General features: G+C 74.0%; 47 protein-coding genes and 1 pseudogene (1 of these 48 cut by a window edge). 21 read left to right on the forward strand and 27 right to left on the reverse strand.

The window, feature by feature from the left end:
• Positions 1-165: 165 nt before the first annotated feature.
• The 6 genes and pseudogenes from ABTY40_RS24990 to ABTY40_RS30930 all read right to left on the reverse strand — a co-directional run bounded on the left by ABTY40_RS24990 (position 166) and on the right by ABTY40_RS30930 (position 11,296).
• Complete coding sequence (locus ABTY40_RS24990) at positions 166-813, reverse strand: hypothetical protein (protein WP_352061577.1); 648 nt, start codon at positions 811-813, stop codon at positions 166-168.
• Positions 814-1,007: 194 nt separating this feature from the next.
• Positions 1,008-2,477, reverse strand: coding sequence for a CitMHS family transporter (locus ABTY40_RS24995; protein WP_352061578.1), 1,470 nt, complete (start codon positions 2,475-2,477; stop codon positions 1,008-1,010).
• Between the two features lie 119 nt (positions 2,478-2,596).
• Entirely contained in the window at positions 2,597-4,822 is a 2,226-nt protein-coding gene (locus tag ABTY40_RS25000; protein WP_352061579.1) for a molybdopterin-dependent oxidoreductase, read from the reverse strand.
• A 94-nt stretch (positions 4,823-4,916) separates the two neighbouring features.
• Positions 4,917-5,576 (reverse strand): TetR/AcrR family transcriptional regulator, encoded by a 660-nt coding sequence (locus tag ABTY40_RS25005; protein ID WP_352061580.1) that lies wholly within the window; start codon positions 5,574-5,576, stop codon positions 4,917-4,919.
• A 163-nt stretch (positions 5,577-5,739) separates the two neighbouring features.
• Complete coding sequence (locus tag ABTY40_RS25010) at positions 5,740-6,405, reverse strand: hypothetical protein (RefSeq protein ID WP_352061581.1); 666 nt, start codon at positions 6,403-6,405, stop codon at positions 5,740-5,742.
• Positions 6,406-6,459: 54 nt separating this feature from the next.
• Positions 6,460-11,296, reverse strand: a pseudogene (locus ABTY40_RS30930) (ricin-type beta-trefoil lectin domain protein).
• A gap of 496 nt (positions 11,297-11,792) precedes the next feature.
• Between ABTY40_RS30930 and hmgA the strand changes: the two are divergent.
• Both hmgA and ABTY40_RS25030 read left to right on the forward strand, forming a co-directional pair.
• Positions 11,793-13,115, forward strand: a complete 1,323-nt coding sequence (gene hmgA, locus ABTY40_RS25025; protein ID WP_352061583.1) for a homogentisate 1,2-dioxygenase — start codon at positions 11,793-11,795, stop codon at positions 13,113-13,115.
• A 21-nt stretch (positions 13,116-13,136) separates the two neighbouring features.
• Entirely contained in the window at positions 13,137-13,886 is a 750-nt protein-coding gene (locus ABTY40_RS25030) for a GntR family transcriptional regulator (protein WP_352061584.1), read from the forward strand.
• Here ABTY40_RS25030 and ABTY40_RS25035 read toward each other — a convergent pair.
• A complete protein-coding gene (locus ABTY40_RS25035) occupies positions 13,861-14,508 on the reverse strand; it encodes an alpha/beta fold hydrolase (protein ID WP_352061585.1) in 648 nt (215 codons plus the stop codon). The genes ABTY40_RS25030 and ABTY40_RS25035 overlap by 26 nt on opposite strands.
• A gap of 62 nt (positions 14,509-14,570) precedes the next feature.
• Between ABTY40_RS25035 and ABTY40_RS30935 the strand changes: the two genes are divergently transcribed.
• Both ABTY40_RS30935 and ABTY40_RS25045 read left to right on the forward strand, forming a co-directional pair.
• Complete coding sequence (locus ABTY40_RS30935; protein ID WP_502990673.1) at positions 14,571-14,957, forward strand: transposase; 387 nt, start codon at positions 14,571-14,573, stop codon at positions 14,955-14,957.
• The gene (locus ABTY40_RS25045; protein ID WP_352061586.1) at positions 14,945-16,153 is read left to right on the forward strand and encodes a type ISP restriction/modification enzyme; all 1,209 of its coding nucleotides are present in this window, start codon (positions 14,945-14,947) and stop codon (positions 16,151-16,153) included. Before ABTY40_RS30935 ends, ABTY40_RS25045 begins: the two co-directional genes overlap by 13 nt.
• Here ABTY40_RS25045 and ABTY40_RS25050 read toward each other — a convergent pair.
• Positions 16,140-16,865 carry a TetR/AcrR family transcriptional regulator gene (locus tag ABTY40_RS25050; RefSeq protein WP_352061587.1) on the reverse strand — a complete coding sequence of 242 codons (726 nt, stop codon included), beginning with the start codon at positions 16,863-16,865 and terminating at the stop codon, positions 16,140-16,142. The two genes, ABTY40_RS25045 and ABTY40_RS25050, sit on opposite strands and share 14 nt — an antisense overlap.
• Before the next feature lie 63 nt (positions 16,866-16,928).
• On the opposite strand from ABTY40_RS25050, the gene ABTY40_RS25055 reads away from it, so the two are divergent.
• The 3 genes from ABTY40_RS25055 to ABTY40_RS25065 all read left to right on the forward strand — a co-directional run bounded on the left by ABTY40_RS25055 (position 16,929) and on the right by ABTY40_RS25065 (position 19,973).
• Positions 16,929-17,867, forward strand: coding sequence for an ATP-binding cassette domain-containing protein (locus tag ABTY40_RS25055; RefSeq protein WP_352061588.1), 939 nt, complete (start codon positions 16,929-16,931; stop codon positions 17,865-17,867).
• The gene (locus tag ABTY40_RS25060; RefSeq protein WP_352061589.1) at positions 17,864-18,643 is read left to right on the forward strand and encodes an ABC transporter permease; all 780 of its coding nucleotides are present in this window, start codon (positions 17,864-17,866) and stop codon (positions 18,641-18,643) included. The genes ABTY40_RS25055 and ABTY40_RS25060 overlap by 4 nt, the downstream gene beginning before the upstream one ends.
• A 133-nt stretch (positions 18,644-18,776) precedes the next feature.
• Positions 18,777-19,973: a CaiB/BaiF CoA transferase family protein gene (locus tag ABTY40_RS25065; RefSeq protein ID WP_352061590.1), complete on the forward strand. Its 1,197-nt coding sequence runs from the start codon at positions 18,777-18,779 to the stop codon at positions 19,971-19,973.
• A 747-nt stretch (positions 19,974-20,720) separates the two neighbouring features.
• Here ABTY40_RS25065 and ABTY40_RS25070 read toward each other — a convergent pair.
• The gene (locus ABTY40_RS25070) at positions 20,721-20,996 is read right to left on the reverse strand and encodes a hypothetical protein (protein WP_309057808.1); all 276 of its coding nucleotides are present in this window, start codon (positions 20,994-20,996) and stop codon (positions 20,721-20,723) included.
• Positions 20,997-21,305: 309 nt separating this feature from the next.
• Here ABTY40_RS25070 and ABTY40_RS25075 point away from each other — a divergent pair, with 309 nt between their 5' ends.
• Positions 21,306-22,244, forward strand: a complete 939-nt coding sequence (locus tag ABTY40_RS25075) for a protein kinase domain-containing protein (RefSeq protein WP_352061591.1) — start codon at positions 21,306-21,308, stop codon at positions 22,242-22,244.
• A 110-nt stretch (positions 22,245-22,354) separates the two neighbouring features.
• On the opposite strand, the gene ABTY40_RS25080 is transcribed toward ABTY40_RS25075, so the two are convergent.
• Entirely contained in the window at positions 22,355-23,161 is an 807-nt protein-coding gene (locus ABTY40_RS25080) for an SGNH/GDSL hydrolase family protein (protein WP_309051166.1), read from the reverse strand.
• Positions 23,162-23,816: 655 nt separating this feature from the next.
• On the opposite strand from ABTY40_RS25080, the gene ABTY40_RS25085 reads away from it, so the two are divergent.
• The 4 genes from ABTY40_RS25085 to ABTY40_RS25100 are packed head-to-tail and all read left to right on the forward strand — an operon-like array spanning position 23,817 to position 27,693.
• On the forward strand, positions 23,817-24,644 hold the full coding sequence (locus ABTY40_RS25085) for a glycosyltransferase family 2 protein (RefSeq protein ID WP_352061592.1): 828 nt from the start codon (positions 23,817-23,819) through the stop codon (positions 24,642-24,644).
• Positions 24,641-25,705, forward strand: coding sequence for a glycosyltransferase family 2 protein (locus ABTY40_RS25090; RefSeq protein ID WP_352061593.1), 1,065 nt, complete (start codon positions 24,641-24,643; stop codon positions 25,703-25,705). The genes ABTY40_RS25085 and ABTY40_RS25090 overlap by 4 nt, the downstream gene beginning before the upstream one ends.
• Before the next feature lie 50 nt (positions 25,706-25,755).
• Complete coding sequence (locus ABTY40_RS25095; RefSeq protein ID WP_352061649.1) at positions 25,756-26,520, forward strand: polysaccharide deacetylase family protein; 765 nt, start codon at positions 25,756-25,758, stop codon at positions 26,518-26,520.
• Between the two features lie 54 nt (positions 26,521-26,574).
• Positions 26,575-27,693, forward strand: a complete 1,119-nt coding sequence (locus ABTY40_RS25100) for a DUF5925 domain-containing protein (RefSeq protein ID WP_352061594.1) — start codon at positions 26,575-26,577, stop codon at positions 27,691-27,693.
• Positions 27,694-27,714: 21 nt separating this feature from the next.
• Here the strand turns inward: ABTY40_RS25100 and ABTY40_RS25105 are convergent, their stop codons facing one another.
• Positions 27,715-28,092, reverse strand: coding sequence for a GntR family transcriptional regulator (locus tag ABTY40_RS25105; RefSeq protein ID WP_352061595.1), 378 nt, complete (start codon positions 28,090-28,092; stop codon positions 27,715-27,717).
• 74 nt (positions 28,093-28,166) lie between these two features.
• Here ABTY40_RS25105 and ABTY40_RS25110 point away from each other — a divergent pair, with 74 nt between their 5' ends.
• Together ABTY40_RS25110 and ABTY40_RS25115 are read left to right on the forward strand one after the other, a co-directional pair.
• Positions 28,167-29,090, forward strand: a complete 924-nt coding sequence (locus tag ABTY40_RS25110) for a GNAT family N-acetyltransferase (RefSeq protein WP_352061596.1) — start codon at positions 28,167-28,169, stop codon at positions 29,088-29,090.
• Positions 29,071-29,550: a ribonuclease FAU-1 family protein gene (locus tag ABTY40_RS25115; RefSeq protein WP_309056395.1), complete on the forward strand. Its 480-nt coding sequence runs from the start codon at positions 29,071-29,073 to the stop codon at positions 29,548-29,550. The genes ABTY40_RS25110 and ABTY40_RS25115 overlap by 20 nt, the downstream gene beginning before the upstream one ends.
• Before the next feature lie 9 nt (positions 29,551-29,559).
• Here ABTY40_RS25115 and ABTY40_RS25120 read toward each other — a convergent pair whose 3' ends face one another.
• The 4 genes from ABTY40_RS25120 to ABTY40_RS25135 all read right to left on the reverse strand — a co-directional run bounded on the left by ABTY40_RS25120 (position 29,560) and on the right by ABTY40_RS25135 (position 33,162).
• Positions 29,560-29,985 (reverse strand): DUF6299 family protein, encoded by a 426-nt coding sequence (locus tag ABTY40_RS25120; protein ID WP_352061597.1) that lies wholly within the window; start codon positions 29,983-29,985, stop codon positions 29,560-29,562.
• Between the two features lie 190 nt (positions 29,986-30,175).
• On the reverse strand, positions 30,176-31,672 hold the full coding sequence (locus ABTY40_RS25125) for a tripartite tricarboxylate transporter permease (protein ID WP_352061598.1): 1,497 nt from the start codon (positions 31,670-31,672) through the stop codon (positions 30,176-30,178).
• Positions 31,673-31,675: 3 nt separating this feature from the next.
• The gene (locus ABTY40_RS25130) at positions 31,676-32,182 is read right to left on the reverse strand and encodes a tripartite tricarboxylate transporter TctB family protein (RefSeq protein ID WP_352061599.1); all 507 of its coding nucleotides are present in this window, start codon (positions 32,180-32,182) and stop codon (positions 31,676-31,678) included.
• A complete protein-coding gene (locus tag ABTY40_RS25135) occupies positions 32,179-33,162 on the reverse strand; it encodes a Bug family tripartite tricarboxylate transporter substrate binding protein (protein ID WP_352061600.1) in 984 nt (327 codons plus the stop codon). The genes ABTY40_RS25130 and ABTY40_RS25135 overlap by 4 nt, the downstream gene beginning before the upstream one ends.
• 125 nt (positions 33,163-33,287) lie before the next feature.
• Here ABTY40_RS25135 and ABTY40_RS25140 point away from each other — a divergent pair, with 125 nt between their 5' ends.
• Entirely contained in the window at positions 33,288-33,956 is a 669-nt protein-coding gene (locus ABTY40_RS25140) for a response regulator (RefSeq protein WP_352061601.1), read from the forward strand.
• A 152-nt stretch (positions 33,957-34,108) separates the two neighbouring features.
• Positions 34,109-35,176: a lytic polysaccharide monooxygenase auxiliary activity family 9 protein gene (locus tag ABTY40_RS25145; protein ID WP_352061602.1), complete on the forward strand. Its 1,068-nt coding sequence runs from the start codon at positions 34,109-34,111 to the stop codon at positions 35,174-35,176.
• Here the strand turns inward: ABTY40_RS25145 and ABTY40_RS25150 are convergent.
• From ABTY40_RS25150 to ABTY40_RS25160, 3 genes are all read right to left on the reverse strand, one after another.
• Positions 35,173-36,033: an esterase/lipase family protein gene (locus ABTY40_RS25150; protein WP_352061603.1), complete on the reverse strand. Its 861-nt coding sequence runs from the start codon at positions 36,031-36,033 to the stop codon at positions 35,173-35,175. The genes ABTY40_RS25145 and ABTY40_RS25150 overlap by 4 nt on opposite strands.
• A gap of 168 nt (positions 36,034-36,201) precedes the next feature.
• Complete coding sequence (locus ABTY40_RS25155) at positions 36,202-37,197, reverse strand: DNA polymerase Y family protein (protein ID WP_352061604.1); 996 nt, start codon at positions 37,195-37,197, stop codon at positions 36,202-36,204.
• Positions 37,194-40,688, reverse strand: a complete 3,495-nt coding sequence (locus ABTY40_RS25160) for a DNA polymerase III subunit alpha (RefSeq protein WP_352061605.1) — start codon at positions 40,686-40,688, stop codon at positions 37,194-37,196. Before ABTY40_RS25160 ends, ABTY40_RS25155 begins: the two co-directional genes overlap by 4 nt.
• Before the next feature lie 158 nt (positions 40,689-40,846).
• Here ABTY40_RS25160 and ABTY40_RS25165 point away from each other — a divergent pair, with 158 nt between their 5' ends.
• On the forward strand, positions 40,847-41,890 hold the full coding sequence (locus ABTY40_RS25165) for an ABC transporter permease (protein ID WP_352061606.1): 1,044 nt from the start codon (positions 40,847-40,849) through the stop codon (positions 41,888-41,890).
• Positions 41,891-41,978: 88 nt separating this feature from the next.
• Here the strand turns inward: ABTY40_RS25165 and ABTY40_RS25170 are convergent, their stop codons facing one another.
• From ABTY40_RS25170 to ABTY40_RS25185, 4 genes are all read right to left on the reverse strand, one after another.
• Entirely contained in the window at positions 41,979-42,872 is an 894-nt protein-coding gene (locus ABTY40_RS25170; protein WP_352061607.1) for a S1 family peptidase, read from the reverse strand.
• 120 nt (positions 42,873-42,992) lie between these two features.
• Positions 42,993-43,865, reverse strand: coding sequence for a S1 family peptidase (locus ABTY40_RS25175; RefSeq protein ID WP_352061608.1), 873 nt, complete (start codon positions 43,863-43,865; stop codon positions 42,993-42,995).
• Between the two features lie 231 nt (positions 43,866-44,096).
• On the reverse strand, positions 44,097-44,894 hold the full coding sequence (locus tag ABTY40_RS25180) for a DUF1684 domain-containing protein (RefSeq protein ID WP_352061609.1): 798 nt from the start codon (positions 44,892-44,894) through the stop codon (positions 44,097-44,099).
• A 76-nt stretch (positions 44,895-44,970) separates the two neighbouring features.
• Positions 44,971-46,227, reverse strand: coding sequence for a DUF5685 family protein (locus tag ABTY40_RS25185; protein ID WP_352061610.1), 1,257 nt, complete (start codon positions 46,225-46,227; stop codon positions 44,971-44,973).
• A gap of 392 nt (positions 46,228-46,619) precedes the next feature.
• On the opposite strand from ABTY40_RS25185, the gene ABTY40_RS25190 reads away from it, so the two are divergent.
• The gene (locus ABTY40_RS25190) at positions 46,620-47,054 is read left to right on the forward strand and encodes a cell division protein SepF (RefSeq protein WP_309051474.1); all 435 of its coding nucleotides are present in this window, start codon (positions 46,620-46,622) and stop codon (positions 47,052-47,054) included.
• A 50-nt stretch (positions 47,055-47,104) separates the two neighbouring features.
• Here the strand turns inward: ABTY40_RS25190 and ABTY40_RS25195 are convergent, their stop codons facing one another.
• Entirely contained in the window at positions 47,105-48,823 is a 1,719-nt protein-coding gene (locus ABTY40_RS25195) for an MFS transporter (protein ID WP_352061611.1), read from the reverse strand.
• A gap of 403 nt (positions 48,824-49,226) precedes the next feature.
• On the opposite strand from ABTY40_RS25195, the gene ABTY40_RS25200 reads away from it, so the two are divergent.
• On the forward strand, positions 49,227-50,129 hold the full coding sequence (locus ABTY40_RS25200) for a phosphatase PAP2 family protein (protein ID WP_352061612.1): 903 nt from the start codon (positions 49,227-49,229) through the stop codon (positions 50,127-50,129).
• 90 nt (positions 50,130-50,219) lie between these two features.
• Here ABTY40_RS25200 and ABTY40_RS25205 read toward each other — a convergent pair whose 3' ends face one another.
• The 3 genes from ABTY40_RS25205 to ABTY40_RS25215 all read right to left on the reverse strand — a co-directional run bounded on the left by ABTY40_RS25205 (position 50,220) and on the right by ABTY40_RS25215 (position 53,034).
• Positions 50,220-50,435: an I78 family peptidase inhibitor gene (locus tag ABTY40_RS25205; RefSeq protein WP_352061613.1), complete on the reverse strand. Its 216-nt coding sequence runs from the start codon at positions 50,433-50,435 to the stop codon at positions 50,220-50,222.
• A 428-nt stretch (positions 50,436-50,863) separates the two neighbouring features.
• Entirely contained in the window at positions 50,864-52,138 is a 1,275-nt protein-coding gene (locus ABTY40_RS25210) for a glycosyltransferase (protein WP_352061614.1), read from the reverse strand.
• Between the two features lie 320 nt (positions 52,139-52,458).
• Positions 52,459-53,034, reverse strand: a complete 576-nt coding sequence (locus ABTY40_RS25215; RefSeq protein WP_352061615.1) for a transglycosylase family protein — start codon at positions 53,032-53,034, stop codon at positions 52,459-52,461.
• A 270-nt stretch (positions 53,035-53,304) separates the two neighbouring features.
• Here ABTY40_RS25215 and ABTY40_RS25220 point away from each other — a divergent pair, with 270 nt between their 5' ends.
• Positions 53,305-54,078, forward strand: a complete 774-nt coding sequence (locus tag ABTY40_RS25220) for a DUF8842 C-terminal domain-containing protein (RefSeq protein ID WP_352061616.1) — start codon at positions 53,305-53,307, stop codon at positions 54,076-54,078.
• A gap of 197 nt (positions 54,079-54,275) precedes the next feature.
• A complete protein-coding gene (locus ABTY40_RS25225) occupies positions 54,276-54,599 on the forward strand; it encodes a hypothetical protein (RefSeq protein WP_352061617.1) in 324 nt (107 codons plus the stop codon).
• A gap of 136 nt (positions 54,600-54,735) precedes the next feature.
• Here the strand turns inward: ABTY40_RS25225 and der are convergent, their stop codons facing one another.
• Positions 54,736-56,026, reverse strand: partial view of a ribosome biogenesis GTPase Der gene (gene der / locus ABTY40_RS25230; protein ID WP_352061618.1) — the 3' portion only. It continues 158 nt past the right edge of the window; only the last 1,291 of its 1,449 coding nucleotides appear in the window; the start codon falls outside the window, past its right edge; the stop codon is at positions 54,736-54,738.

The raw sequence follows: 56,026 nt of genomic DNA on the forward strand, positions 1-56,026 counted from the left end.
GCCGGCCCGGCGGCCCCGCCGGGCACGGCCGGGCCGGTGGCGAGGGCCGGGCCGGCCGGCTCGTCGTCACCGGCCCACCAGATGCCCCCGGTCACCAGGACGAACGTCAACGTCACGGTCCTGGTGAGCCGGAGGAGCCGCCGTTGCCGGCGCGTGAGGCGTGACCTACGCCGCGCCATCGTTGCGGCGGCGCGCACGGCGGATCAGGACCAGGCCGGCCGTGCCCGCGAGGCCGGCGGCGACGGCCGCGCCCACGCCGAAGGTGCTGGAGTCCTCGGCGGCGAGCTCCGCGCTGCCGCCGCCGCCCGCGCCGACCGGGCCGTGCGGGGGCTTGTGGTGGCCGCCGCCGTTGTTCCCGCCGTTGTGGCCGGGCGGGTTGGTCATGTCGCCGCAGTCGACCCGGAAGACCTTGCTCTTCTTGGCGCCGAGCTGGCCGGCCCAGGTCCACTCGACCTTGTACATGCCGTCGGGGAGCTCGATGTCCGGCGTGAAGCCGTTGCCCATCGGGTCGACGGTGACCACACCGGTCTTGACGGTGCCGCCCTTCGGAGGCTGCGGCGTGATGTTCCAGTTGAGGAGCTGGAGGCCGTCGAAGCCCAGCGCGGAGATGTAGAAGGTGCAGACCTTGGACTCGTTGCGCTGATCGGTCTCCAGCGTCCGGGGCGGCTCGTCGGGGCGCCCGGCGTGGTGGATCTTGACGTCGCCGTTGTCACCCGGGGCGGCGAGGGCGGCGGGGGCGCCGGCGAGGGCGAGGCCACCGAGGGTGAGGGCGGCCGCGGCGGCCGACAGCGGCCGGGAGATGCGAACGGACATACGGGTTCCTCCGGGAGGATGGTGTCGGATATTTCAACCGATAATCCGACTATCCGTCATGTCCCGGGCGCGGCCGGTGACGACATGCGCGGCGCGGCGCGCATGTCCCCCGTCCGGCCCACGCCGGACGCCGCCGGCCCGGCCCCGCCTCGGCGGAGGGCGGTGGACCGGGCCGCGGCGGGGACCGCACGGCGTCAGACGATGCCGAGGAGGAGGGCCGCCGCCAGGACCACCAGGGAGGTCAGGGCCGCCCACTTCACCGTGAACCGGGTGTGGTCGCCGAACTCCACCTTCGCCATGCCGACCAATACGTACACCGCCGGCACGAGCGGGCTCGACATGTGCAGGGCCTGGCCGACCAGGGAGGCCCGGGCGATCTCCAGCGGGGACACGCCGTGCGCCGCGCCGGCCTCGGCGAGGACGGGCAGGACGCCGAAGTAGAAGCCGTCGTTCGACATGAAGTACGTCAGCGGCAGGCTCAGCACACCGGTGACCAGGGCCATGTGCGGTCCCATGCCCTCGGGAATGGCGCCGACCAGCCAGTCGGCCATGTGCTTCACCATGCCGGTGCCGGTCAGGACGCCGGTGAAGACGGCGGCGGCGAAGACCATGCCGGCGACGTTGAGGACGTTGTCGGCGTGGGCGGCGATCCGGGCCTTCTGGTCGGCGGGCCGCGGGTAGTTGACGGTGAGAGCGAGGGCCGCGCCGAGCAGGAACAGCACGGGGATCGGCAGCAGTTCGAGGATCATCGCGGTGAGCAGGGCCACCGTGAGACCGGCGTTGAACCAGTACAGCCGCGGGCGGAGCGTCGCGCGGTGCGGGTCGAGGCCCTGGAAGCCCTCGTCCTCGCCCGGGTGGGGGCCGTCGACGGCGGCGTCCCCCGCGCCCGTACCCGTACCGGAGGAGGAACCGGCGCCGGAGGAGGACGCGGTGCCGGACAGGGGCCCGGCGCCGGAGCCGGCCCCGGGCCGCTTCACGAGGTCCACGCCGCCGCCCGCCGTGACGAGGACGGTCCCGCTCTCCGGGGCCAGGGCCTCGTCCAGGGTCAGGAAGCCGATGCGCCTGCGCTCACGGCGGCCGAGGACGTACGCGAGGGCGACGACGAAGACCAGGCCGGCGGCGAGGGCGGGGATCATCGGGACGAAGATGTCGGCGGCGTCCAGCTTGAGCGCGGTCGCGGCGCGGGCCGTGGGGCCGCCCCAGGGGAGGGTGTTCATGACGCCGTTGGCGGTGGCCGCCACGCCCGTCATGACGACCAGGCTCATGCCGAGCCGCTTGTAGAGCGGGTACATCGCCGAGACGGTGATCATGAAGGTGGTGGAGCCGTCGCCGTCCAGCGAGACGATCGCGGCCAGCACCGCCGTCCCCACGACGACCCGCACCGGGTCGGCCTTGCAGAAGCGCAGGATGGCCCGGACGATCGGGTCGAAGAGGCCGACGTCGATCATCACGCCGAAGTAGACGATCGCGAACATCAGCATGGCGGCCGTCGGGGCCAGCTTGCCGACGCCTTCGATGACGTAGTCGCCGAGCTGGGCGCCCTGCCCCACCGCGACGCAGAAGAGGGCGGGGATCAGCACGAGCGCCGCGATCGGCGACATCTTCTTCATCATGATCAGGACCAGAAAGGTCGCGATCATGGCGAAGCCGAGGACGGTCAGCATGGAGGACACCTCACGTTCACCCTTGAACTGCCGCCGAGCGGCGGTCCGGATGACCGTAGGTGCCGCCTTCCGCCGTCAGCAAGACGTTGAAGCGTGAGCAATACGAGCAAAACCCCAGGTCACGCGAGGGGTGCCGACTCGGGCTCGGGCACGGGCGCCACCGTGACGGGGAAGCCGTTGAGGACGGCGGTGCCCGAGAGCGGGTCGAGCCGCGAGCCGTCGAGCAGCTGGTTGACGTTGACCCCGGGGCGGCTCGCCGCCACCGTGAGCCGGGTGCCGGGCCGGTCGTGACCCCAGCCGTGCGGGAGGCTGACCACCCCGGTCCGCACCTCGTCGGTGATCTCCACCGGTACGTCGAGGTGGCCGCCGTCCCCCGCGATCCGGGCGAGGCCGCCGTCGGTCAGCCGCAGCCGGGCCGCGTCCTCGGGGTGCACCTGGAGGACGCAGCGGTTCGAACCTCCGCCGAGCGCCGGGGCGTTGTGCAGCCAGGAGTTGTTGGAGCGCAGATGGCGGCGCCCCACGAGCCGGAGCGTGCCGGGGTCCGGTACGGCGTCGAGCGCGGCACGCAGCCGGGGCAGATCGGCGGCGATGGGGGCGGGGAGGAGTTCGATGCGCCCGCTGCGGGTCTTGAGGAGCTGCGGGACGCGCGGCTTGAGCGGGCCGAGGTCGATGCCGTGCGGGTGGGCGCGCAGCTCGTCGAGGGTGAGGCCGTACGGGCCCAGCCGGAGCATCAGGTCGAGCCGGCGCTCCGGGCCGGAGGCACCGGTGAGCCCGGCGGCGAACTCCGCCGGGTCGGCGCCGTAGGCGGGCGAGTGCTCCTGGGTGACCGCCTTGGCGAGGAGGGTGTCGATGGCGAGCTCGTCCACGGCGGAGGGCGGGGCGCCGTGCATGCCCGAGACCGCGAGGATCAGCCGGGCGTGTATCTCGCACTCGTCCATGCGGCCCGCTTCGAGGGGGACGGCGGCCGGCGTGTGGCGGACCTGGTTGCGGACGGCGAAGCCGTTGAGGGCGAAGTCGAAGTGGGCGCTCTGGGCGGGCGGGGGCGGCGGCAGCACGACGTCGGCGTGCCGGGTGGTCTCGTTGAGGTAGGGGTCGACGGCGACCATGAGGTCCAGCGTCCCGAGGGCCGCGTCGAGGCGGCGGCCGTCGGGGGCCGAGAGGACGGGGTTGGCGGCGACCGTCACGAGCGCCCGGATCCGGCCCTCCCCCGGTGTCTCGATCTCCTCGGCGAGCGCGGCCATCGGGAACTCGCCCTTGACCTCGGGGTGACGGGAGACCCGGCTGTGGCGGCGGCCGAGGGCGAAGCCCCGGCCGGGGCGGGCCGGACCGGGCGCGGGGGCGGTGGCGGAGAGCGGGAAGAGGGCACCGCCGGGCCGGTCGAGGTTGCCGGTCAGGACGTTGAGGACGTCGACGAGCCAGTTGGCGAGGGTGCCGTACGCGACGGTGGAACTGCCCATCCGGCCGTAGACGGCCGCGGTGGGGGCGGCGGCGAGTTCGCGGGCGACGGCCCGGAGCGTGGTGGCGTCGACGTCACAGGCTCCGGCGACGGCTTCGGGGCTGAACTCCTTCACCGCGGTCCGCACGTCCTCGACCCCCTCGGTGTGGGCGGCGAGCGGACCGAGGTCGGTGAGCCCCTCGGCGAAGAGGGTGTGGACGAGGGCGGCGAGGAACAGCGCGTCGGCGCCGGGCCGGATGGCCACGTGCCGGTCGGCGAGGCGCGCGGTGCGGGTGCGCCGGGGGTCGACGACGGTGAGGGTGCCGCCGCGCCGGCGCAGCGCCTTGAGCCTGCCGGGGAAGTCAGGGGCGGTGCACAGGCTGCCGTTGGACTCGAACGGGTTGGCGCCGAGCAGGAGCAGGTGGTCGGTGCGGTCCAGGTCGGGGACGGGCACGGCGAAGGGGTCGCCGAAGAGCAGCCCGCTGGAGACGTGCTTGGGCATCTGGTCGAGCGTCGACGCGGTGAAGAGGTTCGGGGTGCGCAGCGCGCCGACGAGCAGCGGCGGGTAGAGGGCGCCCGCCATGGTGTGCACGTTGGGGTTGCCGAGGACGACGCCCACCGCGTCGGGGCCGTACCGCTCGATCACGGGCCGGAAGCGGGCGGCGATCGTGTCGAAGGCCTCGTCCCAGGTGGCCTCCCGGAGCACGCCGTCCTCGCGGACGAGGGGGGCACGCAGCCGGTCCGGATCGGCGTCGATCTCGGGGAGGGCAGCGCCCTTGGGGCAGATGAAGCCGCGGCTGAAGACGTCGTCCCGGTCGCCCCGGGCGCCGGTGACCCGGGTGCCGTCGAGCGTCAGGACGAGTCCGCAGGTGGCTTCGCAGAGGGGGCAGATGCGCAGGGCGGTGGACATGACGTCTCCCGGGGGCGGTGGCACACGGCGGTGGGGCACAGCCGTGGCGGGCTGCGACGCCGAGCATACCGACCGGTAGGCATGTTGGGGAGGGTTACGGCACCGAGGGCGGCTCCAGAGAGGGTGCGAGGTAGGCGTGGAGCAGTTCCCGGGTCTCGGCGATCAGCGCCCGGTCGCCCTCGGGGTCCACGCGGAAGGCGAGCCGTACGAGGGCGTCGGCGGTCTCGACCCCGACGAGGACCTTGCGGCGCAGGGCCTCGTCGGCGGTCCGGCCGAGGTGGACGGCGAACAGGGCGCAGAGCCGTTCGGCGACGAGGAGGTTCGGATCGTCCGCGGGCTCCACGGTCGTCTCCTCGCCCGGCGCGGCGGCGGGCACGCCGAAGTCGACCAGCGCGAAGCCCGGCACGGTCCGCTTCATCGCGAGGAACTCGTCGAGGACGCCGTCGATGGCTCCGTGCGCGTCGAGGCCCGCGGTCCCGGCGAACCGGTCGGAGACCCGCTCGGCGTACCGGTCGAGGTTCCGGTGTGCCAAAGCCGAGACCATCGCCCGCTTGTTGCCGAAGAAACGGTAGACGGAGCCGATCGGCACCCCCGCCCGCGCGGCCACCGCGCGGGTGGTGAGCTGCTCGTAGCCGCCGCCGTCGAGGAGCTCGGCGCAGGCGTCGAGGATCCGGGCGAGCCGCTCGGCACTGCGCTGCTGGACGGGGGCCCGGCGGAGCGGCGCGGACGGGCGCCGCGGGCTTGTCGGGGACACGGGACCATGATGCCGCGCCCCCGGGGGGCGTGTGCGGGCCGTCCGCGTGGAGTCCGGACCGTCCCTCCACGCGACCACGGGCGCCCCTCGTGACGAGGGGCGCCCGTGGTCCGGCCGCCGGCCGGTGGCACCTCAGGGGTGTCCCGGGCGTCTGCCCATGGTGTCAGTCGTCCAGCTCCGGCCAGATGTTGAAGTCGCCGTCGTCGACGACGTCCTCACCGAGCCCGAGCTCCTCCCCGAGCGCGAGGTAGCGCGCGTACCGGGCTTCGCCGATCCGTACGAAGTACCCCTTCAGCGCCCGCAGGAGCAGCCGGAACGCCAGGTCGGGATCGACGTCCACCACCCGACGCAGGGCGGGGACGACGCCGTCGAGCGGGCTGTAGGCGTGGTGGGCCGTGGCCTGCTCCAGGGCGGGACCGACCGACGCGATCTCGGCGGCCACCGCCTCCTTCACCGGCCCGTCGGTCACGGACGGGCCGGTAGCGGGGGCGAAGGAGGGGTCGTCGGACCGGATCCTGTCGGCGCAGACGTCCGCGATGCGGCGCAGCCACGCCCGGCCGTCGATCCCGAGGCGTCCCAGATCGAACTCCCGGAATGTTCCCGCCAGCCACAGGGTCTCGATGTCCCGGCTGGACAAGGGGGAGTCCAGCAGGGCGAGGCAGTCCCGCAGAAGCTGGTGGGCGAACGCCCCGTCGAACCGGTCGGCGACGCCCGCCACGACGTCCAGGCCGGCGGCCTCGCTCGTGACCACGGGGTAGCGGATCCACTTGATCAGCCCGCTGAGCCCGATGTCGACCCCGAGCGCCCGGTCCTGTGGTGGCTGCGCCATGTGTCCCTCTCCTCCGCTCTTTCTTCTCCTGTCCCCCTGCGTCGGGCAGGCGGTCTACTTCGGGTAGGCGGTGTAGATCACGAAATTGTTCGGGATCTTCGCGGCGTCGTCCCCGGCGTGGCTGCCGCCCCGGACCGCCTTGATGTTGATCACCACCCTGTTCCCGGCCGCCACCGGCGCCGTGGCTCCGTCACGGTAGATCTTGCCGAGCGAGCCCTCACCCCGGAGTTCCCATTCGATGGGGAAGAGGTCGTGGCGCGGATCGAAGATCTGCGACTTCGGCAGCTTGCGCTGATCGTTGATCCACTTCGTGAGCTTCGCCAGGTTCTTCGGGCTGCGCTGCACCCACTGCTGGAAGGCCTCGTTGATGCAGCGCACCGCCGTGTCCTGGTCGTTCCAGACGGTCGCGATGCCGTCCTTGGCGGCCTTGTCCCACGCCTGCCGCTCGTTGAGGACGTGCTCGCCCAGCGTGTGAGCGCCGTTCTTGCCCTCGTCCGCGACGATGTTCAGGCAGTTGTGGACCAGCACGTCCTGCGGACGCGCACCCGTCGCGCGCACGAAGAAGGTGTGCGGACCGTCGACCGTGATGTCGTGGACCACCGTCGGGGCCAGGCCCGTGCGGTCGCGCAGGGCCCGCACCGTACGGACGGCGCCCTCCGGGGTGCGCAGGCGGTCACCGACGCGCAGGTCGGAGACCGTTGTCCAGCCGCGGTCGGCCACGAAGACCTTGTGACCGGCGGTGCTCGTCAGCTTCCCGCCACCGGCGAGGGTGACGTCCACCAGACGCTCGGTCCCGTGCCGGAAGGTGGCGGTGACCTTCTGGGTCCGCAGCTCTCCCGAGGCGGGGTCGGCGGCCTTGACCAGATCGCCGATCGCCACCCGGGCGATGGGACGGTAGGTGCCGTCCGCCATCAGCACCGGGGTGTGCCCCGGGAAGCTGTTGCGCACGCAGGAGGTGAAGGCATCCTCGTAGAGGTTCACCTGCTGCGTGATCCTGGCGAGGGTCGCCGGGTCCAGGCCCTCGATGGCCTTGAGCGCCTTGTAGGCGTCGGCGACGCCCACGCCGGTCTTCATCGCGGCGTCGAGTGCGTTGAGCGCCTCGGCGATCTTGCTGAACGCCTTGCCCGGGACGAAGTTGCTCGCGGCCCAGGCACAGCCGCCCGCGCTGCCCCTCCAGCAGTCGATGAAGTCCTGGATGAGGACGGCCCTGAGGACCTTGTAGACGAGGGTCTGCTCGATGAGGTCCCACTTGCTGAAGTACTGGGTGACCTCCTTCTTCAGGCCCTTGAACGGCCGGCGGTCGATCAGCACGGTGTCGGTCGCCGGGCAGCCGGTCGCCGTGGCCGGCACGTCCGGGTCGGTGCACAGGAAGAAGTCGACCTCGACGTCGAACGTCACGTCGAACGTGACGGTGCAGCCGGTGAAACCGACCTCGATGACACAGTCGTTCTTCTGCTTGGCGTCGGTGACCTTGACGCTGTCCTCGTCGACGACGAAGAACGTGCCGCCGATGCCGCCCGTGCCCGCGCCGTCCTTGATCTGCTGGTTGGCCTGCTTCCTGGCGGCGGACTCGGCCGCCTCCTGGGCCTCCTTGGCGTACTTCAGCGCGTCCTTGGCCGCCGCCTCCGCCTCGGTGGCGGCGGCGTCGGCGCGGTCGGCCGCCGCACGGGCGTCCTTGGCCGCCTGCTCGGCCGCGGCCGCGGCGTCGCGGGCGGCCTCGGCGTCCAGGGCGGCCTGGTCGGCGGAGGCGCGGGCGGTCGTGGCGTGGTTCTCGGCGCGTCCGGCGGCGGCGTCCGCCGCGCGGGCGTCCACGCCGGCCTGGCGGTCGTACTCGACCGTACGGGCCAAGGACTCGGCCGCCTTCGACGCGGCCCGGGCCGCGTCGGCCGCGTACCCGAGGGCCTCCGTCGCGTAGCCGCGCGCGTCGGCCGCGTGGGTCGCGGCGTTGGCCGCGTGCACGTAGGCCTGCTTGGCCTCGCCGGTGGCCGCGTCCGCGAGGGCCTTGGCGGCGGCGGCCTCCTCCTTCGCGTTCTTGGCGTGGGCGTCGGCGACGGCCTTCTGCTGCGACCTGCGCGGCCGCGTTGCCGGCGTCCACCGCGGCCTGGGCCGTGACGTGGGCGAATCCGGCGGCCTTGGCGGTGGCGGCCAGGGCCTTGGCGGCCTCCTTCTTGGCCTCGTCCGCGTGGGTCATGGCCTGCTTCGCCTTGGCCTCCGCCTCGTCGGCGAGGCGCTGTGCGGTCTTCGCCGCGTCGGCGGCGCGCCGCGAGGCGTCCAGGGCGTCGGCGACGGCGCTGGTCGCGGTCTTCACCGCGGCCTCGGACCGGAGCTTGGCGGCCTGGGCTGCGTCCGCGTCGGCGCGGGCGCGGCCCGCGGCGGCCTCGGCACGGGTGGCGGCGGCGTCCGCCTCGGCGGCGGCCTGCGTCGCCGCGTCGGCCTCGCCCCTGGCCCGGCCCGCCGCCGCCTCCGCGGCGTCGGCGTGGGAGTCAGCGGCGTCCGCGGCCTCCCGGGAGGCCTTGGCGTTCTCGTCCGACTCGTGCGCCTGGGCGAAGGCCTCCTTGGCATCGGCCTTGGCGCGGGCGGCGTCGGCCTTCTGCTCGGCGGCCCAGGCGTCGTCCCGCAGATCGCGGGCCTTGTCCTTGGCCTTCACCGCGGCGTTCTTCTTCTCGACCGCGGTGCCCTCGGCGGCCTCGGCGAGCTTCCTGGCGTCCTGCGCCTTCACCGCCTCGGACTCGGCGTTCTTGCGGTGCTGTGCCGCCTCGCCCTGTTTGGCGACGGCGATCAGCTTTTCCTTCTCGGCGGTCTTCTCCTCCGCCTCGGCCGACAGCCTGCGGGCGCGGGCGTCGGCTGCGGCCGCCTTGGCGGTCGCCTCGGCCTGCACGGCGACGGCGAGCTTGGCCTCGGCGGTCTCCTTCTCCTTCTTGGCGGTGTCGCGCTGGAACCTGGCCCCGTCCGCGGCGGCCTTGGCCTGCCACTCGGCGGCGCGGGCCGCCTCCTTGCGGAACTCGGCCTTCGACAGGGAGGCCTGGGCGAGCGCGCGCTGCGCGATCGTGTCGCTGTCCGCGGCGGCGGCGCGGGTGGCGGCCTCGGCGGTCTCGCCCGCCTTCACCATCGCGTCGAGCGCGGCGGCGACGCCCTTGGTCACCTGGTCCTTCTGGAGACCCACCAGCAGTCCCCGGCCGCGCGGCGCGCCGTTCTTGTCGGCGATGGCGTAGGCGGCCTGCATGGCGGTGTCGGAGGTGGCGACGGCGGTCTTGGCCGCCGCGGCCTGCTGCTTGATGACCGCGAGCTGCGCCTTGGCGCCCGCCCGGGCGTCCGCGATGCCCTTCGCCGCCTGGTCGAAGTGGGCCTTGGGCTGCACGTCACCGTTGCGGCCGGACGGCTTGATGGTGAACTGCTGCGAGGCGGCGGTCGCGCAGGTGGCGAGCAGCGCGTCCTTGCCGAGGTCGTACGTGGCGAAGTTCAGGCACTTGCCGGAGCCGACGCCCTTGAGCTGCGTGGTGGCGCGGGGGGTGTACTCCCAGGTCTGCGCCTTCGAGTTGCTGTTGCAGTCGTGGATCTGGATCTTCGTGCCGACGGCCGAGCCGTTGCCGGCGACGTCGAGGCACTTCATGGACTTGACGTTGCGCAGGTGCAGGCCGAGGTCGTCACCCTCCATCCGCCACTCCTGCGCGGACGTGCCGTTGCAGGTGTAGACCTGGACCGGGGTGCCGTTGGCCGTTCCGCCGCCCTGGACCTCCAGGCACTTGCCGGCGGCGCCCTTCAGCTGGATCGTCGACGGGACGTCACCGATCCAGCCGACGCCGCCCGCGGACCAGTAGTCCTGCCAGCGGGTGAGGTGGTCGGCGACCCAGGAGTGGCCGAGCATCTGGCCGAGCGCCCTGGCTCCGGTCGCGAGCGCCGTGGTGGCCTTCTCGCTCGCGTCCACGACCTGGTTGCGCTGGACGGCCTGGGAGGCGATCTCCTGCTGCCATTCGGCGGCGGCCGCGCCGGCGACGGGGCCCATGACCTTGTTCGGGTCGATCGGGTCGCGCCAGGCACAGGTGGAGAAGCGCGTCTTCAGGTCCTCGACCGCGATGCGGTACTCGGGGCTGCCGGGGACCGGCCCCGTACGGGGGAAGCCGCCGTTGGCGAGGAAGAGTCGGGCGTTGTCGGCGCCGGTGGGCTCGAAGGTGTCGCCCTTGAGCCACTTGAAGCCCTCGTTCTCGGCGACGTCCCGGGTCCAGTCGGTGCTGGTCGTGGAGTCCGGGTCCTTGCCGTAGAGGGGGGTGCCCAGGTCGATGACGGCCTTGCGGGTCTTGGCGTCGGCCTTCGGGGTGGGGTCCTCGTAGGGGTCGCCCTCGTCCTTCCAGAACCGGTCGGCGATCCACTTGGTCAGGCCGGTCTGGCTGTGGAAGTCCTCGCCCTCCCGGGTGCCGGGCGGCCAGTGGAAGGTCGCGTCGTTGAGGCCCGCGACGGTGCTCAGCCCGTAGAGCGGCTTCTCCCAGCTCTCCCGGAGGGCGAAGATGCCCGACAGTTCCTTGTCGGCGGCCGCCTTGTCCTTCTCGTACGCCGTGCTGAGCGGCGTCTTCTCCCAGTACTTGGGGTTCGCGGCCGTGTGGAGGCCCTCGGGCGGCAGGTCGAGACCGCTCTGGGCGACGCCGGCCATGGCCGGGCCGCCCATGCGCAGCACCTCGGCCATCAGGCACTGGTCCTGCCGCAGTTGCTCCGCGGCGGTCTCCTCGTACCAGTCGAAGTCGTTGCCGACGGAGGCCATGCGGGGGCCGGTGCCCGGGAGGCCGGGCTGGACGGCCAGACCGCCGAGGACGGCGAGTCCGACCACGGAGGTGGTGAGTGGGGTCAGGACCGCGGAGAGCCGCGATCCCGGTACGAACGTTCTTGGTCTGGAACGCAAGGGTCGTCCTTCGTAGCGAACGAGGGGCGTCGGGGGCCACCCGTCAGGAGCGGCGGCGGAGCCGTACGGACTACGCGGACGCGCCGGACCGAAGGAGGCACGACACCGTGCCGACCTGCGATGCGGGCACGGTGAGCCGGTGTCGTGGCACGACGGAGCCATCCCTCCCCGTGGCGGCACTGTTCCCCCGGCCGCCGGTGATGTGCGAGCCGGAGCGGAGGGGTCAGGTTCCGTCCGGCGTGCGGGGATCACCATAGCCACAGGCCGCGTCCGATGTTCAAGGGGGTTACCGCGGGTTCCGCCGCCCGCCCACCGCCCGCGCACCGCTCCGCACCGCCCCGCGCACCGGCACCCCGCACCCCTGACGCACCCGCTCGCACCCGAAGCCGGACGCGGACGGGCGCCAGGGGGCGGCCGAGTCACCGTTGACGGGAGCCGCGCGGAATCCTACGGTCGTACATAGGATTCCCTTGTGGGCTCAGGACAGGAGCGGTCGATGACGACGGAGCAGGCCAGGAAGACGGCCGAGGCGCTCACCTACAGCACCGGGTTCGGCAACGAGCACAGCTCGGAGGCGGTCCCCGGCGCGCTGCCGGAAGGGCGCAACTCGCCGCAGCGTGCCCCCCTCGGCCTCTACGCCGAGCAGCTCAGCGGCAGCGCCTTCACCGAGCCGCGCGCCCACAACCGCCGGTCCTGGCTCTACCGGATCCGCCCCTCGGCGGCCCACCCGCCGTTCACCCGGATCGACAACGGCGCGCTGCGCGGCGCGCCCTTCACGGAGACCGTGCCCGACCCGAACCGGCTGCGCTGGAACCCGCTGCCCGAGCCGGCGCCGGGGACGGACTGGCTGGCCGGTCTGTGGACCCTCGGCGGCAACGGCGACGTGACGCAGCGCACCGGCATGGCCGTGCACCTCTACCACGCCAACGCCTCGATGGAGCGGGTCTTCGGCGACTCCGACGGCGAGCTGCTGATCGTCCCGGAGCACGGCGGTCTGCTGCTCCGCACCGAGCTCGGCCTGCTCGCCGCCCGCCCCGGCGAGGTCGCCCTGATCCCGCGCGGTGTCCGCTTCCGGGTGGAGCTGCTCGACGAGACGGCCCGCGGTTACGTCTGCGAGAACTACGGCGCCCCGTTCCAGCTCCCGGACCTCGGCCCCATCGGCGCCAACGGCCTGGCCAACGCCCGGGACTTCCGCGCCCCGGTCGCCGCCCACGAGGACGTCGAGGGCCCGGTCGAGGTGGTCAACAAGTACTGCGGCAACCTCTGGTCGGCGACGTACGACCACTCCCCGCTGGACGTCGTCGCCTGGCACGGCAACCACACCCCGTACGTCTACGACCTGCGGCGCTTCAACGTCATCGGGACGATCTCGTACGACCACCCGGACCCGTCGATCTTCACCGTCCTCACCTCCCCGTCCGACACCCCCGGGCTCGCCGGTGTCGACTTCGTGGTCTTCGCCCCGCGCTGGCTGGTCGGCGAGGACACCTTCCGCCCGCCGTACTTCCACCGCAACGTCATGAGTGAGTACATGGGCCTGATCGAGGGCGCGTACGACGCCAAGACCGCCGGAAAGGGGGGTTTCGTGCCCGGCGGCGGCTCGCTGCACAACATGATGTCGGCGCACGGCCCGGATCGGGAGACCTTCGACAAGGCGAGCGCCGCCGAGCTGAAGCCGCAGAAGATCGACGACGGTCTGGCCTTCATGTTCGAGACGCGCTGGCCGATCACCACGACCGGTCAGGCGGCGAACGCCGACCACCTGCAGAAGGGCTACGACGCCGTATGGCAGGGTCTTGAGCGCCACTTCCGGTCGTAGTGTCGTCGTACGGAGAACGCCGTGACCGCCTTCGCCCCCGACTCCCTGGTCCTGAACCGCAAGCTTCCGCTGTGGTACCAGGTCTCGCAGTCCCTCCGCGCCTCGATACTGGGCCGCGCGCCGGACGCCTCGCTGCGGCTGCCCACCGAGGAGCAGCTGGCCGCGCACTACGGCGTCAGCGTGCTGACCATGCGGCAGGCGCTGAAGGAGCTGGAGGAGGAGGGGCTGATCAGCCGCCACCGGCGGCGCGGCACCTTCATCGAGCCGGGCGCGCGGCGCTCCACGCCGCGCCGCCTGCTCGGTTCGATCGACGCGATCGTGGCCCAGCAGTCGGGCGAGCCGACCACGGTCCTCGGGCACGGCACCGAGCCGGTGCCGGGTGAGCTCGCCGAGTACTTTCCCGGGGTACCGGAGGTCGTCACGTACCGGCGGCTGCGCGTGGACGGGGAGAGCGGCGAGCCCACCAACTGGGCGGAGAACGCGGTCCTTCCGGAACTGGCGGCCGTGATCGACCCGGCGGATCTGGAGCGGTGGCCGATGACGAAGGTCCTGCGGGACGTGGTCGGGGTGCGGATCAGCCGGATCACGGACACGGTGGAGGCCCGCCTCGCCGACCCGGAGACGGCCGGTCTGCTCCGGGTCCCGCTGCTCTCACCGATCCTGCACTACACGGGCGTGACCTACGACGCGGACGGCCGGGTCGTCGACGTGGCGCGCATCCGCTACCGCGGGGACCGGTTCTCCTTCACGGTGACGGTGGAGGCCGACTAGAGCGGGTCCGGGCGATCTTGTCTGGTGGTCTCTCATGGCCGAGAGAGCCGACGAAGCGGTCCAGCCGTGAGATGACGTGCCGCAATACGTCAACGGATCCCGTGGCGTCGTTCGCGAGCTCCAGTGCGTGATCCGCCGAGGGAACTTCCAGGACGTCATGTCGTAGGGACTCGGCGGTCCGTGAGTCCCACAGCTGGTCGGCGCTGCCGCCGATGAGGAGGGTCGGCGCTTGGGCTCGCTGGAGAGCACGGGCCACATGGTCGAGGGTCAGGACAGGAGTGAGCCAGGCCGCTGCGATGTTTCGCTCGGCTGCGATGCCGCAGGCGAGTGAGCCCAAGGACTTGCCGACAAGGAGGCGACAGGCCCCTGCCTCGGCGTCGACGGCCTGGGCGACCTGCCGCTCCACCCACGCGACCCGGTCGGTCACGGTGAACTGCGAGAAGTCATCTGGGATCTGCCACCACAGCTCCTGGACCGTCCAGCCGTGCTGGAGGAGCACGCCACGAGCGAAGTGCAGCAGCGGTCTGGCAGGCGAGTAACCGACGCCTGGAACGACGACTGCGACACGGTCAGGGGCACCGTCGAAGCGGGTGGGCATGGCGAAGGGGGAGGGATCGGGCATGGCCGCAGGCTACTAGCCGGCTGATCATGAGACTGGCATCCAGTCGGATCGTTGTTCGGGGCATGGGGCGAGGTGATCCGACGGATGCGGAGTGGGAACGGCTTGAGCCGTTCCTGCCGGTCAGCAAGGGGCGTTGTGGCCGGTGGCGGGATCACCGACAGGTGATCGACGGGCCTGCGCACGGGGTGCGGACCGACGTGTGGTGGCGGGGTCTGCCTGAGCGGTTCAGGCGCGTGATGGCCCGGACAGGCTCTAGGTCGGGCCCGGAGCCCTCGGAGCGGCGGGCCGCGCGCCGGGGCCGTGGTTCGCGGGCCGCCGGCCGGGCGCGTCGTCGCCGCGCGGGCACCGGCCGTCCGCCGACGGGCCGGGAAGCTCCGCCAGGGCCCGGGGAGCCCCCCGGGAGGAAGGCTGGAGCCGCCCGGCGGGGGTCGTTAGCATGCGGGGCGTGACGCAAGCCCCGGGTCCGGACGAAGCGCCCCTGCTGGACGAGCTGATGCCCTGGTCCGTCGCGCCGCTCCGGTTCGGGCGGTCCTGGATCGCGGCGCCGGACGCGCGCACGCTGCGGGCCCGCTGGGACCGGCTGGTGGCGGCCGGGGGCGCCGAGCGGGAGGCGCTGTTCCGGCCGAGCCGGGCGCGGACGCCGTCGAGCGCGGTGGCGGCGCTGCCCGGACAGCGCACCGGCACGGTGCGGTTCGCCCGGGAGTTCGGCCCGTGCCCGGAGCCGGTGCGGGTCGCGCGGGGACCCTTCGACGAGCAGTGGCTGCTCCCCGACCACCGGCTGATCGACACCGCCCGCCCCGAACTGTGGCGGGTCGCCGGCGCGCCCCAGATCTTCGCCGTGGAGCAGGGGTACGTGCCCGGGGCGGCGGGCCCGGCGCTGCTCGTGACCTCGGCGCTTCCGGAGGGCCGCTCCCCCGCGGGCCGGCCGGGCCGCATCCGGCCGCTGTTCCGCCGCCCCGGCGGCCGGGAGCCGAACCTGGCCCCCGGTCTGCTGCCCTTCCTGAGCGAGCGGTACGGGTACGAGGTGGACGCCCGGGACTGGCTGGCGTGGACGCTCGCCGCCGCCTCCCCCTCGCCGGCCGGGTGCCGGGTGCCGCTGCCGGAGGAACCGGCGGTCTGGTCGGCGGGCGTGCGGCTGGGCCGGGAGCTCGCCGACGTCCAGCTCGGTGGGGCGCTGAGCGGGACGCGCCCCCGGCTGCCGGGCGGGCGGCGCCCCTACGTGCGGGCGGCGGTCCCGGCGCGCCCCGCGGCCCTGTCGTACGACCCGGGCACGGAGGTCCTCGGTGTCGGTGAGGGCCGGATCTCCCCCGTGCCGGTGGACGCCTGGGAGTTCCGGGTGGGCGGCGTGCGGGTCCTGGAGCAGTGGTTCGAGCGGCGGACAGCGCCGGCCGAGCCGGGCTCCCTGGAGGCCATCGGTCCGGCGGCCTGGCCGCAGGAGTGGACCTCGGAGCTGCTCGGCCTGGTGACGGCGCTGGCGCTGCTGGGCGCGCGGGATCCGGAGCGGGCGGTGTTCACCGCCGGGGGCGGCGGCAGGGCAGCCCTGACGGCGGCCGGGGTGCTCCCGGTGCCGGACCGGGCCCGCCGCCCCGCGTCCGTACTGGACCATCAGGAGGAGGGCCCGGAGGGTCAGTTCATGCTCCTGTGACGGGGGGCGCGAAGGACTCCAGGAGGCGGGCGATGGTCATGTCGAAGATCTCGTCCGGGTCGGCGGGGACGGGCGGCGCGGCCAGCAGCGCCGCCAGGTGCGGGTAGCGCCCGCCGGCAACCTGCCGGGCGAGGTAGGCGGCGCGGACTGCCTGCTCCTCCTGCTCGGACCAGGGCAGGGCGCGGGCCCGTTCGGCCATGGCCTGCTCGTTGGCGACGGTGGCCATGACCGTGCCGTTGACCATGGCGATGAGCTGCATCTTCAGGCCGGGTGCGATGTCCAGGGGGGCCAGGCAGCCGAGGCACCACTCCAGGTAGCGCAGGGCGTTCGGGCTGAAGCCGTAGGCGGTGGTCATCACCCGGGCGAGCCAGGGGTGCCGGTACATGAGGGCGCGCGTCTGGTGGGCGAGCGCGGTCATGTCGGCGCGCCAGTCGCCGCTGGGTTTCTCCGGCAGGTCGTACTCGCCGCTGACCGCGTCGACCATCAGCTCGTACAGGTCCTCCTTGCGGGGGACGTAGTTGTAGAGCGACATGGTGCCGCAGCCGAGTTCGGCGGCGACGCGGCGCATGGAGACCGCCTCCAGGCCGTCGGTGTCGGCGATGCGGACGGCGGCGTCCGCGATGTCCCGCCGGCTGTAGGCCGGTTTGGGGCCTCGTCCGGCGCGCTCGGGGCGCGCCCAGATCACTTCGGGTTCGGCCGCTCGGCCCGCCATGGATCATCACCTCGCCTCCCATCGTAGTTACGTACACCGTACGTAGTGCGCTATGGTCACCCCATGACGACTACGTACGCTGTACTTAGTGAGGGCCTGTGCAAACGCTACGGCGAGGTCCACGCCCTGCGCGGGCTCGACCTGGCCGTTCCCGAGGGGACGGTCTGCGCCGTCCTCGGGCCCAACGGCGCCGGAAAGACCACCGCCGTCCGCGTGCTCGCCACCCTGGTCCGCCCCGACGCGGGCACCGCCCGGGTCGCCGGGCACGACGTGGTCCGCGACCCGGGCGGGGTGCGGCGCCGGATCGCGGTCACCGGCCAGTACGCCTCCGTCGACGGCGACCTGACCGGCGCGGAGAACCTGCGCCTCTTCGCCCGGCTGCTGCGCGCCCCGCGCTCCCGGGCCGACGAACTCCTGGAGGAGTTCGGGCTCACGCAGGCGGCCGGGCGGCCCGCCCGGACCTACTCGGGCGGCATGCGCCGCCGCCTCGACCTGGCGGCGAGCCTGCTGGCCCGCCCCGCGGTCCTCTTCCTCGACGAGCCCACCACCGGGCTCGACCCGCACAGCCGGAACGGCATCTGGGACGCCGTCCGGCGGCTCGCGGCCGAGGGCACGACGGTGCTGCTGACCACCCAGTACCTGGAGGAGGCCGACCGGCTCGCCGACGACATCGTGCTCGTCGAGGACGGCCGGGCCGCCCACCGCGGAACCCCGGCCGCGCTCAAGTCCCTCATCGGCGGCTGGGCCGAGGTGGTCGTGGCCGGCCCCGGACCGCTGGACGCCGCCGCGGCGGTCCTCGACCGGCTCACCGGCAACGCCCCCGTCCTCGACGCCGAGCGCCGCACGGTCGGCGCGCTCACCACGGACCCGGCGCTCACCCTGCCCCGGATCGTCCGGGAGGTCGACGCGGCCGGCGTGCCGATCGTGGACGCCTCACTGCGCCCGCCCACCCTGGACGAGGTGTTCCTGCGCCTCACCGGCCGGACGGAGGCGGCGGCATGACGGCCCTCGTGCACGACGGCGCCGCGGTCCTCGGCCGCCACCTCCTGCGAATCCGGCACGCCCCGGCGATCACCGTGATGACACAGACGATGCCGATCGTCTTCCTCCTCTTCTTCGGGTACGTGTTCGGCGGCGCGCTCGCCATGCCGGGCGCCGACTACCGCTCCTACCTGGTGCCGGGGCTGCTCGTCGCGACGGCGGCGGGCGGTCTCATGACCGGCATGTTCCAGGCGGCCCAGGACGCGCACCGGGGCGTCATGGACCGCTTCCGGACCCTGCCGATGAGCAGGGGGGCGGTGCCGCTCGGGCAGGCCCTCGCCGACCTGGCCGCGTGCGCGGCCGGCACGGTCCCGATGATCCTGGTGGGGCTGGCCATGGGCTGGCGGATCGAGGGGTCCCTGCCGGAGGCCCTGGCCGCCTTCGGGCTGCTGCTGCTGTTCCGCTTCGCCATGACCTGGGTGGGCATCCTGCTCGGCCTGGCCTCGCGGAGCGAGGAGGCGGCCGGGCAGCTCGGCAGCGCCACGTTCATCCTGCCGCTGCTGTCGAACGCGTACATCCCCACCGAGGGCATGCCGGACCACCTGCGCACGGTGGCCGAGTGGAACCCGATCTCGGCGGTGGCGACGGCGGTGCGCGTCCTCTTCGGGAACGCGCCCGTCCCGGCGGACGCGGCCTGGCCGGTGGCCCACCCCGTGGCCGGGGCGCTGCTCTGGTCCCTCGCCCTCGTCGCCGTCTTCGCCCCGCTCGCGGTACGGCGGTACGGCCGGGGCGAGTGAAAGGCCCGGCACCGGGGGCGGCACGGGCTCGGGGAGCCGCCGCGAGGGGCCCCGGCGAGGGGCGCGGTGACAGGGGCCGCGTGACGAGGGCCCTGGTGACAAAGGTGCCGCCGGCAGGATAGGCAGGGCTGCCATGAGCACTCAGCCACTCCCCCTGGAGGGGATCACGGTCGTCGCCGTCGAGCAGGCCGTCGCCGCCCCCTTCGCCACCCGGCAGCTCGCCGACCTCGGGGCCCGGGTCGTCAAGATCGAGCGCCCCGACGGCGGTGACTTCGCCCGGGGGTACGACACGGCGGCCCGCGGCCTCGCCTCGCACTTCGTCTGGTGCAACCGCGGCAAGGAGTCGGTGGCGGTCGACCTGAAGGACCCGCGCGGCATGGCCCTGGTACGGCGGATGGTGGCGGGCGCCGACGTCTTCGTGCAGAACCTGGCGCAGGGGGCGGCGGCCCGGCTCGGCCTGGACGCCGTGACGCTGTGCGCGGCGCACCCCTGGCTGATCGCGGTGGACGTCTCCGGATACGGCGCCGAGGGCCCGTACGCCCGCAAACGGGCCTACGACATGCTCGTCCAGTGCGAGGCGGGACTCGTCTCGGTGACCGGGACGCCCGAGCGGCCGGTGAAGTCCGGCATCCCCGCGGCCGACATCGCCGCCGGGATGTACGCCTTCTCGGGCGTCCTCGCGGCGCTCGTCCGCCGGGGCACGACCGGCCGCGGCGGGCCCGTGGAGGTGTCGCTCCTGGACTCGCTCGCCAAGTGGATGGGGCACCCGTTGCACCACGGGATGCACGGGGGCACGGCCCCGGCGCGCACGGGGCTCGCGCACGCCGTGATCGCGCCCTACGACGCCTATCCGACGGCCGACGGCGGCATGGTGCTGCTGTCGGTGCAGAACGACCGCGAGTGGCGGCGGCTCGCCGAGCGGGTCCTCGGCCGCCCGGAGCTCGCCGACGACCCCGCCTTCGCGACGAACGCGGCCCGCGTGGCGGGGCGCGCGGCGACGGACGCGGTGGTGGCACGGGCGCTGGCCCCGCTGTCCATGGAGGAGGCCCTGGCGCGCCTCGACGCGGCCGGTGTCGCCTGCGCCCGGCTCAACTCGGTCGCGGAGCTGGCGGACCATCCGCAACTGGCGGCCCGGGACCGGTGGCGGGAGGTGGAGTCCCCGGTGGGGCCGCTGCGGGCGCTGCTGCCGCCGGTGGTCTTCCCCGACGCGCCGGAACCGCGCATGGGCCGCGTCCCGGCGCTCGGCCAGGACACCGACGAGGTCCTGGCGGAGCTGGGCGTGCCGGTGGCGGAGGTGAAGGAGCTGCGGGGGGCGGGAGTGATCGCCTGACGCGGCGCGGCCCGGGCCGGGCGGCTCCCCGTCACGAGGGGCCGCACGGACGGCTCGGGGCTCCGGGGGCGGGTGATCCGGGCGGTACGTCGAGGGACCCCGGCGCCCCGGGCCGGACCTCCGCCGGACGGGCGGGACGGGGGCGCCGAGCGGACCGCCGACGCGATCGCGCCCGGCCGCCGCCTCGAAACCGCCCGGGTCGAGCCGTGCCCGGGTCCGACCGGCGCGGCACCCGGCACGGGTGGACCGCCGGAGTGGTCGCAGCAGGCCACCGACGCCCCGGAATCGTTCCGGTCGACCACCGGACGGAGCGGGGCCGGACGGGACGACGCCGTGGGGAGGCACCTCGGTGGAACCGCGCACCGGCCCCGTCGGCACCGCGACCGAGCCGTCCGCGCCCCACCCGGGACCGACCGGCACCCGGCACGGGTGGACCGCCGGAGTGGTCGCGGCAGGCCGGCGGCGGCAGAGGAGCGGCCCGGCGCGGCACAGGCGCGCGGCCCACGCCGTTGACCACTCCGGACACGACGAACGCCGGACGGGCGGGGACACGTCCGGCGGAGTCGTGGTCGGTCGGCGTACGGGCGGCGCGCCGGAGCGGGCGGGATGCGTCGGGGAACGCGGGGTCCGGCGACGCCCGGGCACGGAGGCGCCGTGTCGGCCCGCCGGATCCGCCGTGACCGGTGCGGCACCCCGAGGGGTGTCGCGACGGTCACGCCGGACGCCGGCGCGGCCGGTGCCGCGCCGCTAGTGGCGCGTGCCGAAGAGCGAGCGGCGCAGGCGGCGGAGCGGGGCGAAGAGGGAGACGCGCGCGCTCCGGCTGCGGTGTCCCCGCACCGGCGAGGCCGCCGGCGGACGAGTCGTCAGCTCCCGCATCAGCAGGGTGGCCTCGGCCACCTCCCGCTGGGGCAGGGCGGGACCGCCCAGCACCGCGAGATGGCGGTCGAGCCGCGAACTGGTCGCGCTGCTCCCGCAGGTGATGGCAGGCACACGCGGCCTGCTGCGCATTGCTATCTGTTCCATGTCACTCCCCACCCGTACAAGGGCACCCGGCCCGGGCAGGTTAACCCTATCGCTCCGCTGTGACACTCGTGTATCCCGCCGACGCGATTCGACGCCCCCGCACGGGGATTGACGATCACTGTCCGAATCCAACTGCCTCCAGGCCGAGTTGAACGGACGCGAAACACCTGCCGAACCGTCACGAACCGTCCGGCGGCGCCTCGCGGCGCTCACGGGCGGGCCCCGGTGTGTGATCTCCGCCACCAAGATCGTCTGGGCGGGTCGTCCGAGAAAGGGGGCGGACGGGGACCCCTCGGCTACCGTGGGTCCATGACGGTGATCGCGGGACGTTACCGGCTGCTCGACCTCCTCGCGGAGGCTGCCACGGGGGCCGTCTGGCGCGCCCGGGACGAGGACCTCGGCCGGGACGTGGCGGTCAAGGAGGTCCACGCCCCGCCCGGCCTCGGGGAGGCGGACGAGCGGCTTCTGTACGAGCGGATCGCCCGCGAGGCCCGGTCGGCGACGGGGCTGCGGCACCCGGGGATCGCCCGCGTGGACGACGTGGTGGTCGCCCGGGGCAGGCCCTGGGTCGTCATGGAGCTGATTCCGGGCCTCACCCTCGCGGAGACCGTGGAGGCGGACGGGCCCATGCCCCCGGGGGAGGCCGCGCGGATCGGGGCGGCGGTGCTGGCGGCGCTGCGCGCCGCGCGGGAGGCCGGGGTGCCGCACCGGGATCTCGGCGCCGACCGGGTCCTGCTCGCCAACGACGGACGGATCGTCGTCACCGGCTTCGGCACGGCGACGGGCGCCGCCGCCCGGGAAGGGCGGGCGCGGGAGGCCGGCGCCCCGGGGCAGGCCGACGAACTCCGGGCTCTGGGCGCGCTGTTGCGCACCGCGGTCGGCGGGGCGGGCATCGGGCCGCTGGCCACGCTGATCGGGGAGCTGCTCCGGGAGGACCCCGACGACCCCACGCCCGTGGAGCGGGTCGAGCGGGAGCTGCGCCGGCTGGCCTCGGGCGGCCCGGCCGCCGGTGCGCCGTCACCCGCCCCGTACGGTCCGGGCGACGGGGGCCGCGGGACCCGACGCGATCGTACGGACGGCGACGGGGACGAACGGGGCGGGGACGCGACCGCGGCGGCGGAGGCGCCCCCGACGGAGCGCCGGCCGGAACGCGCCCCTGCCGGGCCGCGGTGGGGTGCGGTCCTGTTCGCCGGGCTGCTGGGCGCGCTCCTGCTCGTGGCGGCGCTGGTGTTTCACTTCGTCAGATAGGGGAACCGGGCGCCGGTCCCGGGGGACGCGGCGCCACGGTCACGGGAGCGGAGGTCGGGACCGGGGGTCGGGGGTGGGGGACGGGGTGCGTTGGACGGGCACCGGGCCGGTCAGAGCACGTTGCGGAAGCTGGGCAGGTAGCCGCCGGACTGTCCGGCGGCGGTCGGGTGGTACGACTCGCCGATGTTGAGCCAGTTGACGCTGTGCAGCCAGGGGGAGCCGGAGCAGATCTCGTGGCCGGTGAAGGCCGGGACGACGCTCGCGAAGGTGTAGCCGTGGTCGGCGGCGCGCTTGGCGGTGGCCGCGTTGAGGTGGTCGGCGGCGCCGTTGATGGCCTTGCGCTCGTTCTCGCTGAGGCCGGCGACGCAGCTGCCGCTCAGCTGGTAGAAGCGCGGGTAGCCGAGGACGACGACGCGGGCGGCCGGGGCCTTGGAGCGGATGGCCGAGTAGACGGAGTCGAGCTTGCCGGGCAGCGTGGTGTCGACGTAACTCTTGGCCTGATTCACTCGGTTGATACAGGTGGATTCGGACTGCAGCACACAGGTGGTCATGACGTCCGCGAAGCCGGCGTCATTTCCCCCGATGGTGATCGAGACGAGGTCGGTGGCGGAGGAGAGCGGGCCGAGCTGGTTGGCGGTGACATCGCCCGTCCGGGCGCCCGAGCAGGCGGTGAAGGCGAACGTCGACGGGGCGTTGGCGTTGGCCCACAGCCGGGGATAGGCCTTGGTGGAGCGCTTGCAGTCGCCGCTGGCGCTGTCGTAGCTGCCGGCCCCGACACCGGAGGAGTACGAGTCCCCCAGCGCCACGTAGTCGAGGGCGGCGGTCTCGGCCGCTTGTGCCGCGCCCGCCCCGGTGAGGGCGAGGACGGCACCGAGCAGGAGCGAGGACGAGAAGGCCGCGAATCGGGACAGTTTCATGGAACCTCCCTGGAGCAGGATCTCTGCGCTACCTGGTAGTAGCATCGGATCCGGCCGCCCGGAAGTGTCCATGTCAAAACTTCCGGCCCGTCCGGCCGATCTCCCGTCATCGACCGTCGAGTTCGCGCCACTCCACCGCGCGACCCCGCCGGGAAGCGGAAGTTCCGGTCCCATGACAGGGTCGCGCGCGATCACGGGACGATCGCACAACAATGCGCAGAGGGGGTGATCGTGCCCCACTTCCCGCTCCCCACAAACGGATTGAACGAATCCGATCAGGACGGTTACACATCTGACCGTCGGAGCTTCGCCAATCTACGGAAAAGCGGGTCACCGATCCGGCACTTGCCCTACAGTCCCCTTCATCAATACCGTCGTACATCTCACCCGCACCGGCCCGTTCCGTACAGCAGCTCAGGGGAGGGCTCCAGCGTCACGACGGTCCCGGGGCGGGGCGCGGTAGGGGGGTGCCGTGCTCGGTGTCGGTACGTGCGCCGAGTCGCGGATGCCGCGCGGCCAGCCATGCCAACTTGCCGATCCCGCACGGACATTCACCACCGTGCGGGCGGGGTGAGAACCCCCCTTTCGAACCGGACACACCATCGGGACCGCCCCAGGGGTGGGCGGCCCACCGGACGAGAGGGAAACCAGACCCATGAGCTCGTTCCTGCGCCCGGCCGCGGGCCAAGAATTCACCGAGCCGAGTCGAATAGCCGCCCAGTACCGGGCCATCACCTCGCATTTGGCGATCACTCCCCCGGTGAGTGTCGTCATCCCGGCCATGAACGAGGCGGAAAACCTTCCGTACGTCTTCCAGACCCTGCCGGAATGGATTCACGAAGTCGTCCTGGTCGACGGGAATTCCACCGACAACACGGTGGACGTGGCCCGCGCGCTGCGGCCGGACGTCAAGGTCGTCAAACAGGTCGGCAAGGGCAAGGGCGACGCGCTGATCAGCGGATTCGCCGCCTGCACCGGTGACATCATCGTCATGGTCGACGCGGACGGCTCGGCCGACGGCCAGGAGATCGTCTCCTACGTCTCCGCCCTCGTCGGGGGCGCCGACTTCGCCAAGGGCTCCCGCTTCGCCAACGGCGGCGGCACGGACGACATGACACTCATCCGCAGACTGGGCAACTGGGCCCTGTGCACCCTCGTCAACCGCAAGTTCGGCGCGCGCTACACGGACCTCTGCTACGGCTACAACGCCTTCTGGCGCCACTGCCTCGACAAGATCACCCTGGACTGCACCGGTTTCGAGATCGAGACCCTCATCAACATCCGGGTGGTCAAGGCCGGCCTCAAGGTGCAGGAGGTGCCCAGCCACGAGTACCTGCGCATCCACGGCGTCAGCAACCTCAACGCGGTCCGCGACGGCATCCGGGTCCTCAAGGTGATCCTCAAGGAGAAGTCCGTGAGCCGGTCGGCCCGTCGCAGGCCCGCCGCCTTCTCCGTCAACGTCCCTCGGGGAGAGGTGTCTTGAGCGACCGCACGGCCCCGCTCCGCTTCTCCGTGGTGATCTGCGTCTACACGGAGGAGCGGTGGCGGGACATCCTCGCCGCCGTCGACTCCGTACGGAAGCAGTCCCTGGCCCCGCTGGAGACCCTGCTCGTCGTCGACCACAACGAGCGGCTCTTGGCCCGGCTGACGGAGGAGTACGCGGACGAGAGACTCCGCGAGGAGGTGCGGGTGCTCGCCAACGCGGGCACCCGCGGCCTCTCCTCCGGCCGCAACACCGGCATCGCCGCCGCCCGCGGCGAGTTCGTCGCCTTCCTCGACGACGACGCCGTCGCCGAGCGGGACTGGCTCCACCACTTCGCCGCCGCCTACGACGATCCCCGGGTCATGGCCGTCGGCGGCCGGACCCTGCCCGCGTGGGCCTCGGGCCGCCGTCCGGACTGGTTCCCCGAGGAGTTCGACTGGGTGGTCGGCTGCACCTACCGGGGGCTGCCGCCCGGCCGGGTCCGGGTCCGCAACGTCCTCGGTGGCAACGCCTCCTTCCGCCGCGACGCCTTCGCGGCGGCGGGCGGCTTCGCCACCGGCATCGGACGCGACGGCGACCGGCGGCCCCTGGGCTGCGAGGAGACGGAACTCTGCATCCGGCTCGCCCGGGCCCTGCCCGAGGCGGTGCTCCTCATCGACGACCGGGCCGTCATCCACCACAAGGTGCCCCCGGTCCGCGAGCGCTTCGCCTACTTCCGCACCCGGGTCTACGCCGAAGGCCTGTCCAAGGCACTCGTCGCCCGGAGCGTCGGCGCGCAGAAGGGCCTGGAGTCCGAACGGCGCTACACCACCCGGGTGCTGCCCGCCGGGGTGGTCCGGGGTCTCGGCGACGCGCTGCGCGGCCGGGCCGGCGGCGCGGGGCGGGCCGGCGCGATCCTCGCCGGTGTGACCCTCGCGGCCGGCGGCTACGCCCTCGGCACCCTCCGCGCGCGCCGCGGCGGCCCCCGCTTCTCCTGGGGTCCGATCGAGGACCTCCCGCCCGCCGGGAGCGCGGCGGTACCCGGCCCGGGACCGGTCGCGGGCACGGAGGCCGTCGCGTGAGCGGGAACACCCCGGGCGGGCGGGGTACGGCCGCCGCCGTGCCGATCCTCATGTACCACGCCGTCGGCGACGATCCCGCACCCGCCACCCGGGGACTCTCGGTCACCCCGGCGGCCTTCGCCGCGCAGATGGAGGTGGTCGCCGAGCGCGGGTTCACCCCGCTGACCACCGCCGCGCTCGCCGCCGCCTGGCGCTCCGGCGCGCCGCTGCCCGACCGTCCGCTGCTCATCACCTTCGACGACGGGTACGAGGGCGTGCACCGGCACGCCCTGCCCGTGCTCGCCGGGCACGCCTTCGCCAGTACGGTCTTCGTCTCCACCGGCTGGGTGCGCGGCCGGTGGCAGGAGGGCGGCGCGCTCGACACCATGCTCGACTGGGCGCAGGTGCGGGAGCTGGCCGACGCGGGCACGGAGATCGGCGGGCACAGCCACACCCACCCCCAGCTCGACCAGCTCGACGCCGGGCGGCTCCGCTTCGAGGCGCTGCGCTGCCGCGAGATCGTCGCCGAGGAGCTGGGGACGGCCCCGGTCTCCTTCGCCTACCCCTACGGATACTCCAGCCGGCGGGTGCGCACGGCGGTGCGGGAGGCCGGGTTCGCCCAGGCGCTGGCCGTCGGCAACGCACTGGCCCGCCGCCGCCAGGGGCCGTACGCCCTCGCACGGGTGACCGTTCGCCGCTCCACCGGCGTCGAGGAGTTCACCCGGCTCCTGGAGGGGCGGGCGCTCGGGCGGAACTTCGCGGCCGACCGGGCCCTGACGAAGGGGTACGCGGTGGTGCGGCGGGCCCGGGGCGCGGTGCGGGGGCACTGGATCTGACGCCCGCGCGCACCGGCCCAAAATCCGGTGCGCGTGCCGCGCGGGTGCCGGATCATGGGCGCCATGCCTGACACCCCACCGGTTCCGTCCGGTCCGCGGCGGCCGTTGCCCCTCGTCATCAACCTGGACGACAGCGACTCGCCCTCGGACGTCATCGACGCGCTGTTCGTCGACCGGTTCGCGACCGGGGAACAGCCGCACGCGCACAGCACGACCCTGGACCGGGCGAAGCCGGAGGCCACCCTGCTCCCGGCCGGGGCGCGGGTGCTGCGGATGTCGAAGGACGACGACCGCAGTTCCGTCCTGGCCGAGGGCGAGGGCTGGACGCTGCTGGCCTCCCGCTGGAACCACCGCGCCGACGTGACCGTCACGGCCACCGACGCGGAACTCGCCGAACGGATCCTGAAGGAGGCGACGGACGGGGCGAAGGACGAGCCGGAACCGGAGCCGGGGAACGTGACGATGGGCTTCTGGCACGTGGCGCCGCAGCGCGGGCCGCGCCGGACCACCCGGCAGATCGGCGCGGAGACCTGGGAGGAGATCCGGTCCAACTACTCGGCGCCGGTGGCCGCGTCCATGGACCGGCTGATGGGCATCCGGCCCGAGGACGTCACGGGCCGGCTCCTGCTGCTGCACGGTCCGCCCGGCACGGGCAAGACCTCGGCGCTCAGGACGCTCGCCCGGTCCTGGCGCGACTGGTGCCAGGTGGACTGCGTGCTCGACCCCGAGCGCCTCTTCACCGATGTCGGCTATCTGATGAACATCGCCATCGGGGAGGACGAGGGCACGGAGAGCGGCCGCTGGCGGCTGCTGCTCCTGGAGGACTGCGACGAGCTCATCCGGGGCGGGGCGAAGCACGAGGCCGGGCAGGCCCTGTCGCGGCTCCTCAATCTGACGGACGGTCTGCTCGGGCAGGGCCGCAACGTCCTCGTCGGCGTCACCACCAACGAGGACCTGGAGCGGCTCCACCCGGCCGTGGTCCGCCCGGGCCGCTGCCTGGCCCGGATCGAGGTGGGCCCGCTGACCCGGGCGGAGGCGGTCTCCTGGCTCGGCCGGGAGGAGGACGTGCCGCGCGACGGCGCGACCCTCGCGGAGCTGTACGCGCTGCGGCGGGGTACCCCGGCCCCCGGCCTCCCGCAGCCCCGTGAGGCCGCCCCCGGCCTGTACCTGTAGGAGCGAGCGGGGCCGGGCGGGTCAGACGGTGTCGTAGGCGGCGCGCAGCGCCTCGCGCACCGCCGCCTCCGCGTCCTCGCGGCTGAGGCCCAGGCGGTGGGCCTCCTCGGCGTACTGGGCGGCGGCGGTGGCGGCCCGCCGGCTGGCCGCGTCGCCGGCCGCCGCGACGAAGGTGCCGTGCCGGCCCCGCGTCTCGATCACCCCGTCCGCCTCGAGGGCCTTGTACGCCTTGGCGACCGTGTTCGCGGCGAGCCCCAGCTGCTCCGCGAGGCCCCGTACCGTCGGCAGTTTGTAACCGACCGGCAGTCTGCCCGACCTGGCCCGCTCCGAGATCTGGGCACGCAACTGTTCGTAGGGAGCGGTGGTGGAGTGGTGGTCCACGGCGATTGTCAGTGTCACCCCGCCGATTCTGCCCCCACCGCACCCGAAAATGGGAGGCGGTGACAGGCCGCTCCCCCGTAGCGTGCGGGGCCATGACTGTGATCGTCCGTGACGTACGCCCCGAGGACGCCGAGGGCTTCGCCCGGGCCCGCCGGGCCGCACTGCCCTATCTGCTCGCCACCGCCGAGCAGACCGCCTACGACTGGGCGCACGCCCACCCCGACAGCCACGCCCGTCCGCTGGTCGCCGTCGCGGAGGACGGGGAGGTCATCGGCACCGCCGAGGTGGGCCTCGCCCACGAGTCGCCCGAGCCGGGCGTCGGTGAACTCAACGTCTACGTCCATCCGGCCCACCGGGGGCGCGGCGCCGGTGCGCTGCTGGTGCGCGCCGCCGAGGAGCACCTGGCCGAGCACGGTGCGACGACCCTCTACAGCTGGGTCCTGGACGAGCCGGCGGGCCGTGCCTTCGCCGAGCGCCACGGCTACGCGCCGAGCCGTTCGGCGCACTTCCTGCGGCTCGACCTGACCACGGCCGAACTGCCGCCGCTCGGGGAGCCGCCGGCCGGGGTGGAGATCCGCACGGCGGAGGACTTCGCGGCCGACCCCCGGCCGCTGTTCACGCTTGACGCGGTGACGACGGCCGACGAGCCGGGTGACGTGGGGGCCGAGCTGGACGACTACGCGCACTGGCTGGAGACCACCTGGAGCCATCCGCTGCTCGACCGGACCCTGACGACGGTGGCGGTGGTGGACGGCGTCCCGGCGGCGTTCAGCGCGGCCAGGACGGACGGTCTGGGGCGGTACGGCTCCGCGATGACCGGTACGGCTCCGGACTTCCGGGGGCGCGGGCTGGCGAAGCTGGCCAAGAACGTGTCGCTGCACCGGGCGCGGGCCGCGGGCTGCGTGGAGGCGTTCACGGGGAACGACGCCCGCAACGGGCCGATGCTGGCGATCAACAGGTGGTTCGGTTACGAGGTGCGCGCGACGGAGGTGCGGCATGTCCGGGCGGTCGGTTGAGATCACCCTGAGGAAGGCGGGGCGGACGAAGATCCGTTATCCGGCGGAGGTGCTGGCGGAGCGGGAGGCCCGGCTGTCGGTGCGGGCGCCGTGGGCGGCCGAGGGGGTGCGGGACTTCGGTTTCGTGCGGTTCGAGCCGGGTGACGTCTTCGTGGAGCACTACTGGCGCGACCGCTGGTACACGGTCAAGGAGGTGTGGTCGGCGGACGGGGCGCTCAAGGGCTGGTACTGCGACATCACCCGGCCGGCCGAGATCGGCGGGGCCGGGGTGGTGGTGGAGGATCTCGATCTCGACCTGTGGGTGTCGGCGGACGGCAGCGAGGTGCTGCGGCTCGACGAGGACGAGTTCGCGGCGAGTGGTCTGACCGCCTCCGACCCCGAGGCGGCCGAGCGCGCCGTGGTCGCCCTCGACGAGCTGGCGCGGCTGGGCCGGGACGGCCTGGTGGAGCTGCTGCGCTGACGCGGGGGGCTACCGGGCGGGCACGGTCCGGAGCGTGACGTCCGCGTCCTGCACGGCGAGGAAGCCGGGCTGCGGGAGGCCCGTGTCGGAGGTGCCGAGCTGGAGGAGGGCGGCGCGCACGAGGGCGGTGCCCGGCCGGAAGACGGACTCCTTCAGGGTGGAGGTGTTGATCCAGGTGTGGAGGTGTCCGTCGCAGACCGCGCGGGTGCCGCCGATGCTGGTGGAGCGGCCGTCCTGGTCGAGGGTGGAGCTGACGAAGACGGGCCCCTCGCTGTCGTCCAGGCAGCGGTAGGTGCCGGAGAGGGTCACGGTGGTGCCGGGGCCCAGGATTCCCTGGGTGTCGACGGAGAGGCCGTTGGCCCCCTCGGCGTGGGCGAGGGGGGCTCCGGCGGCGGCCAGGAGGGCCGCGACGGCGAGGGCGAGTCGGACGCGCATGGTCGGTTCCCTTCGGTGTGGGGGGAGGGTGCTGCCCGCCAGGCATACCGGATTCGGCCACCGTTTGACCGAAACTCACCCCTTCGGGGGCGCGTTGGCGGGCCGTCGCGCCCCCGTCGTACGGCCCGCCCTCCCCCGTCCCTCCGCGGCCCTCCCCTCGGGGCGGGTCACTCCCCGAGGCTCCCGCGGGTCACTCCCCGGCGGCCCTCCGCCCGGTGACGACCCGGCGCAGCAGGGGCCAGGCGAGCAGCAGCGCCACGACGGCGTAGACGGTGACCGAGAACGGGGTGTTCACCAGGCCGGCCAGGGAGCCGTCGCTGATCTGGAGGGCGCGCCGGAGCTGCTGTTCCGCGGCCGGACCGAGGATGACGCCGATGACGGCGGGCAGCACCGGCAGCCCGTACCGCCGCATGCCGAACCCCAGCAGGCCGATGACGAGCAGCACCACCAGGTCGAGCGCCTCGCCGCCCACCGCGTACGCCCCGACGGCGGCGAAGAAGAGGATGCCGGCGTAGAGGTACGGGCGCGGGATGCGCAGCAGCCGGGCCCAGACCGGCGCGAGCGGCAGGTTGAGCGCGAGCAGCAGCACCATGCCGACGAACAGCGAGGCGATCAGGCCCCACACCAGGTCGGGCTCCCGCTCGAAGAGGAGCGGTCCCGGCTGGATGCCGTAACTCTGGAAGGCGGCCAGCATGACGGCGGCGACGGCGGTCGTCGGCAGGCCGAGGGTCAGCATGGAGACGAGGGTGCCGGCCGCCGAGGCGGACGCGGCCGACTCGGGTCCCGCCACGCCCTCGATGGCCCCCTTCCCGAACTCCTCCTTGTGCTTCGACAGCCGCTTCTCCGTGACGTACGACAGGAAGGTGGGGATCTCCGCGCCGCCGGCCGGGATCGCGCCGAACGGGAAGCCGATGAGCGGCCCGCGCAGCCACGGCTTCCAGGTGCGCCGTACGTCCTCCCGGCCGAGCCAGGGACGGCCGGCGGGCAGGGCCTCGCCGGTCGTGCGGCGGAGGTGGGCGGCGACCCACAGGGCCTCGCCGATGGCGAAGAGGCCCACCGCGACGATGACGACGTCGATGCCGTCGGCGAGCTGGAGCGAGCCGAAGGTGAGCCGCTGCTGCCCGGTCATCTGGTCGAGGCCGACCAGGCCGAGGGTGAGGCCGATGAGGAGGGAGGCGAGGCCTCGGATCCGGGAGGAGCCGAGGACCGAGGTCACCGCGATGAAGGCGAGGACCATCAGGGCGAGGTAGTCGGGCGCGCCGATGTCGACGGCGAGCGCGGCGACGGTCGGGGCGAGGGCGACGAGCAGCACCGTGCCGATCATGCCGCCGGCGAAGTGGCCGACGGCCGCCGCGGCCAGGGCCTGCGCGCCGCGCCCGGCCTTGGCCATCGGGTTGCCCTCGATGGCGGCGACGACGGCCGCGCTCTCCCCCGGGGTGTTGAGGAGGATGGAGGTGGTGGAGCCGCCGAACATGGCGCCGTAGTAGATGCCGGCGAACATGATGAAGGCGCCGGTCGGTTCGAGCCCGTAGGTGACGGGCAGCAGCAGGGCCACGGCCATGGCGGGGCCGATGCCGGGCAGGACGCCGACGGCGGTGCCGAGGAGCACGCCGAGGGCGGCCCACAGCAGGTTCACCGGGGTGAGCGCGGTGCCGAAGCCGTCGATCAGGGAGGTCAGGGAATCCATGGGTCAGAGCACTCCCATCAGCGGGCCGCCCGGGAGCGGCACTCCGAGCAGCCGGTCGAAGACGGCGTAGGTGAGGAGCGAGAGGACGGCCGCGACGAGCGGGTCGCGGTGGAGGTTCCGGCTGCCGAGGACGAAGGCCGCGCCCCAGAAGAGGAGCGCCCCGGCGACGGGGAAGCCGAGCGGGCCGATGAGGACGGCGAAGGCGAGGAACGCCCCGGCGAGGAGGAGGACCGTGCGCCGGTCGGCGGGTTCGGTGAGGTCGATGTCCTCGCCGCCCTCGGCCTCGCCGCGGCCGCCGCGCAGGACGTCGGCGGTGAGGAGGACGGCGACGAGGAGGAGGCCGCAGCCGACGACGAGGGGGACGGTGGCCGGGCCGACGGGGCCCCGGCCGGTGAGGTCGGCGTCGAGGGTGAGGGCGTCGGTGAGGACGAGGACGCCGAGGAGGAAGAGAAGGGCGCCGACGCCGAGTTCGGAGCGTCCGCGCAGCCGTTCCTTGAGCGGGGTGGTCACAGGCCGAGCTCCTTCAGGACCGTGTCGACGCGGGCGTTCTGCTCGGTGAGGAAGACACCGAACTCCTCGCCGGGCAGGAAGGCGTCGTTCCAGCCGTGGGTCTCCAGCGACCGTTTCCACTGCGGGGAGGCGTGGAGCGCGGTGACGAGGCCGACGAGCTTGTCGCGTTCGGCGTCGGTGAGGCCGGGCGGGGCGACGACGCCGCGCCAATTGGTGAACTCGGTGTCCAGGCCGGCCTCGCGGAGCGTCGGAGCGTCGAGTCCGGGGACCCGCCGGGGCCCGGTGACGGCGAGGAGCCGCAGCTCGCCCGCCTTGATCTGGTCGAGGTACTCGCCGACGCCGGAGACGCCGAAGGCGACCTTGTTGCCGAGGATGGAGGCGAGGAGTTCGCCGCCGCCGTCGAAGGGGACGTAGTTGACCTTCTTCGGGGGGATGCCGGCGGCCTGGGCCATCAGCATCGGGGCGAGGTGGTCGGGTCCGCCGGGTGAGGAGCCGCCGCCGACGGGCAGCTTGCCGGGGTCCTTCCGCCAGGCGGTGAGGAGGTCCTGAAGGGTCCGGTACGGGGAGTTCTTGCCGACCACGACGATGTCCTGCTCCTCGGTGAGCCGGGCGATCGGGGTGGTGTCGGCGAGGGTGCGGGGCGTCTTGTTGGTGTGGACGGCTCCGACGACGCCGAGTCCCATGGACATGGCGAGGCGGCCGTTGCCGCGTTCGCCGACGAGGCGGGTGAGGCCGACGGTGCCGCCCGCGCCGGGCAGGTTGAAGACCTCGACGTCGCCGGTGAGGCCGGCCTCCTCCGCGTCCTTGGCGGCGGTGCGGGCGGTGATGTCGTATCCGCCGCCGGGCGTGTTGGGGACCATGAGACGCAGGCCGGGGATGTGGGTGCCGGTGTCGGAGCCGCTGCCGGGGGTGAGCAGCGGCGGCCCCACGAGCACCAGCAGTGCCGCTCCCAGGAGGGCGAGGGGGGTGCGTGGACGCAAGGGTGCCGCCTCTCGGTAGGGGGTGGTGAAGTGGCCCACATGTTGCCCGCGCGTTAAGAAGCTGTCTCTCTTCCGCAATCAACGGACGTTGTGGTCGTTGTGGTCGCGTCCTAGCGTGGGTCGGCGTGACGAACGTGCTGGTGGTGGACGACGACTTCATGGTCGCCAAGCTGCACTGCCGCTATGTGTCGGCGGTGGCGGGCTTCTCGGTGGCGGGGGTCGCGCACAGCGGCGCACAGGCGCTGCGGGAGGCCGAGCGGCTGCGTCCCGATCTGGTGCTGCTCGACGTGTTCCTGCCGGACATGGACGGGATCCGGGTGCTGCGGGAGCTGCGCGCCGCCGGGCTCGGGGTGGACGCCCTCTTCATCACGGCGGCGCGGGACGTGGGCACGATCCGGTCGGCGCTGCGGGCCGGGGCCCTGCACTATCTGATCAAGCCGTTCAGCCAGGCGGCGCTGCACGAGCAGCTGCGGCACGTGGCCTCGGTGCGCAGCCGGCTCGACGACCGGGACGAGGTGCGGCAGGAGGACGTGGACCGGATCTTCGGGGTCCGGCCGCGCGGGTCGCGCGAGCTGCCGAAGGGGCTGGCGGCGCACACGGCGGAGCTGGTGGACGGCATTCTGCGGGCGCACCCGGAGGGGCTGTCCGCGACGGAGTGCGCGGTGGCGGGCTCGCTGTCCCGGGTGAGCGCGCGCCGGTACCTGGAGTACTTCGCGGAGACGGGCCGGGTGGAGGTGTCGCTGCGGTACGGGGGGACGGGCCGCCCGGAACGGCGGTACCGGCGGCTGGGCTGAGGCGCGCGGGGGGCCTTTCCGATGCGGCTCTTACCTCCGCCTTAACGCGGCCCTAAGAATCGCCCGCGCCCTGCCTTGACCGGCTTCTCGGCGGCCGGCGGCGGCTAGCTTCAGGTGTCCCCCACCCCTCCCGCCGAAGGAGCTGTCCCCGCATGTCCCCTCGCAGTACGGCCGCGTCCGCCGTCACCGTCACCGTCACCGCCGCCCTCGCCCTGGCGGGGCTCGCCGCCGTACCGGCCGCCGCGCACGGGTCGATGACGGACCCGGTGAGCCGGGTCTCGGCCTGTTACGCGGAGGGGCCCGAGTCCCCGGACTCGGCGGCGTGCCGGGCGGCCGTGGCGGCGAGCGGCGCGCAGGCGTTCTACGACTGGAACGCGGTGAACATCGCGAACGCGGCCGGGCAGCACCGGCGGCTGATCCCGGACGGCGAGCTGTGCAGCGCGGGCAACGACAAGTACCGGGGCCTCGACCTGGCGCGCGCCGACTGGCCGGCGAGCCGCCTCACCCCCGGCCCGCACACCTTCCGTTACAAGGGGACGGCCCCGCACCGGGGTTCGTTCGCGCTGTACGTGACGAAGGACGGCTACGACCCTTCGAAGCCGCTGGCCTGGTCGGACCTGGAGGCGGAGCCGTTCCTGACGGTGACCGATCCCCGGATGGAGAACGGGGAGTACGTCTTCGAGGGGACGCTGCCGGAGAAGTCGGGGCGGCACCTCGTCTACTCGGTCTGGCAGCGGTCGGACTCCCCGGAGGCGTTCTACACCTGCTCCGACGTCGTCTTCGGGCAGGACGGCGGCAGCGGCGGTACGGCCCCGGCGCCGGCGGACCCCGCGCCGACCGCCTCCGCGCCGAGCGAGGAGCAGATCGCGGAGGGCCGGGACGAGTCGACGGTCGAACACGGCGGGCACGGGGACGACGACGCGGCGACGGGCGCGGGCGCCACGGCGGCGCCCGGCAGCGGCCCGGCGACCGCTCCGGCCGCTCCGGCCGCTCCGGCGACGGCACCGGCCTCCCGGGAGGCCGTACCGCACGCCGCGTCGACGCCCGTGCCCGCCCCGGCGTCCGCGTCGGGCTCCGGTTCCGGCGCGGGCGTGGAGCTGGCGGAGACCGGGGGCGACGCCTCCGCCCCGTACCTGGCGGTGGGAGGTGCCGCCGCCCTGGCCCTCGGGGCCGCGGTGCTGTTCGGCACGGTCCGGCGCCGGTCGGACGCGCGCCGCTAGCCGATCACGGACAGGCAGGTGGTCGGGGTCGCGCGGGCCGGGTCGAGGGCGTTGGCCACCTCGTGGAAGGTGACCCGGTCCACCGTCCCGATGGCCACGTGCTCGGAGAGGTCGAGCGCGCACTTGTCCTGGATGAGGACGTTGGTGACCCCGGGCCCGGAGAGGAACTGGGAGCGGTACGGCGTGACGACCTGGTCGTAGCGGGTCGCGATGACGTGGTAGCGGACGCCGGGGACGGTGTCGCCGCCCTCGTTGAGCCGGGTGAGGAACGGCGAACCGGCGATCTGGTCGGCCAGGGCGGGGGTGGCCTCGCCGATCAGGTCCTCGGCGCCGGGGAAGTGCTGCAGGAGCGCGGTGAGGCCGAGGAGGGTGGTGCCGTGGTTGTCGGGGGCGATGCCGACGAGCGCGTTCACCTTGTCTGCGCCACCGAGGAACTTGAGGTACCAGCGGGGCATCATGCCGCCCTGGGAGTGGCCCACGAGGTCGGCCTCGGGGGCGCCGGTGGCGGCGAGGACCCGGTCCACGTAGGCGTCGAGCTGTCCGGCCGACTTCTCGATGGGGCCGAGCCCGTGGAAGAAGGGCACGTGGGGCAGCTGTCCGTAGTCGAGGGAGAAGACGCAGTAGCCCCGGTCGACCAGGTACGGCGCGAGTCCCAGCCAGTTGTCGACGGAGTTCCCGAAGGTGCCGTGGACGAGGACCACGGGCCGGGGGTGGGCGGCGGAGGGCTTGCAGGACCAGTCGTTCCAGCCGCGGCTGGGCGCGGTACCGGCCTGGGCGGCGGTGGTGGGGGCGAGGACCGCGGCGGCGGTCAGGAGCAGGACGGTCAGCGCTCTGAGGACGCGTTTCCAGGGCAGCATCGGGCGATCTCCTTGCGGCTCAAGGGGAAGGGGGGTGCTGTGCCCTGCGGTCCGGACCACAAGTGGGGGGTGCTCTCCGGCCAAGTTACGCACGGGTAGGAGCGGCTGGGAAGACACGCGCCGGTAACAATGTGACGGGTCGTCACCAGACGCTCATCAGCCGCTCTTTCAGGCCGCGAGTGCTCCGGGCAGGACCGCCCGGGGGCCGAACTTCGCCCGCGCCCGGTCGGCCACCGCCTCGATCCGCCGCGCCTTCTCGTCGGCCGGGTCGAGGGACAGCTGATGGGCGGCGCCCTCGGCGGGCCCCAGGTCCTCGACGCGCAGCGCGATCCCCCGCACCCGGGCCCGCTGGAGCCCGAAGGAGTCGTGGATCGCGTACGCGAGGGCGGTGAGCGCGGCGGTGTGGGCGGTGGGTTCGGGCAGGACGCGGCTCCGGGTCGTGGTGGTGCGGTCGGCGTACCGCACGGTGACCGCGAGCGCCCGGCACACCTGGCCCTCGGTCCGCAGCCGGGCGCCGAGCTCCGTGGCCAGCGAGAGCAGGGCCCTGCGGTGCTCGGTCCGGTCGAGTTCGTCGTGCGGGAAGGAGCGCTCGGCGGCGGCCGAGCGCGACAGCGCGCCGGGGACGACGGGGGTGCGGTCGATGCCCCGGGCGCGTTCCCACAGGTCGCGTCCGGCCTTCGCGCCGACGAGCCGCTGGAGCACGGCGAGCGGGGCGTCGGCGACCCGGCCGACGGAGTCGAGTCCGTAGGCGCAGAGGGTACGGGCGGTGGCGCGGCCGACTCCGTCGAGACCGGCGACGGGGCGGTCGCGCAGGAAGGCGGCCGGGTCGTCGACGACCCGGGTGACGCCGGGGCGCGCCTCGCGGGCCGCCGCGCGCGCCAGCATCGGGTTCGGTCCGGCGCCGATGACGCAGTCCACCCCGTACAGGGCGAGGGCCCTGACCCGGACGAGCGCGGCCAGTTCGAGGGGGGTCCGGCCGAAGTAGCGCAGGGCGCCGCGCACGTCGGCGAGCACCTCGCCCGGCGGGACCGCCTCCACGACGGGGGTGAACTCCCGGACCAGATCGACCAGCCGGGGCAGCAGGACACCGGCCCCCTCGCCCTCGCCGGACCCGGAGCCGCGCCCGGCACCGGCCCCCGGCCCGAAACGTACACAGAGGATCATCCCGCGCTCCCCGGACTGCTGTGCCACAGTTTCCTTCCGCTCGGCACCCCGTCGCCGGCCGGCCTGAGGTCGGCCCAGGGGTTCATCTCGTAACCGGTGGGCATCGTGATGCGGCGTCCGCCGTCACCCTCCCCGGCGGGGGCGGCGACGGGCTCCGCGAGCCGCTCCCCCACCGCCTCCAGACCGCCGGACGCCCGGAGTTCGGCCAGTTCGGCGAGGTTCCAGGCGGCGGAGCCGACGACGCTGAGGCTGCGCGGGCCGCGCCGCTGCACCACGCCCCGGACCAGGAGGAGCCAGGAGTGGAAGACGGTGTGGGCGCACGCCGCGTGGGAGTCGTCGAAGAAGGCGAGGTCGACCAGGCCGGTGCCGTCGTCGAGGGTGGTGAAGATGACCCGGCGGCCGGAGCGGATCGGCGGGGTCTGGGTGGCGGCCTTGGCGCCGGCGACGAGCACGGTCTGTCCGTGGGCGGCGGAGCGCAGCCGCCGGGCGGAGACGACGCCGAGTTCGCGGAGGAAGGCGTCGTGGTCGCCCATGAGGTGGCGGGAGGCGTCCATGCCGAGGATGCCGAGTTCGGCGCTGAGGCGTTCGCTGTCGTCGAGGTCGGGCAGGCCGACGGGGGCGGTCCTCCTGCCCCGGGCGAGCGGGAGCTGGGCGCCGTGGGCGGCGGCCCCCGACCCTCCTCGGTGGAGTTCGGTGAGGTGGAGGAGGAGGTCGCGGCGGTTGGCGCCGAAGTCGTCGAGCGCGCCGACCTGGGCGAGGCGTTCGGCCACGGGCTTGCGGGGCCGGGCGCGCTCCCAGAAGTCGAGCAGGGAGGCGTAGGGCCGGCCGGCCTCGATGCGGGCGCTCTCGGCCTCGCTGATGCCGTGCACGTCGGTGAGGCCGAGGCGCAGGCCCCACACCGCCGGATCCTCGGACACCAGTTCGATGCGATGGGCGACCGCGGAGCGGTTCACGTTCAGGGGCAGCACCGGCACCCCGCGCCGCCGCGCGTCCGCGAGCAGCAGCCGCTTGGGGTACATGCCGGGGTCGTGGGTGAGCAGCCCGGCGTAGAAGGCCGCCGGGTGGTGGGCCTTGAGCCAGGCGGACTGGTAGGTCGGGACGGCGAAGGCGACCGCGTGCGCCTTGCAGAAGCCGTACGAGCCGAAGGCCTCCACGATCTCCCAGGTGCGGGTGACCGTCCCGGCGTCGTACCCCCGTTCCCGCGCGGCCCGCTCGAACCAGGTCCTGATCCGGCCCTGCGCCTCGGGGTGCGAGAGCCCGCGCCGTATCTGGTCGGCCTCGTCCCGGCCGCAGCCGGTCATGATGCGGACGATCTCGATGATCTGCTCGTGGAAGACGACCACGCCGTACGTCTCCTTCAGCGGTTCCTCCAGGTCGGGGTGGGGGTAGCGGGCGGGGGCGCGGCCGTGCCGGGCCTCGATGAAGGGGCGGACCATGTCGGCGGCGACCGGACCGGGCCGGAAGAGGGAGATGTCGACGACCAGGTCGTGGAAGCCGGCGGGCTGGAGCCGTCCGACCAGGTCGCGCTGGCCGGGGGACTCGATCTGGAAGCAGCCGAGGGTCTCGGTGGAGCGGATCAGCCGGTAGGTCTCGGGGTCGTCCTCCGGCAGCGCGTCGAGGTCGGGCCGCCGGCCGGTGGCGCGGCCGACCTCGGCGACGGCGTGGGCCATCGCCGACTGCATGCGCACGCCGAGGACGTCGAGCTTGAGCAGGCCGAGTTCCTCCACGTCGTCCTTGTCGAACTGGGTCATGGGGAATCCCTCGCCGCTGGTGGGGACGACGGGGGTGCGGCCGGGCAGCGAGGCGTCGGAGAGCAGGACCCCGCAGGGGTGCATGGCGACCCCGCGCGGCAGCGCGTCGAGCGCCTCGACCAGTTCCCAGAGCCGGCCGTACTTCTCCCGCTCGCCGGCGAGCGCGCGCAGCTCGGGCAGTTCGTCGAGGGCGGCGAGCGCGTCCCGGGCACGGATGTGCGGGAAGGCCTTGGCGAGCCGGTCGGTCTCGGCCGGGTCGAGGGAGAGGGCGGCGCCGACGTCCCGGATCGCGTGGCGGACCCGGTAGGTCTCGGGCATGGCGACGGTGGCGACACGCTCGGTGCCGAAGCGGCCGATGATCGCCCGGTAGACCTCCAGGCGGCGGGCGGACTCCACGTCGATGTCGATGTCGGGCAGGGCGGTGCGGCGCTTGGAGAGGAAGCGTTCCATCAGCAGTCCGTGCCGGACCGGGTCGGCGTGGGCGATGCCGAGGAGGTGGTTGACGAGGGAGCCGGCGCCGGAGCCCCGGGCGGCGACCCGGATGCCCATCCGGCGGACGTCGTCCACGACCTGGGCGACCGTCAGGAAGTAGGTGGCGAAGCCGTGGTGGGCGATGACGTCCAGCTCGCGGTGCATCCGGTCCCAGTAGTCCCGCCGCTTCTCGTACCCCTTGAGGACCATGCCGGCGGCGGCCCGGGAGGCGAGCACCCGCTGGGCGGTCCGGTGCGCGGCGCCGACGAGGTACGGCTCCGGGAAGTGCGCGGAACCGATGCCGAGGTCGTCCTCGGGGTCGACCAGGCAGGCGGCGGCGACCTCCTCGGTCCGGTCGAGCAGGCGGCGGGCGGCGTCCCTGCGGAAGCCGGCGGCCTCCACGATCCGCTCGGCGGCGGCCCGCATGCCGTCGGGGCCTTCGGCGCCCTTGAGCCAGGCCTCTCCGCTGTCGAGCTCCTTGCGGGGGTCGACGGGAACGAGCCGGCGGGCGGAGTCGAGGACGTCGGCGACCGGGCCCTGACCGCGGTCGGCGTAGCGGACGGCGTTGCCGATGACGGGGCGGACGCCTTGTTCGGCGGCGAAGCCGACGGTACGGGCGGCGAGCCGCAGGGAGCCGGGGCCCGTACCGGTGCGGCCGTGGTGGACGGCCTCCAGGCACAGGGCGTCGCCGTACCGTTCGCGCCAGGGGGCGAGCAGCCGGGCGGCCCGGTCGGGGCGACCGGCGGCGAGGGCGCGGCCGACGTCGGAGGCGGGGCCGAGCAGGACGAACACGTCGTCGCCGAAGGCGGAGCGGGGCAGCAGGGGCTCCCCGCCCCCCGCGTGGGCGGCCGTGATCATCGCGCAGAGGGAGGCCCAGCCGGCCCGGGAGCGGGCGAGGAAGACGGCGCGGGGCGCGGACTCGTCGAGGAAGGCGCCGCCCCGGAGGGGTACGCGCCGGGTGGAGCCCTGGGCGACCGCGCCGGCCTCGGCGAGCCCGGGAGCCCCGGGCGCGGCCGGGTGGGCCCGCGACGGGCCGGCGCCCGGGAGCTCCGGCGGCTCGTGGGCCAGGTCCACACCGAACAGGGGTCGTACGCCCGCCTCCTCGCACGCCTTGGCGAAGCGGACGGCCCCGGCGAGCGTGTCGCGGTCGGTCAGGGCGAGCGCGTCCATGCCGCGCTCGGCGGCCCGGGCGGCGAGCCGCTCGGGGTGCGAGGCGCCGTAGCGCACGGAGAAGCCCGAGACGGTGTGCAGGTGCGTGAAGCCCGGCATGGCTCACCTCCCGCAGTCCCGCACCGACATTCGTACAAACGTTCCCACCCCCTCCACTCACCCTAGCTCATTTCGAACGCTCGTACGATAAGCGTGCGCCTCACCTGTTCGGCCCCATCCCACCTGCGGGAACACCACCCGCCCCGGAGCGTGGGGGCATGAGTCTCGTCGATGAACTGAAAAGTGCCGTCACCCCACGGGCCGCCCTGCTCGTCGTGGGCGTCCTCGCCCTCCAGCTCCTGTTCATCGCCTCGTACGTCGGGGCCCTGCACCATCCGAAGCCGAAGGACGTCCCCTTCGGGGTGGCCGCGCCCCCGGCGGCCTCCGCGGGGCTGGTCGAACGGCTGGGGAAGCTCCCGGGCGGGCCGCTCGACCCACGGGCGGTGGCCGGCGAGGCCGAGGCGCGCGAGAAGATCATGGAGCGGGAGCTCGACGGCGCCCTCGTCGTCGATCCGCGCGGCCGCACCGACACCCTGCTCGTCGCCTCCGGCGGCGGCACCGTGCTCTCCTCCGGCCTGCAGAAGATCCTCACCGAGGTGGAGGGGACACAGGGGCGGACCGTGCGGACGGTCGACGTGGCACCCGCCTCGCCGCAGGACTTCGACGGGCTCTCCGCCTTCTACCTGGCGGTCGGCTGGTGCGTCGGCGGCTACATCTGCGCCGCGATCCTGGCCATCAGCGCCGGCTCGCGCCCGGCCAACCGCGAGCGGGCGGTCATCCGGCTCGGTGTCCTCGCCCTCTACTCGGCCCTCGGGGGCCTGGGCGGCGCGGTCATCGTCGGCCCGATCCTGGGCGCCCTGCCCGGCGGCGTCGCCGCCCTGTGGGGCCTGGGCACCCTGGTGGTCTTCGCCGTCGGCGCGGCCACCCTCGCCCTCCAGTCCGTCTTCGGGATCGTCGGCATCGGCCTGGCGATCCTGCTGGTGGTCGTCGCGGGCAACCCGAGCGCGGGCGGGGCCTTCCCCTCGCCGATGCTGCCGCCCTTCTGGAAGGCGATCGGCCCGGCCCTGCCGCCCGGCGCGGGCACCTGGGCGGCACGTTCGATCGCGTACTTCAAGGGCAATTCCCTGACGGCCCCGATGCTCGTCCTCGCCGCCTGGGCGGTGGTCGGCGCGGCGGTGACCCTGATCCTTTCCTCCCTGAAGCGCCACCCGGAGGCGGAGCCGATCGCCTCGGAGGTGGAGGAGACCCGCCGGGCCCGGTGACCCGCGGCCCCTGGAACGGGTGATGCCCCCGGCGCGTCCGCCGGGGGCATCACCGTGGCCGGTGTCAGGACACCGGCCGGTGCGCGGTTCAGTACACGCTCACGCCGTAGGCGCTCAGCGCCTCCGTCACGGGCTGGAAGAAGGTCGTGCCGCCGGTGGAGCAGTTGCCGCTGCCGCCGGAGGTGAGGCCGATGGCGCGGCTGCCGGAGTAGAGCGGGCCGCCGGAGTCACCGGGCTCGGCGCAGACGTTGGTGCGGATCATGCCGTAGACGATGTCGCCGCCGCCGTAGTTCACCGTGGCGTTGAGGCCGGTCACCGAACCGCTGTGGGTGCCGGTGGTGGAGCCGCGGCGGGTGACCGACATGCCGACGGTCGCGTTGGCGGCGCTGGTGATGTCCACGCTGCCGACCTGGCCCGGCTTGCTGATGGAGCTGTTGGTGTAGCGCACGATGCCGTAGTCGTTGTTCGGGAAGCTCGACCCGGTCGTGGTGCCGAGGACGGTGGTCTTGGAGGAGTTCGCGTACCAGGTCCCGGCGCCGTCGGTGCAGTGGCCGGCGGTCAGGAAGTACGAGGTGCCCGCGCTGTCCCGGACGTTGAAGCCGAGGGAACAGCGCCAGCCGCCGTCGGCGTAGATCGCGTCGCCGCCGGAGATGAGCTTGGTGAACTTGCCGGGGGTGCGTTCCACCTTGATCGCGCCGGCGTTGGCCCCGGCGCGCTGCTTGATCTTCGCTATCTCGGCCGGGGAGACGGTGGAGTCGGCGGTGAGGACCACCTTCCCGGAGGCGGCGTCGACGTGCCAGGCGGTGCCGGCCACGTCGGCCGCGAGGACGGCGTCGGCGGCCGTCGCGAGCTGGGCGGCGCCGTAGGTCTGCTCCGTCCCGGCGCTGGCACTGGGGACGGCCAGGGTCGCCGCGGCGGCGAGCCCGGCGGTGACGGCCAGCAGACGGATGGTGCGGGTGCGGGTGGTGCGCTGGGAACTCACGGGACGTTCCTCCTGGGTGGGGGATCGGTGGGGGTGGAGTTCGCGGCCCCGTGCCGGGTGGTCGCGGGGCCGTGGTGCGCCGGCGCGTCCGTGACGGGGTGTCACGGAGGCGCGGGGGTCTCAGAGCAGGCTGACCCGGTACTTGGCGAGGGCCTCGGGCACCGGCTGGTAGAAGGTGGTGCCGCCGGTGGAGCAGTTGCCGCTGCCGCCGGAGGTCAGTCCGAGCGCCTTGGTGCCGTCGTAGAGCGCGCCGCCGGAGTCGCCGGGCTCGGCGCAGACATTGGTCTGGATCATGCCACGGACGGTGCCGCCGCCCGAGTAGTGCACGGTGGCGTCGAGGCCGGTGACCGTGCCGCTGCGGGTGCCGGTCGTGGAGCCGGAGCGCTTGACCGGCTCGCCGACGTAGGCGTCGGCCGCGGTGAAGCCGCCGGTCCGGCTCAGCGAGGCGTTGTCGTAGCGGACGAGGGCGTAGTCGTTGCCCGGGAAGCTGGAGCCGACGGTGGCGCCGATCAGCGTCGACTGCGCGGAGTTGGCGTACCAGGTCCTGACCTCGTTGCCGCAGTGGCCGGCGGTGAGGAAGTAGTCCGTGCCGCCGCCGCGGACGTTGAAGCCGAGGGAGCAGCGGTAGCCGCTGCCGTAGATGGCGTCGCCGGGGCCGAGGAGCGGCTTGAAGACGCCGGGGGTACGCGTGACCGTGAGCGCCCCGGCGTCGGCGCCGGCCGCGCCGCGGAGGGTGGCGAGCTCCTGGTCGGTGACGGTGGAGTCGGCGGTGACGACGACCCGGCCCGCCGCTCTGTCCACGTACCAGGCGGTGCCGCCGATCCGCGCGGCGGCGGCGTCGACGGCGGCACCGGCACGGGCGAGCTGCTCGGCTCCGGCGGGGCCGGGCGCGGGGGCGGCCTGAGCGGCGGGGAGGCCGAGGGCGGTGACGGCCGCGAGTCCGGCGGCGAGGGCGAGCAGACGGGTGCGGGTGTTCCTCACTGTGCTCCTCACATCTCTCCTTCTGGGAAAAGCGGAGGGGTCCGTGGGTGGCGGGCCCGTGAGGCGCCATCAGGTGACGTGTTCCTGACATGCACCGCCAGCGATAGTGGCGTGCCCCGGCCCGCCGCACAAGACCGCCGTCGCCACGGCTGTCCCCGGACCCCCGCCGCCCGGGCGTCCGCCCGGCCGTCCGCCGGAGCCCGCCGGCCCGCATCGGCCCAGGTGAGGGCCGGGGAGGCGGCCTCAGGCGGGAACCAGCCGCCGCTCCCCCGCCGCGACGGGAACGCCGAGCGTGTTCCCCGGCGGCGGGAAGGGGCAGATGAAGTGGTCCGCGAAGGCGCACGGCGGCAGCAGCGCCCGGTTGAAGTCCACCGTCACCGAACCGTCGGCCGCCGGGGCGGCCGGACGCAGGAAGCGGAAGCGGTAGCTGTCCCGCCCGCCGGTGGCGTCCGAGAAGACGGCCCACAGCGAACCGTCGTCCTCCACCGCCACCTGAAGGGTGTGCTCCGCCCCGTCCAGCGCGAAGGCCAGCTCCCCGGAGAGCCCGAGCCCGCGCTCCCTGCCGTCGGCGTTCTCCACCCGTACGCTGCGCTCCTCCCCGTACGGCCGGAAGACGCCGGGCACCACCCAGCGCTCGTCGTACGGGGTGGCCTCGATGCCCCGGAAGGCGCGGCGCGCCGCCGACTCCGGGTCGAAGTCCCGGACGGCCCAGAGCCCTTCGCGTCGCATCACGACGAGCCGCCGGCCGGCCGACTCCACCCGGGAGGCGTGGACCGGGCCGTGGTCGGCGGTGAGCCGCACCGTGCCGACGAGGGGCTTGCCGTCGACGGTGACGGCGTCCTCCGCGCCCGCCGTCAGGACCACCTCGTCGCCCTCCTCCCGCCACGTCCCGGGAACGGCCGGAACGTGACCCCCGGGATGGTCCGCGAGCCAGTACGTGCCCGTGAGGGAGAGGGGGCCGTACGGCACGGCCACGGCGGCCTCGCGCCGCTCGTGCCAGTCCAGCCAGTCCTGCCGGCTCTGTCGTGGATCGGTGTTCATGGTGCTCCACCCTTCCACACGGCCCGGCCGGGGTCACCGGTCGCGACGGCCGGACCCCGGCCGGGCCGGCGGTCGGTCAGCAGCCGTCGCAGGGGCAGCAGCAGCACTCGCCGCAGCCCGGGTCGCAGTCGCAGTCCCGGCAGCAGCCCTCGCGCTTCTTGCGGGACCAGGGGCCCTCGTACTCCTTGGCGCAGCAGATCTGGCAGGTGCAGAACAGCCAGGTGAACATGGCGCAGCCGGCGAGGAACCCGCGCGGCTTCGGGGCCTGCGGCGCCCCGCCCCCGAACTGCGGCGGCAGCCCGCCGGGCCCGCCCCCGTGGGGTCCGCCGGCGCCGCCGCCGTGAGGGGTGCCCCCGTAGGGGTTGCCGCCGTAGGGGTTTCCGCCGCCCTGCGGGCCGTACGGACCGGGGCCCTGGGCGCCGTACGGGTTCCCCGGCACCGGCCCGTGGCCGGATCCCGCCGCTCCGTGGGAGCAGGAGACGGTCCCGAAGGCGCGGTCCACGGAGGTGCGGAGCTCGTGGGCGAGGAGCACGTGGACGAGCCTGCCGTCGGCGAACTCGGCGTCCTTGAGCGCGAGGCGTATGCCGTGCAGGGCGTCGTCGGCGAGCCTGCGGGCCTCCGCGCGGGAGGTGCCGGTCGCGGTGAGCGGGTTCCAGGCCCCGGACTCCGCGTCGGCGGCCTGGTCCTCGACGGCGTCAAGGAGGTGGGCGAGGCGGCCGAAGAGGCGGCCGGCCTCGGCCAGCGGCGCCGCGTTGCCCGGCCGGCCGGCCAGGACGGCGGTGTGCGCGAAGGCGGCGGCCGTGGCCGTCTCGGTCGGCTCGGTGACGGCGAGCAGGGGGGTGCCGGGGCCGGCGAGCACCTCGATCCCGGTCTGCCGGTCCACGGCGTCGACGAGGACGGCGGTGTCGAAGCCGAGGGCGCGACCGGTCCTGGCCCCGGCGCGGTCCCAGGAGCGGGCGACCCGGCGGGCGGCGGCCGCGACCGGCCGGCGCGCCAGCAGGCCGTCCCGGTCGGCGACGTGGTCCCGCACCTTCGCCGAGGCGAGGACCAGCGAGACCGCGGCGGCCAGGCGCGCGCCCTCGCCGCGGGCGACGGGGGCGGTCCGCATCGCGCGGAGCGGGCAGGGCCCCGCGGTGCGCCGGCCCCCCGCCGCCACACCGGCCTGAGCTTCCGTCAGGACGGAGACGATCAGGCCGTCGTAGTTGGTGACGACCCGCGCGAACTGGCCGTGGTCGGCGCGCAGGGCCAGGCAGAGACCGCAGAGATGGGCCATCCACTCGGTCTTGAGGCCCTCGGTCAGCCGATGCGTGCAGGGTCTGACGATTCCGAACATGGACTCCCCCGTGAGTCGTGCCCGAACGCGGCGCGCGCGGTCGGTGAGTGGTACGCGTCGCGTGGGAGCGACGCGCGTGATGGGTGGTGCGGGCCTGGCGTGAAAGTGCCGTCGGGCGGTCTCGCGGCATCGTAACGAGCGCTCCTGTTCACCCGGACGCGCCCGTGGTCACTCTTCCGGCATGACTTTCATATTTTCAGCTACATGGCCCCTCGTCAGCAGCCCCATACCGCATGTTTCCTGACGATTCGCCAGGTTCGGGCGCTCACGTTCTGCACCAGTACCGTCACGAATCCTCTGCGCGGCGCCTATCCCCTTGGCGCGCGATCCGCATCATGGACGACGATAGGGACATGCGGAACCACAAGTGACCGCGTTGAAAGGAGGCGTCGATGGGATCGGTGCGCAAGGCAAGTGCCTGGCTGGGACTCGTCGAGGACAACGACGAGCGTTACTACGACGACGAGTACGCCGACGGTGCCGAGAGCGGCGACGCCTGGGTGACGGACCCGCGGGTGCGGGTCGCCACGGACACCGCGGAGGAGCGGGGCCGCCGGATCGCCACCGTCTCCCCGGACGGCTTCCGGGACGCCCGGGGCATCGGCGAGCTCTTCCGGGACGGCGTCCCGGTGATCGTGAACCTGACCTCGATGGAGCCGGACGACGCCAAGCGCGTGGTCGACTTCGCCGCCGGTCTCGCCTTCGGCCTGCGCGGCTCGATCGAGCGCGTGGCGACGCGGGTCTTCCTGCTGACCCCGGCCGACACCCGGATCGTGAGCGGGGAGTCCGGCCGCCGCTCGCAGGACGGCTTCTTCAACCAGAGCTGAGCGGGCCCGCCGGCCGGCGGGTGCGACCGGCGCGGCGACGACGCGCCGGGTCAGTGCCCCGGACGTCCCGAGCCGGCGGGCTCGATCGCTTCCCGGGCCGCGGGAACCCGCGGCTCGCACGCCCCGGCGCCCGGAGCACCGCCGGTGCACGCCACCCGCTCCCTGCCCTCCACGCCCTCCCGGGCGGCCGGGTCTCCCGGCCCGCCGCCGGAGAGATCGTCCTCCGGATCCACCGCGCACTCCATGACCCGGGGCAGCCGCAGCGCCATCAGTGCCCCGAGCAGCAGCAGCCCGGCGCTCACGCACAGCGTGAGGTGCAGCCCGTCCACGAAGGCGTGCCGGGCGGCTCGGTGCAGCGCCTCACCGGCCGCGCCGCCGAGGTCACCGGCGACCTGGTACGCCTCGCCGAGGGAGTTCGCCGCGGCCCGGCTCGCCTCCGCCGGAACCCCGGGAACGCCGCTGAGCCCGGGGGCGTACGCGGCGTTCATGACACTGCCGAGCAGCGCGATGCCCATGCCGGCGCCGAGCTGGTAGGAGGTCTCCCCGATCGCGGCCGCGCCGCCCGCGCTGCGCTGCGGCGCCTCGCTGAGCATCGACTCGTACGCCGAGAACAGGGTGGTCTGGAGACCGAAGCCGAGCAGGACGAAGCCCACCGTGAGCAGCAGCGGCCGGTCGTGCTGTCCCATGAGGGTGAGCAGCAGCACCGCGCCGGCGGTGAGCACGAAGCCCCAGCCGACCATCCGGCGCGGCCCGATCCGCCGCAGGGTGTACGAGCCGGTGGCGCCGGCGGCCATGGCGGCGAAGGTGAGCGGCAGGAGCCGGAGCCCGGTCTCCAGCGGGCTGAGCCCGAGGACCAGCTGGAGGTACTGGACGGCGATGAGCTCCAGGCCGACCAGGGCCAGCATGGCGAGGACGATGCAGCCGACCGAGGTCGTGAAGGCGGCCCGGGAGAAGAGGCGCGTGTCGATCAGCGGGTGCGGGCGCCGCCTCTGGCGCCGTACGAAGAGGACGAGGAGCACGGCGCCGACGAGCAGCGGCCCGGCGGTCGGCAGCGCGAGGAGCGGGTCCCCGGCGCCCGCCCGCTTCACGCCCAGCACGCAGCCGAGGACGCCGGCGGCGGCCATGAGGGCGCCCAGGACGTCCCAGGGCCCTTCACCGCTCCCCCGGGACTCGGGCAGCAGGCGGCGGCCGAGCGGCAGGATCAGCGCCATCAGGGGGATGTTGATGAGGAAGACGGAGCCCCACCAGTAGTGCTCGACGAGGAAACCGCCGAGCACCGGACCCGCGGCGGCCCCGATGGCGGCGACCGCCGTCCAGATGCCGATGGCGGTGGCGCGTTCGCGCCGGTCGGGGAAGACCGCGCGGATGATGGAGAGGGTCGCCGGCATGATCATCGCGCCGCCGACGCCGAGCAGGGCGCGGGCGGCGATGAGCACGCCCGGCTCGGTGGCGAGGGCGGCGACGGCCGAGGCGACGCCGAACAGGCCGTATCCGAGGAGGAGCACCCTCCGGCGGCCGACCCGGTCGCCGAGCGTGCCGAAGAGGGTCAGCAGCGAGGCGCAGACCAGCGGATAGGCGTCGACGATCCAGAGCAGCGCCGTGGAGCTGGGGCGCAGGTCCTCGGTGAGCGAGGGGACGGCGACGTGGAGGATGGTCGCGTCCAGGGCGACCAGGAGCAGGCTGACGCAGAGGACGACGAGGACGAGCCAGCGGTGGGCGCCGCCGTCGGCGGCACGCGGGTGGACTCGGGCCGTGATCGTCCGCGACATGTACGTACCTCCCAGTGAAGCTCTCGCGCTCGGTGGGCACCGACCAGGGCGTTCGCCCCCGGGGCGGCCCGGCATCGACGGGCGAGTGAGCCGTCAGCGTACGCGAGTTCAAGGACCGAGCGCGTGGCGCAGCTCTCACCCCGTGGGGGCTCCGGGTGTGGCGTACGCCACTCGCCCCCGCCCGCGCGTCGCATGGAATTCCGTACGGATGCCCGTCCGAAGCATTTCCCGCGGATACAAACAGGCTTCCGGATTCATTTCGCCGACATGAGGACCGATGGTCATCTGATTTTCGGACGCCGAGAGGGAATGGGTCCCCCTGAGACCTACTCCACATCACATCGTCATCACGAAGGCACGGGATCGCGCGGGTCGGCTACTCACTCCCTGTAACGTCCATTGGGTGCGTACCGACATCTTTGCCCGGCTGGACCGGGAGCCGGAACCGCCGAAGATAGAGGTCCCGCGGATGACCCGCACGCGTCTCGCCCTCTTCGGCGGGACGTCGGCGTTCTATCTCGCCATCGTCGTGGCCGTTCTCCTCTCGACCTGGCTGGTGACCCTCGACTGGAAGATCATGCTCTTCCGTCCCTATCAGCAGTGGCCGGAACTCCACGCTTTCCTCGACTACTACGTCGTCCTCGGTCAGCGCGGTCCCACGGCCGTGATGGTGGCCGCCTGGCTGGGCTGGCGCTCCTGGCGCCAGCACACGCTGCGACCCCTGCTCTGCCTCGGCGCCGCGCTCCTGCTCCTCAACGTCTCGGTCGGCTCGGTCAAGCTCGGCCTCGGCCGTCTCGGCCCCCACTACGCGACCCAGATCGGCTCCGCCGAACTGTTCGCGGGCGGTGACATATTCCCCTCCGGTCACACCGCGAACGCGGTGGTGACCTGGGGCATCCTGGCCTACCTGGCGACCACCCCGCGGGCCCGGCGGTACCTGTCGGCGCTCTCGGCGGTGGTCGCGCTCGGCGTCGGCCTCACCACCGTCTATCTGGGGACGCACTGGCTGAGCGACGTCCTGCTCGGCTGGGCCGCCGGCCTGCTGATCCTGCTCGCGCTGCCCTGGTGCGAGCCGGTCATCGCCCTGGCGGAGGCCCGGATCCTGGCCCTGCGCGACCGCCTCGGGGAGCGCCTGCGGGACCGGCGCCGGCTGGTGCCCTCGCTGCCCGTGGCCTCCGGCGGTCCGCGCCCCGGCTACTACCCGCCGCGTCCGGCGGCGGCCGAGGAACCGGCCAGGGAGACCGTGGGAGTGGCCCGCCGGACCCCGGCGACCCGTGCCCCCGCGACCCGTGGGGCGGGCGGCTGAGCCGTATCCGTACGCGACGAAGGGCCCCGGCCGGATCGGCCGGGGCCCTTCGTCGTACGGGCGGGGTCGGGGTGCCGGTCCTGGTGCCCGTCAGCCGACCCAGCAGCGGGTGACCGTACCGTCCTCGACCTCGAAGTTGATGCGTCCGGACAGGTACTCCATGGTGACGATCGAGCCCGGCGGCAGGGCCCGGACCACGGTCCAGCCGCGTGTCCTGGCGAGCCGCTCGGCGCCGTCCGCGTCGAGACCCACATAGGACTCGGGGCTGTCGCGGGGCGGTTCGGGAGTGCGCGATGTGGGAGCCATGGACTCCACGTTAGTCCCTCGGCGGTCACACTTGGGTCACAACTGTCCGCCCTATGTTTGACCCGCCTCCGGCCATCCCGAGGGACAACTTCCAGCCGATTCTCCAGTAATTCCCGAGCCTCTCCGGTACTTCGTACCAACCGCCCCCGAACTCGGCCGCGCCCCGGCGTCCACCGGGAACTCCCGGGGAATTCCCGTGCCTGTGACGGTGCGTCGAATTGGCTCCCGCCGGACGCCGGCTCCATGACCGGCGGTTCTCACGGTTCCCCCACGGAATGCTTACGCCGGCACCACCGGGCGCGATCGGCCGGGCGCTTCCGCACGGCACGCGAGAGGCGGTACCGGAACTCCGTTCGGTGACGGCGATCCCGGGGAGACCGCGCCCCGCGTCGGGTCGCCCGGCCGGAAGGTCCGCGGCGTCCGCCGTGTCAGCGGAAGCGGCGGACCAGGCGGCCGGCGCGGGCCTTGAGGGTGTAGACGCCGTCGAGGGCGTCACCGAGGGCGCGGTGGGCGGCGGCGCGGCCCCTGCCGTGGACGCGGCGGCTCGCGCCACGGTGGACGAGTTCGGTCCACAGGGCCTCGTGGCGGGCGGCGATCCGGGCGGGGTCGAAGCGCTCGGAGGCGGCCAGCGCGGCCCTGCCGGCCTTGGCACGCAGTTCGTCGTCGGCCATGTACGCGCGCAGCGCCCGCGCGACGGCCGCCACGTCGTCCACCGGCACCAGCCGCCCGTCGACCCCGTCCTCGATGATCTCGCGGGGCCCGTTCGGACAGTCGGTGGAGACCACCGGCAGCCCGCAGCGCATCGCCTCCACGATCGTCATGCCGAAGGACTCGCGCTGCGAGGTCACCGCAGCGATCGAGCCCTTGGCCCACTCCGGCTCCATCGGCGTGACCGAGCCCATGAGGAAGACCCGCTCGCCGAGGCCCCGGGCGGCGATCTGCCGGGTGAGCGGGCCCTTGAGGTCCTGCACGGCGTCGCCGGAGCCGTAGATCCGCAGCGTCCAGCCCGGCAGGTCCGCCGCCGCCTCGGCGAAGGCGTCGATCAGCACGTCGTACCGCTTGACCCGGGTCAGCCGGCCCGCCGCCACCACGGTCCGCGCGGCGGGGTCGGCCGGTGGCACGGAGGGGGCGGGCACGCTGTTGGGCACGGCCTCGATCCGTACGTCCCGCAGCCCCAGCTTCCGGTAGGCGCGGGCGTCGGCCTCGGTGACGGTGGTGACGGCGTCGAGCAGCGCGTACTCGTGGGCGATGTCGCGGCGCAGCCGGTAGCTGTGGCCGGTGAGGATCAGGTGCTCCTGGCCGACGAGGACCGGGCCGCGGCGCGCCTGCCGGGCGAGATGGACGTTGAGCCCGGGGCGGGTGGCGACGAGGACGTCCGCCTCGACGCCCCGCAGGTGCTCCCCGATGCGGGCGTCGGTGAGGGCGCTGTACTGCTTCCAGCGGCCGTCGCCGCGCGGGAAGACCCGGGCGGGCCGGTGGAAGTCCGGGTGGTCGCCGTCGTAGCCGGGGCTGTCCTTGCGCAGGTCCACGAGGTGACGCAGGGTCACCCCGGCGGGCAGGCCGAGGAGCGGCTGGTCCCGGTGGCGGAAGACGGAGACGATCTCCACCTCGTGGCGCTCCGCGAGCTCCTCGGCGAGCGTGAAGGTGGTCCGGATGGTGCCGCCGTAGTGGTAGCCGTTGTGGAGCAGAAAGGAGATACGCATCGCGCTGCCGGTTCCCCCAGGTCGGTTGGTCGGTCGGGCCGACTGTACTGCCCGTGCCGCACGGCCGTGCGCCCGGAGGTCGTCACGGCGGGTGAGGGGCCCGGGGCGGGCGGCCCTTCCGGCCGGCGGGCGGGCGACGGGACGGTTCCGCGTCGCTCGGGGTGCGGGAGCCGGCCGGGCCCCGGGGGCTCTTCCCGGCCGCGTGCCGCCGCTCCCCGCCCGAGGGCCCACGGACGGGGAGCGGCGGGGGCCGGGGTCTCCCCCGGCCCTGCCGTGGCGCCCGTCCGTACGCGTCGGCCGGACGGGGCGCCACGGTGTCCTCAGAGCGGCGCGATCCGCAGCATCGTGCCGACGGTGATCCGGTTCGGGTCCGGTCCGATCAGCTCGCGGTTCGCGGTGTGGAGGGCCTGCCAGCCGCCCTTGATCGCGAACCTGCGGGCGATCGAGCTGAGGGTGTCGCCCGGCTGGACGGTGTGGACGCGCCCGCTGAGCCCGTACCGCTTGGAACAGGTCGGCCACGCCTTCCAGCCCTGGGTACGGAGGACTTCCTCGGCGACGGTGATCTGCTGCTGCCGGGTGGCGAGGTCGGCGCGGGCGGCGAAGCGCAGGCCGCCGTGCTCGACCCAGGTCGGCTGCCAGAACTGGAGCCCGCCGTAGTAGCCGTTGCCGGTGTTGGCGTTCCAGCGGCCGCTGCTCTCGCACTCGGCGACGCAGCCCCAGGGCCACTGGTCCTTGGCGCAGGGGTAGGCCGGCACGGCGGTGGTCGTGGCGGTCGGGGCGGTGACGGTGACGGGTTCCGGTGCGGCGGCCCGCGCGGGCGCGGGAAGAAGGCTCATCAGCGCCGCCGCGGAGGCCGCGGCGAGCGAACCGGCGGTCCAAAATCGGATCTTCGACATCGGTGCAGGCTAGGCAGCGGGACGCTCCCGGCGGTCGGTGCCGCGCGGAACACCGCGCACACCCCACCCGGTCGGAGTCACCCGCCGCCCCCGGAGGGCGCCGGCGGTCCCCGTCCCCGGGCCCGGCCGCCGCCGGGCCCGTCCCGCATGGGACTCCGGCAAGTTGCCCGCCGTCCGCGCGTGACCCCGGCCGAGCCTGGCCCGTTGAACTCTGCATGAGACGCCCGGGAACGGCCCGGCGTCGCCCGTACCGAGTCCAGGGAGCCACCCGTGCCGCGCATGCTCGACGTCAGCGAGGACGTACGCGCCGAGATCGGCGACGAAGAAGCCGACCGGCTGCTCGCCGGCGACAACGCCCCTGCCAGCTACGACTGCACCTCCTGCCGGACGCCGGGCGACTCCGAGCAGGAGCGCACCAGCACGGTGCTGTTCGTCGGCGAGGAGACGGCGGTCCTCGCCTTCGCCCACGCCACGTGCATCCCGTCCCAGGTCGTACGGGTTCCCGAGGAGCAGCTCCAGGGCGCCGTGGCCTCCTTCGAGGCCGGGGAGGCGCTCACCGCCGCCCACCCCGAGCAGGCGGTGCTGGGTGTGACCAGCGGTCTGGTGCTGGTCGGGGGCGAGCTGCACCCCGCGCTGGTCGTGGAGCCGACCGCGCCGGTGGCGCGGCCGGGCGGCGACGGACTCACGGACGAGTTCCTCACCCTGCTGACCGAGCAGGGCTTCCAGCCGGTCGCGGACGTCAACCAGAAGCCGGCGGTGCTGCCCGGCTGGTCGGTGCTGGTCGCCATGGGACAGCTGCACTCGGTGCTCCAGCCGGGGCCGGGCGGCGCCGGGCAGGCCGCCTGGTGGCAGGCGCACCAGCCGCTGCAGGTGACGGAGGGCTGGCGCGCCGCGGCCAACAAGTCGCACACGGTCCTGGTCTTCGCCGCCCCGGTGGGCTCCATCGGCCAGCAGCCGCGCGAGGACCTGCTGCGGGACGCCCTGGAGAAGGCCGCGGCCAACGGGCGCCTGGTGGCCGCCGCGATGCCGCTGGCCGGCACGTGAGCCGGGACGCGCGGCCCGGCATAGAGCCCGGACGGCCCTCCGGGGGCTCCGGGCGGCCCTCGGTGCCCAAGGTGCCGCGGCCCCGGCCGGCTCCCCTTTCGGAGAGTCGGCCGCATCCGACGGGCGGCGGGGTCGTTGGCACCTATGTGCACGCATACGACCCCTTCCCCCAGCCTCATCCGAGTCCGATCCCCGCCATGCGCCCGGCGCACGAGGGGGCGGCAGGCCCTTCGGCGACGCCGATCTTCGACGCGCTGTACTCGGAGTACCGCCGGTCGTTCCGCACCCTCCCGGGTGACCGCAGCGGTGAGGAGGAGCTCCGCTTCCGTGCCTTCGGGACGGTGACGAGCGCCGGCCTGTACGGGCAGGGCCAGGGGTACACCCAGGGGGCCGGGACCGGGCAGGCGTACGGGCAGGGCGGCCGGCCGGCGGCCCATCCGACGGCCTGGTCGGCGACGCAGCACACGTACACCGTGGCTCCGCAGGCGGCACTGCCGCCGGGGCCCCGCAGGAGCCCCTAGGAAGCCCTCGGGGAGCCACCGCGGACCCGCGAGGGCCTCGGGGCCGGTGAGGTCCGTGAGGTTCGTGGGTACGGCCGAGGGCCGGGGCGATGCGCCCCGGCCCTCGGCCGTACCTCCGCCGGACCCGGCGTACCGCCTACTTCTTCTTGCCGCGCTTCTCGCGCACGCGGACCGAGATGTGGATCGGGGTGCCCTCGAAGCCGAACTCCTCGCGCAGCCGGCGCTCGACGAAGCGGCGGTAGCCGGCCTCCAGGAAGCCGGAGGCGAAGAGGACGAACCGCGGCGGCTTGGTGCCCGCCTGCGTGCCGAAGAGGATGCGGGGCTGCTTGCCGCCGCGGATCGGGTGCGGGTGGGCGGCGACGATCTCGCCGAGGAAGGCGTTGAGCCGGCCGGTGGGGACGCGGGTCTCCCAGCCGGCGAGGGCGGTCTCGATGGCCGGGACCAGCTTCTCCATGTGGCGGCCGGTCTTCGCCGAGACGTTGACCCGGGGCGCCCAGGAGACCTGCTGCATCTCGGTCTCGATCTCCCGCTCCAGGTAGTAGCGGCGCTCCTCGTCCAGCTCGTCCCACTTGTTGTAGGCGATGACGATGGCACGGCCCGACTCGACCGCCATCGTGATGATGCGCTGGTCCTGGACCGAGATCCGGTCGGTGGTGTCGATGAGGATGACGGCCACCTCCGCCTTCTCGACGGCGGCGGCGGTGCGCAGGGAGGCGTAGTAGTCCGCGCCCTCCTGGAGGTGGACCTTCTTGCGGATGCCGGCGGTGTCGACGAACTTCCAGGTCGTGCCGCCCAGCTCGATCAGCTCGTCGACCGGGTCGCGGGTGGTGCCGGCCAGCTCGTTGACGACGACCCGCTCCTCGCCCGCGACCTTGTTGAGGAGCGAGGACTTGCCGACGTTCGGGCGGCCGATGAGGGCGATGCGGCGCGGGCCGCCGACGGCGTTGCCGAAGCGCTGCCCGGGGGCCTCGGGCAGGGCCTTCAGGACCTCGTCCAGGAGGTCACCGGTGCCGCGGCCGTGCAGCGAGGAGACGGGGAACGGCTCGCCGAGGCCCAGGGACCACAGGGTGGCGGCGTCGGCCTCGCCCGCCGGGCCGTCGACCTTGTTGGCGGCGAGCACGACCGGCTTGCCGGCGCGGCGGAGCAGCCGGACGACGGCCTCGTCGGTGTCGGTGGCGCCGACGGTGGCGTCCACGACGAAGAGGCAGGCGTCGGCGGCCTCGATGGCGTACTCGGCCTGGGCGGCGACGGAGGCGTCGATGCCGAGGACGTCCTGCTCCCAGCCGCCGGTGTCGACGACCTTGAAGCGGCGGCCGGCCCATTCGGCCTCGTAGGTGACGCGGTCACGGGTGACGCCCGGCTTGTCCTCGACGACGGCCTCGCGGCGGCCGATGATGCGGTTCACCAGGGTCGACTTGCCGACGTTC

Origin of the sequence: Streptomyces sp. NPDC126503, from assembly GCF_040302405.1 — a bacterium.
In the GTDB taxonomy this organism is placed as follows: Bacteria; Actinomycetota; Actinomycetes; order Streptomycetales; family Streptomycetaceae; genus Streptomyces; species Streptomyces gulbargensis.

What these genes read in the sequence shown, in the direction of transcription:
- ABTY40_RS25225 (WP_352061617.1), top strand. Translation starts at nt 54,276, where the DNA reads ATGCGCCCGGCGCACGAGGGGGCGGCAGGCCCTTCGGCGACGCCGATC.
- ABTY40_RS25100 (WP_352061594.1), top strand. Translation starts at nt 26,575, where the DNA reads ATGGGCGCCATGCCTGACACCCCACCGGTTCCGTCCGGTCCGCGGCGG.
- hmgA (WP_352061583.1), top strand. Translation starts at nt 11,793, where the DNA reads ATGACGACGGAGCAGGCCAGGAAGACGGCCGAGGCGCTCACCTACAGC.
- ABTY40_RS25210 (WP_352061614.1), bottom strand. Translation starts at nt 52,138, where the DNA reads ATGCGTATCTCCTTTCTGCTCCACAACGGCTACCACTACGGCGGCACC.
- ABTY40_RS25115 (WP_309056395.1), top strand. Translation starts at nt 29,071, where the DNA reads ATGTCCGGGCGGTCGGTTGAGATCACCCTGAGGAAGGCGGGGCGGACG.
- ABTY40_RS25035 (WP_352061585.1), bottom strand. Translation starts at nt 14,508, where the DNA reads ATGCCCGATCCCTCCCCCTTCGCCATGCCCACCCGCTTCGACGGTGCC.
- ABTY40_RS25010 (WP_352061581.1), bottom strand. Translation starts at nt 6,405, where the DNA reads ATGGCGCAGCCACCACAGGACCGGGCGCTCGGGGTCGACATCGGGCTC.
- ABTY40_RS25155 (WP_352061604.1), bottom strand. Translation starts at nt 37,197, where the DNA reads ATGATCCTCTGTGTACGTTTCGGGCCGGGGGCCGGTGCCGGGCGCGGC.
- ABTY40_RS25110 (WP_352061596.1), top strand. Translation starts at nt 28,167, where the DNA reads ATGACTGTGATCGTCCGTGACGTACGCCCCGAGGACGCCGAGGGCTTC.
- ABTY40_RS25000 (WP_352061579.1), bottom strand. Translation starts at nt 4,822, where the DNA reads ATGTCCACCGCCCTGCGCATCTGCCCCCTCTGCGAAGCCACCTGCGGA.
- ABTY40_RS25120 (WP_352061597.1), bottom strand. Translation starts at nt 29,985, where the DNA reads ATGCGCGTCCGACTCGCCCTCGCCGTCGCGGCCCTCCTGGCCGCCGCC.
- ABTY40_RS24990 (WP_352061577.1), bottom strand. Translation starts at nt 813, where the DNA reads ATGTCCGTTCGCATCTCCCGGCCGCTGTCGGCCGCCGCGGCCGCCCTC.
- ABTY40_RS25215 (WP_352061615.1), bottom strand. Translation starts at nt 53,034, where the DNA reads ATGTCGAAGATCCGATTTTGGACCGCCGGTTCGCTCGCCGCGGCCTCC.
- ABTY40_RS25095 (WP_352061649.1), top strand. Translation starts at nt 25,756, where the DNA reads ATGTACCACGCCGTCGGCGACGATCCCGCACCCGCCACCCGGGGACTC.
- ABTY40_RS25145 (WP_352061602.1), top strand. Translation starts at nt 34,109, where the DNA reads ATGTCCCCTCGCAGTACGGCCGCGTCCGCCGTCACCGTCACCGTCACC.
- ABTY40_RS25150 (WP_352061603.1), bottom strand. Translation starts at nt 36,033, where the DNA reads ATGCTGCCCTGGAAACGCGTCCTCAGAGCGCTGACCGTCCTGCTCCTG.
- ABTY40_RS25080 (WP_309051166.1), bottom strand. Translation starts at nt 23,161, where the DNA reads ATGAAACTGTCCCGATTCGCGGCCTTCTCGTCCTCGCTCCTGCTCGGT.
- ABTY40_RS25055 (WP_352061588.1), top strand. Translation starts at nt 16,929, where the DNA reads ATGACGACTACGTACGCTGTACTTAGTGAGGGCCTGTGCAAACGCTAC.
- ABTY40_RS25160 (WP_352061605.1), bottom strand. Translation starts at nt 40,688, where the DNA reads ATGCCGGGCTTCACGCACCTGCACACCGTCTCGGGCTTCTCCGTGCGC.
- ABTY40_RS25065 (WP_352061590.1), top strand. Translation starts at nt 18,777, where the DNA reads ATGAGCACTCAGCCACTCCCCCTGGAGGGGATCACGGTCGTCGCCGTC.
- ABTY40_RS25070 (WP_309057808.1), bottom strand. Translation starts at nt 20,996, where the DNA reads ATGGAACAGATAGCAATGCGCAGCAGGCCGCGTGTGCCTGCCATCACC.
- ABTY40_RS25075 (WP_352061591.1), top strand. Translation starts at nt 21,306, where the DNA reads ATGACGGTGATCGCGGGACGTTACCGGCTGCTCGACCTCCTCGCGGAG.
- ABTY40_RS25205 (WP_352061613.1), bottom strand. Translation starts at nt 50,435, where the DNA reads ATGGCTCCCACATCGCGCACTCCCGAACCGCCCCGCGACAGCCCCGAG.
- ABTY40_RS25180 (WP_352061609.1), bottom strand. Translation starts at nt 44,894, where the DNA reads ATGAACACCGATCCACGACAGAGCCGGCAGGACTGGCTGGACTGGCAC.
- ABTY40_RS25045 (WP_352061586.1), top strand. Translation starts at nt 14,945, where the DNA reads ATGCGGGGCGTGACGCAAGCCCCGGGTCCGGACGAAGCGCCCCTGCTG.
- ABTY40_RS25190 (WP_309051474.1), top strand. Translation starts at nt 46,620, where the DNA reads ATGGGATCGGTGCGCAAGGCAAGTGCCTGGCTGGGACTCGTCGAGGAC.
- ABTY40_RS25085 (WP_352061592.1), top strand. Translation starts at nt 23,817, where the DNA reads ATGAGCTCGTTCCTGCGCCCGGCCGCGGGCCAAGAATTCACCGAGCCG.
- ABTY40_RS25165 (WP_352061606.1), top strand. Translation starts at nt 40,847, where the DNA reads ATGAGTCTCGTCGATGAACTGAAAAGTGCCGTCACCCCACGGGCCGCC.
- ABTY40_RS25185 (WP_352061610.1), bottom strand. Translation starts at nt 46,227, where the DNA reads ATGTTCGGAATCGTCAGACCCTGCACGCATCGGCTGACCGAGGGCCTC.
- ABTY40_RS24995 (WP_352061578.1), bottom strand. Translation starts at nt 2,477, where the DNA reads ATGCTGACCGTCCTCGGCTTCGCCATGATCGCGACCTTTCTGGTCCTG.
- ABTY40_RS25125 (WP_352061598.1), bottom strand. Translation starts at nt 31,672, where the DNA reads ATGGATTCCCTGACCTCCCTGATCGACGGCTTCGGCACCGCGCTCACC.
- ABTY40_RS25050 (WP_352061587.1), bottom strand. Translation starts at nt 16,865, where the DNA reads ATGGCGGGCCGAGCGGCCGAACCCGAAGTGATCTGGGCGCGCCCCGAG.
- ABTY40_RS30935 (WP_502990673.1), top strand. Translation starts at nt 14,571, where the DNA reads ATGGGGCGAGGTGATCCGACGGATGCGGAGTGGGAACGGCTTGAGCCG.
- ABTY40_RS25060 (WP_352061589.1), top strand. Translation starts at nt 17,864, where the DNA reads ATGACGGCCCTCGTGCACGACGGCGCCGCGGTCCTCGGCCGCCACCTC.
- ABTY40_RS25195 (WP_352061611.1), bottom strand. Translation starts at nt 48,823, where the DNA reads ATGTCGCGGACGATCACGGCCCGAGTCCACCCGCGTGCCGCCGACGGC.